Origin of the sequence: Paenibacillus sp. FSL L8-0494 (assembly GCF_038003695.1) — a bacterium.
GTDB classification, from domain to species: domain Bacteria; phylum Bacillota; class Bacilli; order Paenibacillales; family Paenibacillaceae; genus Paenibacillus_AQ; species Paenibacillus_AQ odorifer.
The window spans coordinates 1,960,831-2,018,501 of record NZ_JBBOPQ010000001.1 but is presented as its reverse complement, the minus strand read 5'-3'; the positions used below and the strand labels follow the sequence as shown (position 1 = coordinate 2,018,501).

The following is a 57,671-nucleotide window of genomic DNA, read 5'->3' as shown; positions in this document are numbered from 1 at the left end:
CTGCCATAAACGTGGGATTCGTGTCCTGCTAGATGCCGTATTCAATCATTCTGGCAGAACCTTTGCCCCTTTTGTGGATGTTCAAGAAAAAGGAGAGGCTTCCGCCTTTAAAGATTGGTTCCATATTCGCAAGTTTCCACTTCAAATTGAAAACGGTGTCCCTACTTATGACACCTTTGCTTTTGAACCGCTAATGCCAAAGCTAAACACAGAACATCCTGAAGTTAAACAATACTTACTGAAAGTCGCAGAATACTGGATCAAAGAAGTTGGGATCGATGGCTGGCGTCTGGACGTTGCCAATGAAGTGGATCATGATTTCTGGCGGGACTTCCGCAAGGTGGTTAAACGTGCTAATCCTGAGGCTTACATATTGGGAGAAATCTGGCATGAATCTGCACCTTGGCTAGAAGGCGATAAATTTGATGCCGTTATGAACTATCCTTTCACTGACGCTGTCCTTGACTTCTTTGTGCATGGCACTCTTGATGCTGAAGAATTCGCTAATTCCATTGGCAAACAGTTATCGCGCTATCCGCTGCAGGCAAGTGAAGTTGCTTTTAATCTGCTGGACAGCCACGATACTCCACGACTGCTTACGCTGGCTGCTGGAGACAAAAACAAGATGCGATTAGCGGCACTGTTCCAATTCACCTTTATGGGCACTCCCTGCATCTATTACGGTGACGAGATCGGCATGGACGGTGAAGGTGACCCTGGTTGCCGCAAATGCATGGAGTGGAACCCTGAAAAGCAGGATCGTGAGCTCTTCGAGTTCTATCGTCAGCTTATTCAAATACGCAACGATCACCCTGCTCTCCGCACAGGTACATTTACCTTCCTTGAGGCAGGACAACAAGGCAGCAAGCTAGCCTATGAGCGCCGACTGGATCTGCAGACAATTGTCGTACTAATCAACAGTGAAGAGACCGCTCAGACCTTCCGTATTGACGTAGACGAGCGGGATTGGGAGAACTTGTTTACAGGCGAAACACTGCGCACAGAACGCAGCAAGCTGATCGTGAAGATGCCAGCCTATGGATTCACTATCCTAAAGGCAATCATCTAAAAGGTTTCTTTCCACTGCTCAGCCATACAGCATAACAAAACAGGGTATCTCGCAAGCGATAATCGCTTCGGGATACCCTGTTTTCTTTTGGAGAATACTAAAATGCTAACCGCTGCTCAAACTAAGGGGTGCCAGAATTCAGCACACTTTAGTTTAGCCTACTTGCTCAGCAGCGTATAAATAACCTGTGCGCTTTCTGCGCGGGTCATCCATGCTTTTGGAGCGAATCGATTGTTCTCTCGGCCTTGCAGGAGTCCTAAGTCTGCTGCAGTCTTCACATAGGCTTCCGCCCACTTGCTAATACTTGAAGCGTCAGTAAATGCCGTAGAGGCTGCTACAGGTTCAAGCTTCTTGCCAGACTTCACTTCAAGTGCGCGGATCGCCATAACAGCCATTTCCTCACGGGTAATTGATGCATTCGGCGCAAAAATATTATTACTCCGTCCACTAACAATACCCAGCTTAGCAGCTGTGGCTACATATGAGGCATACCATGCATCTGACCTGATGTCAGTAAACAGGACCTGCCCTTCCGCTTTTAAGCCAAGTGCACGTACTAGTAGTGCTGTAAATTCCGCACGGCTAACATTACTTTTCGGATCAAACTCAGAGGTAGTGACCCCTGACACGATTTGTTTGGCGGCAAGTGATTGAATCGCCTTAAATGCCCAATAGGTTGCAGGAACATCTTTGAACGACTTATCGATTTCAAGCACAGCATACTTACTGAAGTGTGTGACTTGTGCCGTGATCACCTCTCCATTCAGCTGTCCTCCCACGTACTCTAACCCGCCATTATCACTTAAATAATAGATTCCGATTAAGTCTTTGTTGAATTGCCCTTTAATCTTGAATGAGATCGTAATCGGCTCATCGAACTGCTTAATTACAATCCGAGTACCGTCTTTCATCAGCACGCTAAGTCTGAATTCAAATACATCGGAAAGAGAGCTAACATGAGCACTATCATTGTTTAAACCGTCTACTATGGCTTTCGCAGCAGACTGCGCCAGTGGGTTCAGTTCAAGCAAGATTTGGGCACCTACCCCATCAATACCTGAAGCTAAACTTGGCATTGTACTTAAAAGCTGGCTAGGGATAGTAACTAACAGATCTCCCATTTTAAACACAAGATCATCAGTTCCTAGTATTTGTGCAGCTTGTAAAGGTAAGCGTACCGCTGTCTTACCGGCAGCAACATCAATTTGCACCTTGCCTTCTTTACCATTCTTCAAGCTATCCTCATTCACAACCTGAGTATCCGCTGGCGGTGTAGGGCTAGGGTTAACAACAACTCCAGAGGTTGGTGCCGCTGTAGCTTCTGGCGTTGGTGTCACCTCAGGCGAAGGTGTTACTTCTGGTGTCGACGTTGGTGTCGGTGTTGGCGTCGACGTTGGCGTCGGTGTTGGCATCGACGTTGGTGTCGGCGTTGGTGTCGGTGTCGGTGTTGGCGTCGACGTTGGTGTCGGCGTTGGTGTCGGCGTTGGCGTCGATGTTGGTGTCGGCGTTGGCGTCGGCGTTGGCGTCGATGTTGGTGTCGGCGTTGGCGTTGGTGTCGGTGTCGGTGTTGGTGTTGGTGTCGGCGTTGGCGTTGGTGTCGGTATAACATCCGATACCTCAGCCAAAATAACCGTACCTCCATCATCTCTACCTGGCAGATCAATATTTACCTTTTGATCCTCGGAAACCATGTATGTTTTACCGCTGTATTCATCGGTTACCGATGAATTAGCAGCAAACGGTACTGGAATCGTTACAGAACTCTCACTAGTTTTAGTATTGATTACCGTCACTACGTTCTCATCTTCATAAGATTTGTTGAAAGCCAAATAACCTGAATCATCTGAACCTGCGAGCTTCGTGCGCGCACCTTTGGAATACACTTTGGAGTACTTCGCACGGATATTCAACAGCTTTTGATAATGGTCATGTAGTGGCTTCTCTGCCGTCAATTGATCCCAAGGCATATCCTTACGGTTCTCACTGAATTGACCTTCAGACATATTTCCAGCATTGCTGCCTGAATTACCCAGTTCTTCTCCGTAGTATATTACCGGCTGTCCTTTGGCGGTAATTTGCAGAGCTGCAGCAATCTTCAGCTTGCCTTTATCGCCTCCCACATAATCAGACAAGAAACCATTCTCATCGTGACTGCTCAGGAATTGAGCCATCATCTTCGTATTGTCGATCTTCAATTCACGTTCCTGCAGATAAGTATCCACACTGTTTACCTTACCATTTGCAAAATCTCTGGCTGCATCTTTAAATCCAAAATCAAGCAGACCATCCATCTGGCTAGTTTCGAGCATTCCACCATTGTTATCAATGGTTCCACCGAAGTATTCGCCGGTCATTTTGAAGTTTGGATCCATCGCTGTCAGTGCATTTTTAAAGGCTTTCCACGTCGTATCGTCCACGTGTTTGACCGTATCCACACGGAAATAATCAATCGTGTCTCCACGTTCCGTACGTGCGTTGTCTAACCAGCCTGTTTGCCAAGCGATAATTTTTTCACGAACGGCTGGATCTTCCGTCTTGAAATCTGGCAGGAAAGCAAGCTCACCCTTAATTGGATCTGTATCTGCGGATACACCATCCGTGCGCAGCATCCCTTCGAAACGTGCTTTATCCTCAGCTGTAATTGTCGGATAGGTATCCTCAGCTTTCAGACCGTAACCCGTATGATTGAGTACAACGTCAACCATGATCTTGATCCCTTTGTCATGCGCCTTTTCGATCAGCTCCTTGAAGGTGGCCATATCGCCAAGGTGCTCGTCAAGCTTGGTGAAATCTTTTGCCCAATACCCATGGTATCCATATTGTTCGCTGCCAAAGTCAACGCCTTTGTTAAAATCAATATTATCTACGATTGGCGTGATCCATAACGTGTTAATTCCTAGCTCTTGCAAATAATCGAGATTGTCGATCATCCCCCGGAAATCTCCACCATGATAAGCTTCCAGATGATCTTTATTCACATTCTCATTATTCGTTGGGTCACCGTCTTTAAATCGGTCTGTAAGCGCGAAATAAATTCGAGCCTCATCCCAATCAAAATCCAGCTTATCCCCTGTATAGGTTCTTGCTTTTACCTCAAGTGTAGCCTTTTCCTTATGTGCATTGCCGTATTGGTCTACGAGCGTAATCGGAATATCCTTGATGCCCGCTGACACCGTGTCTTCCACAGCAACCGTTTGTTTCAAGAGTTCCGTATCCAGCTTAACTTTGCTAGGGCCCCCAAGATTAGTTAAATCCATATATGCTTCAGAGTAAGTTACTTCTTCCGAAGAGGAAGCGTGGATGGTTACAATAGCATTCTGATTGGATGTGACTGCCTCTGGACTTACGGATGTCGCAATCTTAACGACAGGTTGATGATAATCAATAACAGATTCATCATTCACCGTATTCTTTGGATCTGTAATTTCGGTAGTGACGCCGTCTTTAGTAATCAAGAAAGTATATTTATACATACCTTCTTTTAAATCAGCCAGTGTGTAAGTGAACCACTCGTTAGCCGGATCATAGATCATTGGATACGAAGTGCCGTTCACTTTTACTTTAGCAGCTGTTATTGCGTCCATATTTCCATTACGGAACAAAGCGTCGTCGCGGTATCTGAAAGTAATCGTTCCATCTTTTAAAATAGGGCCGCTAATACTTGGTTTGATATCAAGCTCTTTAACCATACTGGTTACATACACCTTAGTGAATGGTTCACCAGGGGTCAACGGAATAACACGATCGTCTGGGTAGTCTAGTTTCCCCGTGTTCCAATCCGTACCTTTGCGCAGGACAAATCCAACGCTTGTTGCATTCTCAGCAACCTCAATCAGAACGCTCGCTGTGCCATTCTTAAAGGTTGTGAAATCAATCTGGTCATTTTTAGCTCCAGTGTTCCAAACCCAGATATTCCAATCCTTATAGTCCTTATCGCTACGGGTATAAGTGAATTGAACATATCGTTTGTCAGTAACTTTAACGGTGACGGTTGTAGAAATACCCTCATAAGAGATAGTAAGGGTTGCCGTTCCTAGCCCAACCGCTTTGACTAGACCTTTATCAGTTACTGTAGCTACTTCAGGTTTATTGGAGAGGTAAGTAGCCTTCTTAGTAACATTACTTCTGCTATTGTCATCATATTTCGCAAAAACAGCGGTTTGATGCGTATTTCCTGCTGCCAGCGTGTAGCTTGCACTATCTGTTTCCAAAGAGTTCAGCGTAACTGGTGCAGCTTCCTTTTGAATAATCACGGCCGTCAAAGGCTCTAGTGTAATTGAATTTGCTGTCAAAATAAAACCTGACTGCTGTGCAGCCGGTATCGCTGTAACACCAGCTTCATCGTTGTCCACAAGCACCTGACCGCCCGTCAAATCCTCAGATAAGGTCAGTTTTCTAGTTGTGCTGTCACCATTCATGAAGACATAATAGATGCCAGTTCCATCTGTTGCTTTGTTGGAATAGCCGATGACAAGATCGTTATCCTTCATTTCTGGAGCAGGGATCAGGTTAATGTTAGAGTCAACCAAATCCTTATCGCCCAATCGGAAGGCATCCGTTGATTTTCTCAGCTCCATCAGACCCGACGTATATTTTCTTGTCGTGTTCTGTACTGGGAACTTAGATTCATCTGTTGCTTTGGTCCAATCAAACATGTTGACTGCATCCGATGAATCGTAAGAATCATGAATGAAATAGCCGAACGATTGGTTGTTATTGTCGAACATCTCTGTGAATTTATCCTCAGGAATCGTTGTGCCCTTCCACTGCTTAGTCCGCCCATATTCCTGACCGGCATGGATAAAGGCTGTACCTTGAGAAGTTAATACGAGCATATTTCCTAATCTGATCCGCTGCTGAATTTCAAGCTCATTCTCAGCGATATCCGGATCCTTCTTGATCGATTGTGCTATGACATCATGAAGTGTCAGATTATCATGAGCTTCGATATATGGGACGATATCACCCGGATCATCTGCTGGTGTATTCGAAGGTTGAGCTTTGATATTGTCCAGGATTGTAGCGATCGGACGTGCTCCACCTGTAATAAATCTAGGCTGGCCTTCGGAACCATAACCAGACTTCAATTCATTACGGAATTCATCGGAGAAAACACCGACACTATCCGTTTTGTCCATCCAATCCTGATCTGCACCTTGCCCAGCGAGAGAAGGATCAGCCGCGGCGCCGCCGAATGTTCTCCAGCCTTCACCAATAAAGAGTGCCTTCGGATTCACTGCTGCTGCGGCATCATAAGCATGCTGAACAGCATCAGCTGTCGCATCGCCCATCATATCCCAGCGCATTCCATCAATCTTGTACTCTTCAAACCAGTATTTTACCGAATCAACCATCAGCTTCTCAGCCATTTTATGGTTGGTGGCTAAATTGTTGCCGAACCCCCCGATAAAGTTACCGTTTGCATCTTGGAAGGCATAGTAATTAGGTACGATGTCGTTTAAAAATTCTTTTTTAGCCATATGAGTATACACTACGTCCAGAATGACACCCATTCCAGCTTCATGCACGGCATCAATCAAACCTTTTAATTCTTTAATCCGCTCTTCTGGATCGGCAGGGTTCTGTGAATAGGCCCCGTCCGGTGAAAAATAGCTGTGAGGATCATAACCCCAGTTGTATTCATTGTTTTTTGCGGAATAATCCGGCTCTCTAGTCCCCATCTTCGTCTCATCCCCGTAATACCAAGCCATCACAGGAAGCAACTGAACATGCGTTACACCAAGAGATTTAATATAATCAAGTTTCTTTTCAAAAGCGCTATAAGAACCCCATCTTTCCCCACTCAGACTATCCTCGATCGATACATCCGATGTAAAATCTCTCACGTGGACTTCGTAGATGATGGCGTCCTCACGTTTTTCGTAGCCTTTTATATCAGCATACCCAAAGGTATCTGGGTTCGTCTGGCTTAAATCAACAATAGCCGCTTTGCCCACTGTATCCCCGCCAGCACCAGCAGCACCTGTGGTATCCACAGTAAATACCGCCATTGATTTAGCATAAGGATCAAGAACCTTATGGGTTACACCGTCATTCGTTACTTCGTATTGATAAAAGAAGCCCCTTACATCTGTTGCCGTTGTGCCTGTCAAATCAGCTGGCTTCAGCTGGACTGACCAAACCCCTTGCTCGCCGAGCGTTAAAGCAACACTGCCCACTTGCACGTTAGAGTCATTCTTATCGTAAAGATTTACAACGACCGAGCTTGCTTTAGGTGCCCATAATTTCAATGTGGCTGTTTTGTCAGCATTATACGTAGCTCCAAGATCGTCTCCTGTATAATTGTACATTTCATCAAGCATTCTCCAGCCACTTGCTGCTGAGACCGTTTTACCTGAATAGGTAACGCTAAGCGGAACTTTTTCCAGATCAAATGCTTCTGTATCCACTTCGATTGAAGTTTTGCTTGTAAGGGTTACAGCAGTAATCGGGATTGCAGCACCCTCTTTATCCTTAACTGTAATTGCTGTCTTTAAGGCTGCTGGATCCAAACCGTCAGTCAGTGTGAAGCCGAGAAGGATTTTGCTCGTCGACAGCACCTCTGCGGATACTAAGCCAATAGGTGTCTCACCAAACGGAGAAACATAAACATTGTTGTCTCCTTCTTTAACCCATAGCTGATTGTATCGATCCAGCAGGCTAAAGGTTTTATTGTCACCGTCCTTATCACCGTTCGAAGGTTTCATCACAATAAAGCCGATTTTCTTCGCATTCTCAATAAGCGGAACATCAACATATGCACCATAACGATCTGTTTGATCTGCTACAAAAGGAGTAGCTCCAGACGGCCAATTTTCGGATGGGGCTACGACGTCATCCCACAGCCACAGTCCATATTGATCATGATTTGTATCAGCTCTGGTATAGTGAATTCGCACTGTATTAGGAGCAAGTGTAACTGGTTCATACGGTGTTACATCATTTGAACCTTGCTTGATCCAAATTTCATTCGCCTCAGGCGTGTTGATAGTAAAGAGCTTATCGCCTTCATCCTTGGCCTGAGTGACTCGGTTTACCACAAGGAACGAAATTTTCTTAGCTCCATCCTTCACTGGCACGTCAACATAAGCACCATAAGAATCGATTTGCCCTTCAGGAAATGGAGTTGCACCTGTAGGCCAATTTGCGGAAGGGGATTGAACATCATCCCATGTCCATAATCCCTGATTTTCATAGTCACCAGCTGTCCGATTGTAGTGAATACGGATGTGTCCAGCCGGAACAGGAGTAACCTCAACAGGTTCAGAAGGAATTTTATATTCTGCTGTCACACTGCCATCCAGTGGATTAAATTTAAAGGTAACCGGCAGATCTGAAGGAAGACTCAGATTATTAGCAGTTTCGGGATACAATTGATCCCCGGCTTCACCGTCTCCTGGAACAGAAACTTGGTAGGTGTAATCTCCCTTAGGAAGGGTAGCCACCGTACTGTAAACATCATCAAAATCAGGATCAGATAATACGGTAAGTGCTTCTGCCGGCAGGTTTCCTGTCAATCTTGGTAGTTTAGCGGAAGCAATCGGTGTGTAATACGTGGAATCAGCTATTTTATGAGTTAAGTCATTATAATAAAAGGTTACGGCAGTCTCTGTTTCTAGCTTGATATGGATATTCTCCCCATCATTTGTTCCCTGAGGATTGGTGTAACTTGTGAATCCATAGTTCTCATCCCATAAATCATTAAGAGTAACCTTGTAGTTATATTCTCCTGCCGGCAGAGTGCCTGTAAAAGAATATAGGCCATTATCTGAATAGGTCATTTGGGTAACTACTGATGTCTCATCCCAATCCTTACCAGGCGTTTCCGCACCTGTCGATGTAAATTTAGACTGCAGATCCCCAACCAATACAACCTTCGTCGTTGCTGCTGTAACATTAACAGGATGTAGTCCAAGACCAGAGAACACGAGAGCAATAATCATAAAGATCGCAAATGCCCTCTTCCCCCATAAAGTTATTTTCATTTTTGCAAAACCTCCCATAATTATGAATTCCCTTTTTGCAAGCGGATACATGATTTCACAAACCCCACCAATTTATGAGATTATAAATCATGCGTATTCCTTCTGAAGGTGAAGAAGGTCTATATGTAGGGCTCGTCAAGCCAATTCAACGCTGTCACCATCCTTTTATCAAAGTAAAAGCTTGATACATCAAGTCGAAATTAGTGCAATCGTTTGCAAAAAGCTATGCACAAACACTAGTCCATAAAACCCATTCGTTTGTGCAACTGGTTCAACCTAAAAACACCCAATGAAAACGCTTGCTGTATTTTGATTTACATACTAATGCCGAATTTGCGGTATTGTCAACCAGTATTTTCTAAAATAAAAGCTCAATTTAAATCCGCAATAAAAACGAAACTTGTTCTTCCCTTCCTTTCAGCTAAGTTCTTGCATCATTTAAGCCATACGTTTGCATTCAGCGAATACTCTTTTCGCAAAATCCAGACCGCATTTATACATATTAAGATCAAAATTCCCGAATCATTCATACTTTTTTGGTGAAAAGCAACAATATTACATTGAAATTTCTTGTGTTCCTTCCAAAAGTAGCAATTTCCCCCTTTTGAATGACTTTATCTATTTACAATTTAGAACTCTTAGATTAATATTACTGTGTAAAGCAAACGGTTCCATAAGGAGGTTTCAATGACAGTTACCATTAAGGATGTGGCCAAGAAAGCGGGAGTATCTCCCTCCACGGTATCCCGGGTATTGTCCAACCATCCCAGAATCAGCCTGGAAACTTCCCGCAAAGTTAAAGCTATTATGGAGGATATGGGCTATACCCCTAACATGATGGCTAAGAGCTTGGTGTCGAAAACTACTAACAGCATCTGCTTCAGTCTTCCTAAACCTGCTGAAGAGCTGTTCTCTAATCTATTTTTTATGGAATTAATTCGCGGGATCGTTACACAAGCCAGCCGTTCCGGTTACGATGTGTTAATAAGCTCCGGAGCGAACGAGAAAGAAGAACTGGAAGCCGTTTCACGACTTCTGAAGGGTCGCCGTGTTGACGGCGTTATTCTGCTTTACTCTCGTACGGATGATGCCGTTATTGATTTTCTAGAGAGCAACGATTATCCATTCGTGCTTGTTGGCCGAAGTGATAAATATGAGAATATTTTATCAGTCGATAATGATAATGTGATGGCAGCATACGATGCTACGAACCACCTCATTTCCATGGGGCATAAACGTATTGGCTTCGTAAGTGGACCACCTAATCTAATCGTTTCTCGTGACCGTCTCGCCGGATATCGTAAAGCATTGCAGAATAGCGGTTTAGAAATGCGGGATGAATGGATTGTAGAAGGTGAATTTCTACAGGATAGCGGCTATAGAGCGATGTCCTTTTTCATGAATTTGCCGAATCGCCCCACTGCGCTGGTAGCGGTGGATGACATGGTATCGTTCGGAATTTTGCGCGGGTTGAATGAACTGAAATACAAGGTTCCAGACGATCTCGCCATTGTAAGCTTTAACAATATTCCATTATCTGAATTATCTAGTCCTCCGATCAGCAGTATTGATATAGGAATTTATCATCTTGGCTACACCGCATCACAAGTACTTATCCAAAATATCAAGAGTCCGGATAACGGTTCAGGTCATACCAACCGATTTGTTATTCCCCATCGTCTGATCGTGAGAGAGTCATCCATGCACTCTCTGGCAAAGCATAAAACCGAATGAATAAGTGAAGCGTTTAACCGCTTCATTTATTTTTTGAAAATCTGTACAAACGTTTGCGCTAAATCATACAATACTTATTGATCCAGTTCTTTATGGGTGATTTCTAGGATCTTAGGTTAGGATAAACTTACACATCTTAATCAAAGTTTAAACGGTTTAATAAGATTCTAATACGGCATCCGCTGGATCACGACGCTGTCAAAACTTTTAGGAGGTACTACAATGTCGGAAATTAAAGCCTGCTTGTTCGACTTGGACGGAGTAATCGTCGATACAGCAAAATACCATTATATTGCTTGGAAAGAGCTTGCAGATGGACTGGGGTTTCTATTCACAGAACAAGATAACGAACGCCTTAAGGGAGTCAGCAGAACGGCTTCACTAAATATTTTGCTGGAAATCGGCGGACTAACGATTGACGAAGAAGAGAAAGCTAAGCTTGCGGAACAGAAAAATAATCGTTATGTCGAATATATTGCGAAAATGGACAGTTCTGAGATTCTGCCAGGTGCGCTTGATTTCCTAAAAGAGTGCCGTGCGAATGGCATCAAAGTTGCTCTCGGTTCTGCCAGCAAAAACGCTATGACGATCTTGAATAATACCGGATTAACCCCTTACTTTGATGCAATCATCGACGGCACACACACTAGTGCTGCTAAACCAGATCCGGAAGTGTTCCTATTAGGAGCCAAAGCACTGGATGCCGCACCTGAACATTGTGTAGTCTTCGAAGATGCAGAAGCGGGAATTGAGGCCGCTACCCGGGCCGGTATGTTCAGTGTTGGCATTGGTTCGCCGGAAACCCTGAGTGCAGCGAATATTGTTGTCCCATCGCTTGCTCATATGAGTGTGTCCCTGCTCAAAGAATCTTTTGCATAAGTTTATTGAACATAATTAACTCAAATAGTACTGATTTGAGTTGTTGTGGACATTCCAACCAAAGATTAAATGAACTAATAATTAATCGTTAGCCTTCTGGTGATGAAGTGACGGAGAGGAATTTTGGAACTATAGAAGCATAACGTTCGCCTTTATAATCAGATTTCATCCGCAAAATGTGATCGAAAGTCCAAAGATTCCGCGCAGTCACTTATATATCACCGGAAGTTTAACAAGGGATTTGTTCATTTTATATATCCCCCTAACATATTTAAAGGAGCGGTTATCGTGAAACAATATTTAACAATTGATGAATGGTCCATTATTGAGGAATCCTTTGATCCACAGACGCAAGAAATTTCTGAAAGCGTATTTAGTCTTGGTAACGGATTTATGGGTGGCCGGGCCAATTTCGAAGAGCAATATAGCGGTAACAGCCTGCAAGGCAGCTACATGGCTGGCGTCTACTACCCTGACAAAACACGTGTTGGCTGGTGGAAAAACGGCTATCCTGAATATTTTGCCAAAGTACTTAACAGCACGAACTGGATCGGTATTAACATTGATATCGAGGGTACCCCCCTTGATCTGGCAAAGTGCACCGTTTCCGAATTCCGCCGTGTACTTAATATGAAAGAAGGTACGCTCTCCCGTAGCTTCACTGCAACACTCGAAGATGGTAAGGAAGTTAAAGTAGAAAGTATCCGGTTCGTAAGCATGACTCGTCAAGAAATCGGCGCGATTCGCTATTCCATCATTCCTGTTAATTTCTCAGGCAAGATTACGATTACTCCTTATCTTGATGGTGATGTGAAGAACAAGGATTCCAACTATGACGAGAAATTCTGGAATGAAGTTGAGAAACAAGCGGGACCTGATCATGGACATCTCACCCTAAAGACTAAGAAACTCGACTTCCATGTCACCTCTGCTATGGCTTTTGATATCCTTGTCAATGGTGAAAAGGTAACTGCCGAAGCAGAAGTCATCGAACAAGAGAAATATGTAGCCAGCAAACTGGACGTAACCGCACAAGCGGGCAATCAAATCGTCATTTATAAATATGTAGCCAATGTTACTTCTCGGAATCACGGTCTGGGACAATTGGTCGACGCCGCCCAAACTGCTCTGCAAGCTGCTAAGGAAGCTGGGTTCGTAACCCTTTTGACTGAACAAATTGAAGCTTGGAGAGAAAAATGGAAAGAAAGCGACATCATTATTGAAGGTGACGTTTCGGCTCAGCAAGCGATTCGCTTTAATATTTTCCAACTCAATCAAACCTATAATGGTGAAGATGACCGCCTGAACATTGGGCCTAAAGGCTTTACCGGTGAAAAATACGGCGGCAGCACCTACTGGGATACAGAGGCGTATTGCGTTCCCTTCTATCTCAGTACGGCGGACTCCTCCATTGCCCGCAATTTGTTGATCTACCGTTACAAGCACTTAGAGAAAGCTAAAGAAAATGCCCGTAAGCTTGGATTCAAAAAAGGTGCGCTGTACCCAATGGTTACTATGAACGGTGAAGAATGCCACAACGAGTGGGAAATTACATTTGAAGAAATTCACCGGAACGGTGCCATTGCCTACGCCATTTACAACTATGTGAACTACACCGGAGACAAAGCTTATCTGGGACAATATGGCCTTGAGGTTCTCGTGGAAATCTCCCGCTTCTGGGAAGAACGTGTTCACTACGCATCACGTAAAGACAAATACGTAATGCTCGGCGTAACGGGCCCGAATGAATACGAGAATAACGTTAATAATAACTGGTATACAAACCGTATGGCTTCGTGGACTATGGAATACACCATGGAAGCACTGGCATACTTGCAAGAAAATGAGCCTGCTCGTTATGCAGAGCTAGTTGACAAACTAGGGCTGCAAGAGAGCGAAACTACAAAATGGAAAGACATCATTGCTAAGATGTATTATCCTGCGGATGAAGAGCTGGGTATCTTCTTACAACAAGATGGCTTCCTGGACAAAGAGATCATTCAAGTCAAAGATCTGGAACGTGAGCATCTGCCACTTAACCAAAAATGGTCATGGGACCGTATCCTGCGTTCTTGCTTCATTAAACAAGCAGACGTTCTGCAGGGATTATATTTCCTGGGTGACCGTTACGATCTGGATACAAAAAAACGCAACTTCGACTTTTATGAACCGATCACTGTTCATGAGTCCTCCCTTTCCCCTTGTATCCACTCCATTCTAGCCAGTGAGCTGGGATATAAGGATAAGGCCTATGAAATGTACTTGCGTACTTCAAGACTGGATCTTGATAACTATAACAATGATACAGAAGACGGGTTGCACAGCACTAGCATGGCTGGTACTTGGATGTCGATCGTACATGGTTTCGGCGGACTCCGCGTACATGACGGCAGACTGACACTGAGCCCATCTAACCCAGGTCACTGGACTGCTTACTCTTTTAAAATTATGTTCCGCGGCTCCCGTCTGAAAGTAAGCGTTACGGATGCACAAGTTACTGTTACGAATGAAACTGATATCCCTGCTTCTATTACTATCTACGACAAAGAATATACCGTAAACGGACTAAGCAGCATCACTGCTGATAGCAATTCCGTCACAGTATAAAACTTACACCCAAGAGACCCTTGAAGCTTAAAGCTTTTGGGGTCTCTTTATTTTTTAGGAAGCTAACTTATAAAAGGAGTGATTATGAATGAACAGAACCTTTTGGAAAGAAGCCGTTGTCTACCAAATCTATCCCCGCAGCTTTCAAGATAGCAATGGTGACGGGATTGGAGATCTGCAAGGAATCATTTCACGTCTGGATTATTTGCAAAAGCTAGGTGTCGACGTAGTTTGGCTGTCACCTGTCTATAAATCGCCAAATGACGATAACGGTTATGACATCAGCGATTATCAAGATATTATGGATGAGTTCGGCACATTGCAGGATTGGGAAGAATTACTGACTGGATTGCACGCCCGTGGCATAAAACTGATGATGGACCTTGTAATCAATCATTCCTCAGATGAGCATCCTTGGTTCGTAGAATCCCGTTCTTCAAAAGATAATCCATATCGTGATTACTACATTTGGCGTCCGGGTGGACCAGATGGTGAGCGCCCCAACAATTGGAGTTCTGTATTCAGCGGCCCGGCTTGGGAACTGGATGAAACTACTGGTGAATACTATCTGCATCTGTTTTCGCGCAAGCAACCGGATCTCAACTGGGAGAATCCGAAGCTGCGTGAGGAGTTATACAAGATGATCACCTTCTGGCTCGACAAGGGTGTGGATGGTCTACGAATGGATGTAATCAATATGATTTCCAAAGTGGAAGGTCTCCCTTCCTCCCATAGAGACGGCCTCGTTCCCGGGGAACTTGCCTGGGGTGGCGAATATTATATGAATGGACCACGTGTTCATGAGTTTTTACATGAAATGAATGACAAAGTGTTATCCAACTATAACATTATGACTGTCGGTGAAACTCCTGGCGCTACAGTTGAAGATGCCATCCTTTACACGGACGAGGAACGCAAAGAGCTGCAAATGGTGTTCCAGTTCGAGCATATGGATGTGGACTCGGGTCCTGACGGCAAATGGGACGTAGCCCCGTGGACGTTGTCGAAGCTGCGCGATATTCTTCATAAATGGCAAGTGGGTCTGGCGGATAAGGGTTGGAATAGTCTTTATCTTAACAATCATGACCAGCCACGTATGGTCTCAAGATTCGGGGATGATGGTAAGTATCGCGTGATCTCTGCCAAAATGCTCGCTACCTTACTGCACACGCTGAAAGGGACGCCCTATATTTATCAAGGCGAAGAAATCGGGATGACCAATGTAAAGTTCACAGCCATTGAACATTATAAAGACATAGAAATCCTCAATATGTATCGCGAAAAGGTTACCGAAGGCGGCGCTGATCCTAACAGCGTTCTAAACGCTATTCATATCAAAGGCCGTGATAATGCGCGCACTCCGATGCAATGGGATGATTCTGCGAATGCCGGCTTTACTGAAGGGGAGCCGTGGCTCAAAGTTAATCCGAACTACAAGGAAATTAACGTGGAGCAGGCGCTGGCTGATTCGGATTCTATCTTTTATTATTACCAAAGGCTGCTTGCTTTGCGCAAAAAAAATCCGATCATGGCTTATGGCGAATACAAGCTACTTTTGCCAGAGCATGAGGACATATATGCCTATACGCGTACTCTGGATGACGAGAAGTGGCTGGTGCTGCTCAATTTCAATGAGGTTCCACAGACTGTTGATCTTTCCGCAGAGCTAAGTAAGGCTACGGAACTTATTATTGGAAATTACCCTGATGATGCACCCACACGGGAATTATTACGACCTTATGAAGCAAGAGTGTATCGATTGAAAGACTAACTTTGTCTATCTTCCTGAGTTATACTATTTAGGATGATTTTTTATGAGATTATCCTTCTGCCTGCTACCTGTCATTAGAGAGCACGGAATAACAGGATTTTGCAAATGCAGCCTGATAGTATGAACTTAAAGGGAGATGACGGACTTGGAATGGCTTATCCGCATGAAAGAAGCTTTAGACTATATGGAGAGCAAGATGGAGGAATCTGTGACGATTGAAGAAATCGCCAAGGTTGCTTACTCCTCCCCCTTTCATTTCCAGCGCATGTTCAATATGCTTACCGGAGTATCTATTAAAGACTATATCCGTAAGCGCAGATTAACTCTGGCTGCACAGGAGCTTGCTATTTCTAAAGTTAAAGTGCTGGATGTTGCACTGAAATACGGATATGACTCGCCCGAGTCGTTTGCCAAAGCATTCCGCAAGGCACATGGAATTACTCCTTCTGCTGCGCGGGAGTCAGGGGTACAGCTCAAGGCTTTCCCTAGACTCTCCTTCCATCTATCACTGAAGGGAGATAAAGAAATGGACTACAGAATTGAGAAAAGAGACGCCTTTAATGTTATCGGACTAGTAGAGGAAATGACAACGAAAGATGGGGAGAATCTGCGCCGCATCCCTCAGTTGTGGATAGAAGCTAATGAAAATGGTACGTCGGATAAGCTGATTGAGCTCGGTGGAGATAAGGATTTATTAGGCATCTGCTCTGACATGAACCATGATAAAGAAACCTTCTCCTATTGGATCGCTGTCGAAGCTACTCCAGAGACTGATGCACAGGGCTTTGCTTCTACAACAATCCCAGCTGCAAGTTGGGCTGTGTTCACCTCAGTAGGGCCGATGCCTGATGCTATCCAGCAGGTATGGGCACGCATTTTCCAAGAGTGGTTCCCTTCCACAGGCTACGAGCATACAGGCGGGCCTGAGTTTGAGCTATATCTTCCGGGGAGACCAGACGCAGAGGACTATCGCTGTGAGATATGGATCCCTGTTACGAAAAAAGAATAGAACTAGAAAGACTATCGAAACCTCGATAGTCTTTTTTCTTGTGATTGCCTACTATTTCATTTTGAGAATTGGCATAGTCTTGGTATAATAAATAGATTATATAGTTCTATAATGATTATTGATTATTGTCATCCGAATTATCGGTGAAGGAGAATTTCATGTCTACTGTAAAAATATTTTCAGACAGCACTTCCGATTTACCTCAAAACTGGAAGGATACTTATGACATCGGCATCGTTCCTCTTTATGTAGTATTTGAAGAAGGTACCTACAAAGATGGTGAAGATATTACACCCGAGGAAGTGTATCGCCGTGTAGCCGCTAGTGGAGTATTGCCGAAAACGGCAGCACCTTCGCCAGCAGATTTCATTGCTGCATTTCAACCCGTGATTAGTAGCGGACAAGATATTGTATATATCAGTCTCTCCTCCTCACTATCCTCTACATATCAGAATGCACTTTTGGCTGCCGGGGAATTTCCTGAGGGACGCGTACAGGTCATAGATTCGCAAACCTTGTGCGGAGGCATTGCCCTCCTTGTTATGAAGGCTGTCAGAGCTGCTAAAAAAGACCACACTGCGGTGGAGATTGCAGCCATGCTGGAGCACAGCCGCAACCTTGTGGAAACTGAATTCGTTGTGGATACGCTAGATTACTTATATATGGGTGGACGCTGTTCAGGCATGCAGAACTTCATCGGTAGTCTACTCAAAATCCGTCCTGTTCTTAGACTGGTAGATGGAAGCATCATACCTACTAGCAAAATCCGTGGCAAAAAGGAAAAAGCTGTGGAACAAATGCTCCAGAACGCTTTGGTTCACATCGATCGAATGGATAAAGAGTTGCTCATCGTTGTCCATACCTTGGCGGAAGAAGATGCACTCTATCTGGAGTCAGCACTACGAGAGAAAACTCAAGTTAATGAAATAGCAATTCTCCATGCTGGTTGTGTAATTGGCAGCCATTGTGGGCCGCATACTGTAGGTCTCATGTATATGCTTCAGGACTAATAACACACAAATCTCCGGCCATTGCTTCTTAAGCAAATGGACCGGAGATTTGTGTGTAACCCCCCTAGTTTGAAGTTACTTCCAGCTCTATATCTTCTGCTCTGCAAGGCAGCATAAAACGAAACGTAGAACCTTGATTCTCTTCACTTTCTACAAAGATCGTCCCACCCATCAGCTCAACGAGCTGCTTGCAAATCGCCAGTCCCAAACCTGTGCCTCCATATTTACGGTTTATGGACGGATGCAGCTGTGAGAAAGATTGAAACAACAGATTGAGTTTGTTACCGGCAATTCCTACACCTGTATCCCGCACTGAAAATTCCAACAAAAATTCTTGTTCATCAGATAGTGGAATGTTCTTCACCGATAGGGTCACGCTCCCACGTTCAGTGAATTTCAGCGCATTGCCTACCAGATTCACGACAATCTGCCGCAAGCGGATCGGATCAGCAATGATTATGGTTGGAACGCTAGTATCCATCCACCACCGTAATGCCAGCTTCTTCTCTTCCGCTTTCGGTGCAAATAAATCAATGACGTCTGAGATCATCTCGCGGAGATCAAACTTCTCGGATTGCAGTGACATTTTACCTGCTTCCATTTTGCTGAAATCAAGAATGTCATTCAAGATCTGCAATAACGTATAACTACTGCTGCGTAAAATCTCGGCATAACCTCGCTGCTCTTCTCCAAGTTCAGTATCCAACAATAGATCAGCCATTCCGATCATCCCGTTCATCGGCGTCCGAATTTCATGGCTCATCATCATTAAGAAATCAGATTTGGCTTGCGCTGCCTGCTCTGCTGATTCTTTGGCACGAATGATTTCTCGCTCATTCGTAATATCACTGAAGGCAATAACCGCACCTGCGATCAGCCCTTCATCAATAAGAGGTGCCACCCGGTAATTAACAAAAAAACTGGTGCCATCCTTACGCCAGAAGATCTCATCATCTTTTTTACGGATGATTCCATCCTCTATCGTAAGACTAATCTGGCAATCAGGCGTCGAATAGCGCGAACCGTCACCTTGGATATGATGGATATAATCCATAAGCTTCAGACCCATCAATTCTGTAGGTTGATAGCCTAGCATATCTGCTGCCTCACGGTTAATAAAAAGAGTTCGCCCCGTTGTATCGAGCACAAAGATTCCCGCGGAGACAGAATTCAGAATGAGACTCGATTGTTGATCCTTCACAGCTACTATTGAGGTATCTTTGGAGCTTACCTCCGCTTCTCCCTTGGCAGGTATTTCAGTGTCCAAGGTGTCTGCCAATTCATCCAACCAGTCTTGTAACAATTCCGCATGTAAAAGAGCGCTTCCGTTAGCTACTTTGGTAATCGCGAATACCCCGGCGATCCCTTCTTCCGTTCTGATCGGTAAAAGTTTAACGCCTACGCAATTCGAGCCTTTTTTGGGATTCTCTAAATCTTGTAGCTCAAAGCTTGAGGAGTTCCCCTGCAGAGCAGCCTCAAAACTAGCAATATTGCCAAGTTTTTTTCTCTTTGCTGATATCGGACTTGTATTTTGAAACTGCGCTTCTGCGCCGGAGCCTAGATGGAACGTTAGGTTGGTTCCTACGCAGCGACCTTGTCTATCCAGAACGAATATCAAATCAGGATGATGGTCATATAACGATTTATAAGCGCTCTCTTCCGAAAGCAACCGTCTCAGAATGGACGTCCAGTCTTTATCCACAGTTCACATCCCCTCAGGCTCTCTCATCCATTATCATTACCCCTAAACGGGCAATGTTCATCTAAAATTTAAAATATATTTCATATCTATTATATCAAAATTACGGAAATCAGTCGTAGATAAACGTCAAATCCCCCTTTATAACTCCAATCACGATGCTTTTTCATCGTTACAAAAGGGTTATAAAAGGGGGGAATTCCGAATCTATTAGGCGATATCTTTATGTTCAATGTTGCGAATGGCCATATAGGCAATGGCTGCTCCTAGCAAACCAAGTGAGATCGACACCGCCGCTAAATTACCTAAACGCGCTTGATCAAATCCCCCAGAAATTAGGGAGGTAACTAACACAGCTGAGACGATGGTGGCTGGGACTGATTTTTTCTTCATCCCAAAGTACAATGGAATTAGAGCGATACCCGCGGCATAAAATGCGTTTGCGCCTAACTTAATCAGCTCTGATGTGATTACATGAAGGGTCAGTTCACCCGGAATTAGCCCTGCAAAGGAATTGAATCCTATTAGGATAGCGCCGACTACAATGTCTGCCACGATAATGGCAACAAATGTGAAGGCGAACACTATCAATATTTTCGCAGTCATTAGCTTTTTACGTGAGATAGGATACATGAAGAGAAGAGTAATGGTGTTGTTCTTATACTCATCAATCACCAGCTTGCTAATAATAACCGAAGCGAAAATAATATAAGCAGCCTTTACAAAAACGAACACACCCTCAAACAACTCTGCATAAGAAGCAAACGACGGTTCACTCTCATTTTGATCAACGAATAAAACCATAATCATAAAAGCAAGAATCGCAAGATTAACGATTGCAGCACCTGTAAGAAGCGTTTTTAGCTTATTCTTCCGAATCTCCAAAGATATTAATTTAAGCAATGCTTTCACCCCCAATCAATTGCAGAAAATGATCTTCCAGCGTATGTTGTTTTTTGCTGATACTCTCAATTTCCACATCTGCTAGCACTAACGCCTTATTCAGATCACGCTGTGAGATTCCATCGTCATATATTCTTACTGTAATATGGTCCAGCACTTTGAAATTATTAAGCCCAAGCTTATGCTCCAACACATACACTGCTTTATTAATCTCGTTCGTAACCACTTCGATATATTCAGTATTTTGGCCACGAATGGAATCCATCGCCACTTCTTCTACCAGAGCACCCTGCCGGATCACACCGATCGTATCAGCAATCTGCTCTATTTCCCCCAGAATATGACTAGATACAAGTAACGTCATTCCATATTCACGGCTAAGCATCCGGAACACTTCACGCATCTCCTTGATTCCCACAGGATCAAGCCCGTTAATCGGCTCATCCAAAATGAGCAGCTCAGGTTTCGTCATGAAGGCTCTGGCAATACCCAGTCGTTGCTTCATCCCAAGTGAAAATTGCTTCACCGGCTTTTTATCGACACCTGTGAGCTTTACGAGCTCCAGCGCTTCACCAATCGCTTGCGGATCATAATAGCCCATGTACTCTCCGTGCAAAATCAGATTTTCCTTGGCTGTCAATTTATCATAAAACACGGGATATTCAATGATGCAGCCCATCCGCTTCAGCATTTCGTAAGAATGCTCTGTCATTTTTTCATTAAAAAATTCAATTTCTCCACTCGTAGGTTTAACGAGGTTCGTGACCATTTTCATCACGGTAGTTTTGCCAGCACCATTGGGTCCAAGAAACCCGTAAATTTCACCTTGCTTAATATTCATATTCACATTGCTTACGACTTCTTTACCTTGATAGGTTTTCGTTAAATTTCTTGTCCGAAGTATTGTAGTCAATTCCGCGCTCCCCTTTGTTTTCGTCTCGTCTTCCTTAGTTCTTATTGTACACAGCAGAATTTTCTTTTTTATTACTCGTTTCTTACGAAAATCTTAAGCTGCGCACAATTCTATTCCTTAGAAGCGTAATCTGCGAAAAGAAAGGGTAAACACCGTTCTCACATACGGCTGACTAACCAGTGTAATCGTTCCATTCATTTGCTCCGTTAATCTTTTGGTGATCGTCAGACCTAGACCGCTGCCTTGATAAGCCCGGTTTCTTGAATCCTCCAGCGTATACAGACGCTCAAATACTTTATCTTGGTGTACTTCACTAATGCCCTTTCCCCGGTCCCACACCTCTATGTATACTTTGTTCTCATCACTATAGAGCTTTAATCCTAATACGCCCCCCGCGTCGCCATAAGAAATTGCGTTCGACAACAGATTGGACAATATTCGATCAAGAGCCTCTTCATTTCCCATGAAGTAAACAGCCCCATCCGGAATCTCAATCTCCACCTCACTGCCCTTAGCACTGAGGATATCATAGAAAGAAAGGATGTTGCGTCTGCATACTTCACCTGCCTCAACTCGTGAAAGAGCAACTTCCCGATCTCCTGATTCCAGCTTGGACAAATCAAAAAACTTGTTCATCAGCTGGATCACTTCATTGGCTTTTTGATGAATCATCTTCATCATCCGTTCCCGTTCCTCAGCCGGCAAATGCTCATCCTGCTGAATGGTCTCAATATAACCAAGCACAACCGTTAGCGGAGTCTTAAGATCATGAGAAATATTAGACAGCATATTACGCATGGATTTCTCCAGCCTCACACGCTCAATGCTTCCTTTATGATTGATATCCAGCAGCCGGTTCAGGTCAATCAGCACGTTTTGCAGCTCCAAATTACCGCTGAACAGCAGCAATCTTTCATGTGAGCCTTCTTCCATAATGCTGCTTAACTTGTCATGCATATATCGCAAATCATTAGAAGCTTTACGCGAATTCTGATATTGCCACACAATGACGGCCAGTAAGAGCACAATGACAATACCTAGCACCGCAATCATTATAGCTGTTCTCCCAGCTTATACCCGATGCCCCATAACGTCTTAATGTATTCGGGATGGGAGGGGTCGTCTTCTATTTTTTCACGCAATCTTCTCATATGTACATTAATGACGTTCTCATCCCCGAAATAATCATCCTCCCATACGCTCGCATAAATCTGCGCTTTGGTAAATACTCGGCCCGGATGTGTCACAAACAGCTTAAGAATATGAAATTCCTTCGACGTTAGCTTTACTTCTTCCCCATTCTTCAACGCAGAGAAGTTATCTAAATCTACAGTCAATCGGCCAATGGAGATCATTTGCTTCACCGGAGCTTGATCTTCCACTTGGATACTGGGAGATGCATAACCTGCACGACGGATCGCTGCCTTCACCCTAGCCGCTAGCTCAATCATAGAAAAGGGCTTCGTAATATAATCATCTGCCCCAAAGCCTAACCCAAGCGCTTTATCTACATCACTGTCTTTGGCGGACATGATCAACACTGGAACCAGACTCCCCGCACGGATAGTCTGAAGAATGTCAGTCCCGCTTCGCTTCGGCAGCATAAGGTCTAACAGCACAAGATCAAATGGACCCCCGGTCCGAAATGTTCTCTCCGCTACTTCACCGTCAAATACAGCTTCAATCTCATAACCTTCTTTTACCAAATAAGACCTGACCATTTCACTGATTGCTTCGTCGTCCTCAATCAGCAGCACACGCTGTGGCATGTCCAAACCTCCCCGTAGTCGAAAACCTCTTCGTTAAATTATACCAATTTCCCGGAGCGCTTACTATTTCAGTTTTTATTTCAGTTTCATTAAAGGTAGCCCAGGTATGATGGCCTTAACAACTTACAAAAAGAGGTGATGCTTCAATGTTGAACAAGAGCAGTAAACAAGCCTGGAGCTTCAAACGAAAACTGCTGATCGTGATGATCATTGTCCTCCTGCTTCTCGGCACAGTGATATATAGTCTGGCAGATCGTTACTTAATCGAACATGTCGAAGTCGTGGTTGCGGATGATGCAGCTACAACTAGCAGCTCAGGAGCTACAGCCGTTACAGCTGCCAAAGTTAACGCAACCTCTGACGACTGGAATTACTCCAGTGATGATATTCAGATCCAGATCGACCAAGTGCAGACCGGTTCCGGATCAGACCAAATCACTTATTTTGTCGCTGATGTCGTCCTCAAGGAAGCGAGCAGCCTGCGCACTGCCTTTGCCGACAACAGCTTTGGAACAAACATCACTGAAGATACCTCGGACATTGCTTCCGCCAACAATGCGATATTTGCCATCAACGGGGATTACTATGGCTTCCGCAATGACGGAGTGATTATCCGTAACGGCACGGTGTATCGTGATGATCCTGTGCGGGATGCAATGGCGCTGTTCGATGATGGGACAATGCAAACCTATAACGAGGAAGAGATTTCTTCCTCTGAACTGCTGGCGCAAGGGGCCACCGATACCCTTTCCTTTGGTCCGATTCTGATTCAGGACGGGGAGATTGCCAGTGATTTCAGCAATGTCAAAATCGATACCAACTTCGGCAACCATTCCATCCAGAATGCGAATCCCCGCACCGCAGTTGGTATGATCGCACCAAACCATTATGTGTTTGTCGTAGTTGACGGGCGCAATGAAGGGTACAGCCGTGGGATGACCCTTACTGAGCTAGCCGATGTAATGTCCGACCTTGGCGCCACAGAAGCCTACAATCTGGACGGCGGTGGTTCATCCACTATGTACTTCATGGGACGGGTCGTAAATAATCCGCAGGGCAAAAACAAGGAGCGGGGCGTCAGCGACATTCTTTATATCAAGGAGGGTGCAACATCATGACTATACTGATCCCAGCCTATGAGCCAGATGAACGACTGCTCGATTTGATTTTACAGCTGCATAATTTCCAGCTTGAACCTATTGTTCTTGTGGATGACGGCAGCGGCCCGCACTACCGTGAAATCTTCGATATGGCCGAAGCATTCGGCTGCACTGTCCTAACCCATGAAGTCAACCTCGGTAAAGGACGTGCTCTGAAGACAGGGTTCCAGTATATTCAGGAAGTTGGGGTGCCGGACTATGTAGTCTGCGCGGATAGCGACGGCCAACATCTGCCTTATGATATTAGCCGAATCGTTGAATCTCTGCGGAACCAGACTACCCCGGGAATCGTACTCGGCAGCCGCCGGTTCACCGGAACCATTCCTCTGCGCAGCCGCTTCGGCAACTCGGTAACCCGGACGGTCTTTTCCTTAACTACAGGCACTAAGATTTATGATACACAGACTGGCTTGCGCGGCTACCCCATATCAATGCTTGATTGGCTATGCCATATTCCCGGTGAACGGTTTGAATATGAAATGAACATGCTGCTGACCGCCCATAAAGAGGGGTACACCATTACGGAAGAGTACATCGATACCGTCTATCTGGACGATAATAAATCCTCCCATTTCCGGCCTCTGATGGACTCCTTTAGGATTTATCTGCCAATACTGATATTCAGCACTTCTTCGCTGCTGTCAGCTCTGCTCGACTTCACACTCTTATTCCTGTTCCAGAGTCTCAGCCATAACCTATTCCTGTCCGTCGCGGCCGCGAGATTGTGCAGTTCTGTCTTCAACTATTCTATGAATCGAAAATATGTCTTCACGGGCGGCAAACGCTCCAAGATTCAGGCGTCGCTTCCCAAATATTTTGCGCTGGTGATCCTCGTGTTGTTGTTCAACTATGGGCTACTCTATTTCTATAATGAAAAGCTGATTATTCCGCTTGTCGCCGCCAAGCTACTGACCGAGGCTTCAATCTTCTTATTCAGCTATTGGGCGCAACGGAGGTTTGTGTACTGAGGGTTTGTGTATCGAGGGTTTGTGTACTGAGGGTTTAGGAACTCTGGGGAAGGTTACGTTCTCTGAACCGCTTATGCTCGTGTGGTGAGCAATCGGGAATTTGTGAAGCACTAATTGGACATTTGTGGAGTACTTTTCGAACACTTATGGAGTACTAATCGGATACTTGTGGAGTACTATGGGTACCTATGGAACTGCTCCTCGAACTCATATGGAGCTTCTATCGGGTACCTATGGAACTGCTCCTCGAACTCATATGGAGCTTCTATTGGGCACCTATGGAACTGCTCCTCGAACTCATATGGAGCTTCTATTGGGCACCTATGGAACTGCTCCTCGAACTCATATGGAGCTTCTATTGGGCACCTATCGGACACAGATGACACTAATCGCAGTATTATTCCACTTTTGGTATGCTAACGGACCCCATAGCCGCTATTGGCAAGAAAGACACCACATATGAGCCTCTTTCTGTGGGATAGCGTCTGTGGGGTCCGAAACCCTGTTCAAAAGGCTGGAAATTTGCAAATAACGTCATCTGAGTCCGAATTCACCGAGAAGGGTACCGTTGATAGAATCGCATACAAAAAAAGCTAGTGCGTCCTTCCAATAATGTATGCAAAATCACATTATCTTTGCTCAGAAATTCAGAACGTCATACACTCATCTACTCTCCCATATATATAAATGGAACAGTCCCGGACGTTGTCGCGGAACCTTTGCAGCCTTGTCAGAATAGGTTGCAGCATAAGCCCAAGCTGGAGGGAGAGAAAGATTCATGCCAAGCGAAGAAATTAATGCGCTAGAGCGGGCAATTGCCGAGATTACGGAAATAGCCACTGGCTTCGGTTTAGATTTTTATCCCATGCGTTATGAAATATGCCCCGCAGATATCATTTATACATTCGGCGCTTATGGAATGCCTACACGATTTGGACACTGGAGTTTTGGAAAAACCTTTCATAAAATGAAATCCCAATACGATTTCGGACTGAGCAAAATATACGAGCTCGTTATTAACTCCAACCCTTGTTATGCCTTCCTGCTGGATGGAAATTCACTGATTCAGAATAAGCTGATTGTTGCCCACGTGCTAGCGCACTGTGATTTTTTCAAAAATAATATGCGTTTCTCCATGTCCAACCGAGATATGGTCGAGAGTATGTCAGCTACAGCAGATCGGATTGCCGGTTATTCTGTAACCTACGGAACTGATGCTGTGGAGAGCTTCATCGATTCAGTGCTGGCTATCCAAGAGCATATAGACCCCAGTCTGATCCAACCACGCAAGCTGGGCAAAACTCACCTGCTGGAAGCTAAGATGAAGGAGCTCAAAGATGCCCCTCCAGGTGGCTCGAAATCATCCAATCCTTATGACGAATTATGGAATCTAGATAAAAGCACTACCGGTCCGCAGGAAGCACCCTCTGGAAATCGTGCTTTCCCCCCAGAGCCAGAAAAAGATATGGTCTGGTTCATTCAGCAATATTCCACTGTTTTGGAGGATTGGCAACGTGACATTATGACGATGCTCCATGATGAAATGCTCTACTTCTGGCCACAGATGGAAACAAAGATCATGAACGAAGGCTGGGCTTCCTACTGGCATCAGCGCATCGTTCGCGAACTAGATCTGACCGAAGAGGAAACAGTGGAATACGCAAAACTGAATTCATCCGTCGTGCAGCCCTCACGGCAAAGCCTGAATCCTTACTATCTGGGGCTGAAAATCTTTGAAGACATCGAACGCCGCTGGGACCGCGAGAAAATCTTTGAAGTACGTGAGCTGGAATCCGATACCTCTTTTATCCGCAGCTATCTATCTAAGGAATTGGTGAACGACCTCGATCTTTATGTTTTTGAGAAAAAAGGCCCCGAATGGAAAATCACCGATAAAGCATGGGAAAATGTACGCGATCAACTGGTGCTCGCCCGGGTCAATGGGGGGTCTCCTTACTTGGTCATTGAGGATGCAGACTTCGAGAAGAATGGTGAATTATTTATAACTCATCGCTATGAAAGCATCGAGCTGGATCTGAAGTACCTGGAGCGCACACTCCCTCACATCTACTCTTTATGGGGGCGGACGGTTCATCTACAGACGGTTGTGGAAGACAAAAAGGCGCGTTTTTCATACGATGGCAAAAAGGTGCAGCGGAAATTTATTTAAACTAAAAAAAGCGGCAGACCTAAACGGGTATTAACACCCTGGTCTGCCGCTTTTTGCTATGACTAAAATGTGGATTCAGATTCTTTTAATGACTTCGAGAAATATTTTGGAGCCTCAACAAACCCTTGCCGAGCATAAAATCTATGCGCATCAGTTCTTCTGGAATGACAATGAACCTGAATGTTATCACAGTTTCTTTTTCTAGCTAATTCAGCGCAATACTCCTCAAGCTTACGTCCAATTCCTTTGCTCCTAATGGCATTACTCACCACAAGATAACTTATAATTGCAGTCTCTCCTACCAGACCTAATTGGGGTATGTAATGCATGGAAATACAAGCTACCACTTTATCATCTTCCTCAAAAACCAATAATTCCTCATCCGGATGTAGGATTAGCTTTTCTATTTTTTCTTGCATGAACATTTCTGTATTCGGATATCCCAACTGTTCTAATAATTCCTCTATGTCTTTCCAGTCATCAGCTCTCGCTTCTCTAATCATCTGCTTCACTCTCCGTTATTTTCGAGTTACCCTACTAATTGACTCTATTAAACTACGGAAGATCATACTCGTCAAACGTATTAATTTCGATGTATAACTCCTCCAAGGTATCTACGTTTCCCATATGGGAATTCCTAAAAAAGAAGGCCCGCAGCGGTAACACGCTGCGGACCTTCATCGACACCCTCATATCGACTTAATAACTGCACATGGCAAATGCCCAGGTGAACGTAACGTAAGGAAGTTTAAAAATGTAGGCGCGTAGCGTTCGCCTTTGTCAGCGACATAAAGTCCAAACATTTCAGAAATTACAATTATCACCGAGCGGTATTTGCCCTTATCGACTATTCAGTCAACTTTTTCACAGGAACGTAAATCTCCATCACTGTATCTGGCCGCGAATGGCAGCGTTCATCGTAAAACTCAAAATCCAGCTTAGTCTCGTCATAAACGTAACCACTATCCTTAAACCATTCTTCGAAGATGTACTTCCAGCTGCTTTTTATGACTTGGGCAAACTGTATTTGCTCTGTATCCGTTGAAGTATCCACTGGAGGTGTTGTAAACACGGCATATTCGGCTTCTGGCACATCCATCGTCAACATATCAGCTTCTACCTTGGAGTAGTCCTCAACAATAACACCCAAAAGATAGGTGGCATTGCCGTTATCTGAAGACGGAATACATAAACCAACTTCTCCGTGTTTAGGCGGGTTTAGTATTTTATACATTTTGGACTCCAGGTTTTCACCCTCATAATGGCTCCAAAAAGAAGCAATATCCTTAGTGTACATACTACCCGCAACATTAGTTTGGATACCATAACCAGCCACCTTAAAAGCAGGCTTACGAACAAAAACAGGATTCATAATATAACCTCCGATATCAAATATTGAATTTCCTTTACTAAACCCATCCATCCGCGCCGCATATTGTGTCGGACTATAACCAAAGGTTTTGCGAAAAGCTTTAGTAAAGCCACTTTGTGTTTCAAAACCATAGTCCAGCGCAATATCAATGATCTTTTTTCCAGCAAATAATTCAATTGAGGCTAAGGATAATTTTCGGCTCCGCACATATTCCATCACAGACATTTCCTTGCACAAGCTGAACACTCGGCAAAAATGATACACCGAATATCCGACCTCAGTCGCTATTTCTTCCACCGTTATATTTTCTTTGATATGAGCTTCTATATATTCAACACATTTTTCTATATCTTTACTGTAATTCAAGTGCAGCACCAGCCTTCCCCCGTACGGTGATTTCATTATATCAACTGCGCATGAGATGGACTGTTCCTGTTTTGCTGAGCTGCATTATTGCCTGTATAAAAAAACAGAGCAGCGAGCCCCTCCATTTACAGAAGGATCACAACTCTGCGTATTCTTGGCCGCCATCATTTTGGGTAAGCCTCGAAGTAGACAACGCTGGATTCACGTAACCTACTTACACTTCAGTTGCTCCCTACGACTGACTAAAGGACCCAGATGACGTTATTTTCCAAAATATCGCCTTTTGAGCGGAGTTTCGGACTCCAGTGCAGCTATTACTCAAAAAACGGCTCATATTTAGGTTTTTCCTGCTAATAGCGACCATAGGGTCCAATAGCCTGCTAAAGATGCTCAAAATCTACGTTTAGGGTCTCCTGTGTCCTTTAGCAACTTCCTACGCACAACAGCCAAATTAGTCAGATGGGTGGCGGCGTTTAGATCAACATTAGGAGGGTAAAAGGAGGCAGATAAAACATGGAAGGACAAAAAAATGAGTGCTCCACAGCCATTTTCATGGCTTTTGGAACACCCCGCATAAATGAACTCTTTTTAACGGTTTAGCAGACTTCCCACGTATTTCAGCAGCTCGTTGGCGCAGATTGGGCAGTAGTGATGTCCATCAATAAGTCTGGCGCATACCTCATTGATTCGTTTGAGCTGACTTTCATCAGGTGTTTTGGACGAGGTGGTGATTTTGACGATATCTTTGAGGTCTGTGAACAGCTTTTTCTCAATCGCTTCCCGCAGGCGGTCGTGGTTGTTGTACTCGAATTTCTTCCCTTTGCGTGAATACGCGGAAATCCGGATCAGGATCTCTTCACGGAACGCTTTTTTTGCATTCTCAGAGATACCAATTTGCTCTTCAATCGAACGCATTAACCGCTCATCCGGCTCCATTTCCTCATCCGTCAGCGGATCACGAATTTTCGACCAATTGCAGAAGGCTTCGATATTATCTAGATAATTCTCAAAAAGTGTCTTCGCAGATTCCTCAAAGGAGTAGACAAATGCCTTTTGTACTTCGCTTTTCGCTAAAATATCATATTCCTTGCGGGCAATGGAGATGAAGTTCAGATAACGCTCCCGCTCCTCTTTTGTAATCGATGGATGCTGATCCAGGCCATCCTTTATCGCCCGCAGGACATCCAGTGCGTTCATGCACTGCAGATCTCCTTTGATCAGAGCGCTGGAAATGCGGTTGATAACATAACGCGGATCAATTCCGGACATGCCCTCATCTAAATACTCCGTTTGCATCTCCTTAAGATCGGCCTCTTTATAGCCCTCGACCTCTTCACCATCGTACATCCGCAGCTTTTTGATCAGATCCATACCTTGTTTTTTGCTTTCTTTAAGACGGGTTAGGATGGAAAAAATAGCGGCGGCACGCAGCGCATGTGGCGCAATATGCACATGACTCATATCACTCTGGGCGATCAGCTTCGCGTAGATTTTTTCCTCTTCCGAAACTCTGAGGTTATACGGAACAGGCATAACAATCATACGGGACTGGAGCGCTTCATTCTTTTTATTAGAAATAAACGACTTATACTCGGTTTCATTTGTATGAGCAATTATCATTTCGTCCGCACTTATCAACGCGAAGCGGCCAGCCTTGAAATTGCCTTCTTGCGTCAGTGACAGCAGGTTCCATAAAAACTTTTCGTCGCATTTGAGCATTTCCTGAAATTCCATCAGCCCACGGTTAGCCTTGTTCAACTCACCATCAAAACGGTAGGCACGCGGATCAGATTCCGAACCAAATTCAGTAATGGTCGAAAAATCAATACTTCCTGTCAAATCAGCGATATCCTGAGACTTCGGATCAGATGGACTAAAGGTACCAATCCCTACCCGCTCTTCTTCTGACAAAATAACACGCGTCACCTTAACCTGCTCAATGTCACCAGCATAATCATTTCTCAGACGCATCTGGCAGGATGGGCACAAGTTGCCCTCAATACGTACACCAAGTTCCTTCTCAATCTCCGGACGGAGCTCCAGCGGGATCAAATGCAGCGGGTCCTCATGCATCGGGCAGCCTTCTATTGCGTATACCGCACCCGCATCTGTCCGCGAGTACTGTTCCAAACCACGTTTAAGCAGCGTGACCAGGGTCGATTTCCCCCCACTGACAGGTCCCATCAATAACAAAATCCGTTTGCGAACATCAAGCCGACGTGCTGCAGAGTGAAAATATTCCTCGACCAACTTTTCGACTGCACGATCAAGTCCAAAAATCTCCTGTTCAAAAAACTTATACCGTTTGCGTCCGTTTATGTCCTCTACGCCGTGCGACTTAATCATGTCATAAACGCGGGAGTGAGCGGTTTTTGCGGGAGAGGGGTCTTTTCTCAACAGTTCTATATACTGCTTGAAGGTGCCGCTCCACGCCAACCGGTCGTTCTCAGCCCGATACGAAGCTATACGCTCAAAAATGTCCATTGCTCGCTGCCTCCTCTTGCGCTCCTACTTGCTCTTCTACTTGCTCTCCTATAGCGTTAAAAAGTGTATTACATACCTATGCGGCAAGCGCGGAATAGTTGACCTCTTTTTTACTGTGCTATAATAGAGAATCAGAAAATGGCTGTAAAACCTTATTGAGAAACCCGAAAATAAAGGCCTACGGGAGTGACAAGATGGCGGTACGACATGAAACGGAGCTGTACGCTCCTTTGAAGATTTTTTTTGAAAAGCAGGGTTACAGCATCAAAGGTGAGGTCCGGACCTGCGATTTGGTGGGGATTCGGGAGGACGTTGAGCATCCTCTGATCGTGGAGATGAAAAAATCATTCAATCTCGCCTTGCTGCTGCAAGGGGTAGAACGGTTGAAGCTCAGTCCCATCGTCTATCTCGCAGTGGAACGTGTCCGTGATAAAAAAGGTGCGGTGAACCAGCGCTGGGGCGAGCTTAGCGGGTTATGCCGCCGGCTCGGTCTTGGGTTGATCACCGTTATCTTTTATAAGACCAAAGCACCGCTGGTCGAGGTGCTTGTAGAGCCAGACGAGAAGCCACCTGCGCAGCGCAGCAACAAGCGGCGGCGCGAGCGCCTACTCTATGAGTTCCGCGAGCGCAGCGGAGACTACAACACCGGCGGCAGCACGCGCGTCAAGCTCGTGACGGCCTACCGTGAGAAAGCGCTGCGTGTCGCGCTTTCTCTGCAAGCAGCGGAGGCGGACGCCGCCGTCGCTGCGGAGAAGGCAGCTGCGAAGGCTTCGCTCGCAGCTGCCAAACGTTCAGCGGCGGGCACCGCTGAACAGGTTCCGGCGCTGAGCTCAGCGCCGGAGAGCCGTGCTGCCGGGGACGCGGCAGCACGGGGGCAGCGGCGGCAGGCACGCGAAGCGGTGCCCCTAGCGCTGCCTCAAGCACGCTTCCAGCGGCCGTATTGGCCGCAGGAAGCGCTCCCCGCTCAGCCGGCATCACTCCGGCCGAGCTGCGGAAGCGTAGCGGCGTACCCACCGCCGCCGCTATGCTTCAGAACAACTACTACGGCTGGTTTCACCGGGTAAGCCGTGGGCGTTATACCCTAACCCCAGCCGGTCATGCGGCGCTGGTTGAATATGCCGCGATAACAAGCGGCGTACCCAATAACAGCAATCATCCCAGTAATTAGCTAACCTAACCTGAACAGTACATCAATCGAGCACCTCTTTTAGTCGGGTTCTAATCTTTTACCTCGGTTCTAATCATTTACTCAGACTTTAAACTTATTATTCTGATGCACACATAACATATTAAATAACGCCAAAAAGCATCCCAACTACGGGATGCTTTTTCGTATGTCTAATCTTATTTGAATCTTATCTCTGTACATTCCATGTTCTTATCTTACACATAACACATTAGTATCTGGTGCGTACCACGCTCTTACTATACTCATATCACATTTAGATTACATTTTTAATACACTAGTATCTCATCCGTATCATGTCTTATTTCACACATATCTCATGAGTATCTCATACGTATCACATTCAGACTGCATTCTTAACATACTAGAATCTCGTTCGTACCACGCTCTATCTCATACATACCACATTTCTATTTCATTCTTACCGCGTGCGTAACTCGCTTTTCCCACGTTCGCAAATCATTCTCATCACATTAGTAACTCATTCATACCACGTTTGCATTTCACTCTTACCACGTTCATATCTCTGTGTACCTCATCCAGCTCTACTTGACTGTACTTAACTAACTTATTTACAATCTTCGAACACGAGCGCTATTTACTAATTACTATTTTCTCTACTCTTGCTTAAACATGCTACTCTTGCTGATTTATTCACATTAGAACCCCTATGCTACATTCAACATCCACTAATACTAAATCATTCAAAGCAAAATAAGCTTTAAAAACACCATTCCGAAAAAGGCACACTAAGTTATTAGGGAAATCCTCCCTAATATTCTTCGATTCACACGCTAAAAACCGCATTTTAGGGAATTACTCCCTGATTTTAGCCAGATTTACCCCTAAAACGGGGTATCCCTTGATTTTTTAGGGAGAAATTCCCTAAACAGTCATTTTTAGAGGTCAAATCGACCAGTTTTAGGGAGGATTTCCCTAATTAATCTCACATCACACACTTCGTCTTGCCCGACTTGTAATTCTGTCCGTGTTTTAGCTCTAAGAGTGTCTTGTGTTTTCATCATTTCAATCATTTCATCCACAACTTTCATTCCACTACCTAACTCCGGGCTGTGAACTCCTTAACCGCTTCGCTCATCAGGTTCATGCCAAGCAGCAGCTCATCCCGGCCGGGATGGCTGAAGTTAAGGCGAAGGTGATTGCTGACTCCATCTACACTACATAACGGACCCGGCAAAAAAGCCACTCCCTTACCTAGCGCACATTTGAGCAACGCCATAACATCCATTCCCTCTGGTGGTGAGACCCACAGGAACATGCCTCCTGACGGCAAATCATAGGAGCTGCCCTTCCAAGCAGGCCGCTTTAGCAGTTCTACCATAAGCTTCAGACGGGTGTTATACTCTCGATTCAGCTGCGCGATATGCTCACGCAGATCAAACGCAGACACATCCAATAAATGATGCAGCAGCCGCTGATTTAATGCGCTCGACTGCCAATCGGCCATCTGCTTAGCCGCAGACATCATTCTGATCAAGACTCGGCTGCCTGCCGCCCAGCCCGTCCGCAGCGCGGGCGCAACGGTCTTGCTGAACGAACCGATATAAAGCACATGTCCGCCATCGCTGATATTTTCCAGTGCATACAAAGACGGATATCTTTTGGCCTTGTGTTCACCCTGCTTCTGGAAGTGCAAATCCCCATAAGAATCATCTTCCACAATCAAGATGTTATATGCGATACATAAATCCAATACTGCGCGGCGTCTCTCCAAACTCCATAAAATGCCGCTTGGATTGGTAAAGCTAGGGGTTGCGAACAGCATTTTCGGCTTATGCAGCTCGATCTGGCTCCGCAAATGCTCCGGATCAAGCCCGTCCAAATCACCCTGTACAGGAATAATAACGGCCCCCTGCATCCGAAGAGTCTGCAAAAATCCTGGAGAGGTCGGATTTTCTACTAATACACGATCTCCTGGATCAATATACACCCGCGACAACAAATCAATGGCTTGCTGGCTACCCGTTGTTAGCAGAACTCCACCCTCAACAACATTTACCCCTTTTTCTTTAAGCCAATCCCCAGCAAGCCACTCCCGAAGGGGTCCGTACCCGGCAGGATCACCATATTGCAGTGCTCCCGCATCTGCTGAAATCACCGTAGATGCTGCTTCAGCAAGCAGTGACAATGGGAATAGTTCTTCCGCTGGTAATTCTTCAGCTAGCGATATCATGGAGCTTCTCCGTGTTTGGGTGCGGATACTAAGAAGCGATGACGACAACAATGTGTGTGCGCGAGCAGAAAATTCGTAAATCATGCGAAATCCCCCTTCCCTTTTACCAAGTAGAAACGGCTTCGTCATCCTCATCCAAGGATGGGATGGTTACCCATTCAACATGATATTCTTACTTCTACTCCAAGAATATTCCACCCCATACGTCATTATGTCGTAAAGCGTGGGTTAGGCGTAGATTTGCCTGTTTTGTCTTGAGAAGAGCGCGAATTTCTCAATCGCTTGTGCCCGGGTCGAAACATCGAGCTTTACATAGATTTTGCGCAAATAATTATCAATGGACCGACGGCTTACCGCAATTTCAAGCGCAATTTTATCGTAGGTAATCCCTTGAACGATTCGCTCCATGATAAACATCTCTGTCTCCGTCAGTTGCAGAACATCATCTAATCCTTTAAATGTCGAAATCGGCCAAGCTCCTTTTTCAATCCATTCCAACGGCATTGAAAGAAAACCCTCCCGTAAACCCAGGATCAGCTGTAAAAGCTGACGGGGAGAAGCTCCCTTCGAGAATATCCCGCTGGCTCCTAGTTCTACGAGGGGCTGAAGCAGTTCTCGCCCGTCTTCGTCTGTCATCACGACAAAATGTGAGTTTGGTGAGCTTTTTTTCATATTTAACAGCACACTCTCAATATTCCCCTCAGGCATATGATAATCTACTAGCACTAGCTCGGGATTTTTTTCCCTTACGATGGTAGCGCCTTCGTCCCAAGTGGAATACATTCCCAGAACCTTAAGCCCCTCTTCCTCTTCCAAAATCAATTTTGTCCCCAGCATACTTGTAGGATGACACCCCACAATGACCACCTGCCAAACCTTCATCATTAATGCCCTGACCCCCTGCTCTATATATAATCATCTAGAAAGGAAAGCGCCGCAGCGTTTCCGGTTAAAACGCAAGCAAGGCTGTATGATGACTTGTCTGTATAATCTCTAGCTGGTTACCTTGTGTACGTCTATCAGAATTCCAATCTATAGAAATTGTATCGCAGTAGTTTAATAGGATGCAATTACTTTTTCTAGTTTTCATACTCTCTTACATTTTTGCGAATCTTGTCAAAGTCTGATAGAATGGGGACTTGAAAAAAAGACCAACCCGAGGTGATAAAATGCAACCGCTAGCGGAAACGTCCCCGGTACGCTCGCGCTCTACTACTGCGAGAAACGGCCCTTCCGTAAAATGGTTTTTACTGTTCTGGATTATGATGATCGGACTCGGCGTATATGCTGTATACAGCTACACGAACCATCTGAAGCAACAAGTGCTAACCGAACTTAGTACTCAGAGCCAGCAGCAGCTTACCGTTTTAAAGACCGACTATGAAGCAAAAATTGCCGTTCTCTCTGAAGAAGTGAAGGAATTGCAGAATACAGTGCAAAGCTTTAACGAACTATTAACCTTCACTAAAGATAATGCTAGTGCCAAGACAGATAACAGCAACAAGCTATATACGCAATTGAGTGAGGTAAGCAAACAGTTAGAAGCTTTGAAGAAAGAAATGGATCTGATCAAATGATGACGCCAGTCAAAAGAGTAAATCGCTTCTTCATGCTTCTAACTGCACCGTTCATAGGCTTGTTTATATGTATGTCGTGGTATCGACCACCGCTACAGCTAGACCTTGATGTAGGACAATTCACACCAAGCGCTGGGCCAGTGAATGAAACAGCTTCCTTAAAAAAAGAGCTGACTCTGGCAGAGGCCTCCGCAGCTTACACCATTGATGCTGTCAGCGCTAGTGCCAAGCTATATAAAGAGACTACCACTACGATGAATAAGCTGGTCGAAACAGCAAAGACTCAGGCGAACCGGCCTGAACTGATCTATAACCGCAGGATTTCAGCCAAGCTTGGTATACCTTCAGAGATTGTTACCAGCGACCGTATAAGAGTTGAGTTATATCGATTGAATCCAGGAAACTACAAAGCTTATGCGTTGAAAATCAAATTGAAGGACCCGACCGCTATGAAGATGAGCTTGGCGGAGACAGCCTCCGGTGCGGAAACTACTATGCATGCCGTACAGCGTAATGGTGCCATTGCTGGTATTAATGCGGGCGGCTTTGCAGATCAATCCGGAAAACGTTATCCCTTAAGCACAACTGTAGTGGATGGAAAGTATTTATACGGTTTTGAGCCAACGTACAAGGACCTAAGTTTTGTTGGGCTGAACAAATCCGGGCAATTAATCGGCGGGAAATTCTACAGTCGCGCACAATTAGATCAGCTAGATCCGGTATTCGGCGCCACCTTTGTGCCTGTCCTCCTTAAAAACAACATTAAAACACCCATACCCGAAAAGTGGAAAACATCCCCTAATCGGGCACCACGTACCGTGATCGGCAAATATAAAGATGATCAGATCCTGCTTTTTGTAGCAGATGGATATAATGAGTATGGCAGCTCTGGTGCACAGCTGGAGGAGATTCAGAACAAATTATCGAATATGGGCCTCGTAGATGCTTATAATTTAGATGGTGGTGGCTCTTCCTCATTGATCTTTAACGGAAGAGTTATCAATAAACCATCCGATGGAAATCTAAGAGCTGTGCCAACGAATTTCCTGTTTTTTAAATAATATAGTAAATTGTCTATGTAACATATCACATTTGCGTTTATTTTTATTAAATTGCAGGTTATAATCTTGATAACGAATACATTCGCTATTGGAGGTGCCAGTATGTCGTTCTCATTAACCTTTTGGATCGTAATGTTCGTATTTGTGTTATTTACGGTCGGCATCCTTACCTCATCTTACAACGACGACAAAACAAAAGGCCTATAAAGCCGATATGTCCCTGCAGCCACTTGGTGCGGGGGCATTTTTCGTATACATAAAAAAACTGCCCCCAAGTAGAAGAGTTCTACGAAGAGGACAGTTTTTTTATAAGCTCTTGGCTGTCAAAATTCAAAATATGTACTTCTTAGGCATGTCTTGGCAATTGAGTCATTTCCGAAAGGCATGCAGAACAAATATAACGATCTTTATATTCGCTTACACCATCCATTGATCCACAGAAAACACATTTTGGACGGTAACGCTCCAAGATGATATGGTCACCCTGTACCAAAATTTCAACCGGGTCGCCTTCATTCATCTGATACCTTTTACGCAGGGACTTAGGCAGAACAATTCTACCCAACTGATCCACTTTGCGAACTACACCAGCAGGTTTCATAACTAACGTACACCTCTCCTGTTCAAGAAAAATTATTTAGTAGCTACTACTTATTTCGGCTCTTTCAATATATTTCGTTACCTAATTGTCGAATCCTGCTGAAAAAAATAAAAAATTTGTCTTTTTTTAAATAAGATTAGGAAAATCCAATTGTCGAAGCGCCTCGTACACAATAATAGCTGCCGAATTGGATAAATTCAGAGATCTCACAGCATCACTCATTGGCATGCGCATTTTTGTTTCTTTACCTGCTTCTAGAATCTCTGCAGAAAGCCCCTTCGTTTCCTTGCCAAAAACAAAAAAATCGCCATCTTGGAACTCAAAGTCACTGTATCTTTTCTCTGCTTTCGTCGTTGCGTAAAAGAAACGCCCCTCGTTATATTTCTCCAAAACCTCAGCAAAGGAGTCGTGATATTCAATAGTAACAGCATGCCAATAGTCTAATCCTGCTCTTTTTAATGTAGCATCGTCTGTACGGAATCCGAGTGGACGAACCAAGTGAAGATGAGTGCCTGTAGCGGCGCAAGTACGCGCAATGTTGCCAGTATTGGCCGGAATTTCCGGCTCGACTAATACGATATGGAGTGCCATTATATGGTTCCTTCCTCTCTAAAGGCTTAATAGCCAGATGTTTTACTCTAGTGCCTAACCATAGCTTCTCCAAACAAACTGAAAACCTCCCACCAAGAAGGCGGAAGGTTATAGATAGAATTCATTAACCTTGAGTTTGCCGGAAATGGTTCATGAAATCGGACAGTGCTTTTACACTTTCGTAAGGAACTGCATTGTAGATGGAAGCACGCAAGCCCCCAACACTGCGGTGACCCTTTAAGCCGACAAAACCTTCCAGTTCAGCAGCTTTGACAAACTGCTTTTCGAGTTCTTCTGATTGCATCCGGAAAGTAACGTTCATAATAGAGCGGCTGCCTTGTTCTGCAACGCCACGGTAGAAACCGTCACTTCCATCGATGTGATCATATAACAGACCCGATTTTTCAAGGTTCTTGGAATGGATGCCAGCTAAGCCGCCTTGCTCCTCAATCCATTTTAATACTTCGTTCACCATATATACAGAGAAAGATGGAGGTGTATTGTAAAGAGAGTTATTCTTATAATGAGTGCTGTAACGCATGATAGTAGGAATGTTAGAAGGTGATTCTGCAAGCAATTCTTCTTTCGCGATAACTACAGTCACGCCTGAAGGTCCAAGGTTCTTTTGTGCTCCGGCATAGATCATTCCGAATTGGTTCACATCGATTGGACGGCAAAGTATATCACTAGACATATCCGCGATTAACGGAATCGAGCCTGCATCCGGAAATTCTGCATATTGCGTTCCTTCAATGGTCTCGTTGGAAGTAACATGAAGGTAAGCAGCATTCTCCGCAGCTTTGATCGAACTTAATTCAGGTATAGCCAAGAATTTCTTATCTTCGGAAGAAGCAGCAACATGAGCGCCTCCTACCAATTTGGCTTCTTTATAAGCTTTATCCGCCCAGCTACCTGTCATTACATAGCTACCTACTTGGCCTTCGGAAATCAAGTTCATAGGGATCATTGCAAACTGTGTGCTTGCTCCGCCTTGTACGAACAATACCTTATAGCCCTTCGGATTGCCGAGGAGCGAAAGCAGACGTTCCTGCGCTTCATTATGCACGGATTCGTAAATTGCACCACGGTGCGACATCTCCATGATAGACATTCCACTTTCCCGGAAATCAACAAACTCCGCTTGTGCGCGTTCCAGTACCGTAAGCGGCAATGCTGCCGGTCCGGCATTAAAATTGTATGCTCTCTTATTCAAAACTGCTCCCCACCCTTTCTCTCCTATCAATATGGATATGGTTATGATAGCAATATTCTCCCGCACCAGCAAGTATAATTATTCACATAAAAGGTTAAGACGGTACTCATTTCGCAGTGAAAAACCGGTAAGATCGGCGCCAGCTCTTGCTTTGACGCGGTAAAAGACTAATGTTCACAAATACTTCAGGAGAGACTACATGACCTTCTCCCCACAGGGCCATACGTTCTACTGGAAAGTCCCCACTCTCTCGCACGCCCGTTCCACTAGGCTTATGAACCAACTCCCAGGTGAACTCATTTTCCTGACCTTCCCAACCGCTCAACTTGCAATAAAAGGGTTTATCCGGTTCCTTTGACCAAGTAAGAGTATTCCCGGATACCTCTAGCAATTCTTTCGTATAGGAGGATTCTGGTTCTACTACCTTGAGTTCCCTCGGAAGACGCAGTTCAAAATCCTGCCCAATATTCAACCCATCGATTCCGATGAAATTGTGAATATATTCCTCCGTATGGAAAGGCTTTTGACCTTTGTTATGCAATTCATATGCAATTGTTAATTGATCCCCCTGTAAAGAAATCGTTTTGGTTAGCTGCACAGCATATCCGTTGCTTTCCATTGGGTGGATCGTATATGTGACCGCATCATTCCCTGCTTCGACATCCTTACTAAAAGAGGTTAAAGGGAACTCCTCATTGAAGCTGTATAATGGGGAATTTCCTTTTTGTAACAATCCGACTCCGATTTTTGGAAACCAGCCTCCGATTGGCGCTTCATCATATCCAATTGCCCGGGAAATGCCAAACTCATTACAAAGCCCCTTGCCTCCAGTTCCTTCGCCTGGCTTCAAGCTTTCCGGCACACAAAACGTATGTTTCCCCTCTTCTAATGTCACCTGTGTAATAAATCCTGTCCAGTCAAAACGAGTGCCCTTATACTCTCCGATATCAGCGATATCGACAGTTAATATGCCATTTGACAGTCTGCAACCCATACCTAACGCGCCCTTTCGTTCATTGTTACAATGAATAAATATTCATTATTGAAAAAAACGTCTGCAGCCGCTATGAATAACGGTGCAGACGTCTTAAAATATCGTATAAAGCTACGCCAATGTCACTTCAATCAAGTGGCATTTCTCTGTCTGCAGAGAGAGCAACTCTTCACGCGGAATAATCGCACTTCCTGAGCCGCGCTGCAGCGTCACCTCGCTGCCATTCAGGGTAACAGAGTGTATTTGGTACTCCCCGTAGTTTAAGCTTCCTGTGGCTTTATAGACCACTTCAAACTCGCGATCCGCGAAGATTGTCTTAATAGAGGCTTTTCCCTCGGAATCAAACTGCTCTTTAACAAGCTTCGGTTGCAACAAAAGATCACCTAGCTTACCTTTTACACCAAATACTTCAGTAACCATAGTTAACAGCAGCCAGCTTGCTGATCCTGTTAAATACGTATACATCCCTCTGCCTTGCTCGTTAATATACTCAGGAATTCCTGGGTATATGCGGGCTTTTGCAAAGTCAGTACTTAAGCTATACAGAGATTCTAATACTTTATGTCCTTCTTTCACATATCCGCGTTTATACAATGCATTGCCATACATGATGGTCATGTGACTGAACATAGCACCGTTCTCTTTATGTCCAAAGGCAAAGCCAAAGGCACGACCCAGATTCTGCTGGATCCCTCCGAAACGGGAATTAAGTCTGTACCCAATTTTGTCATCCAGTAGATTACGATCCACGGCGGCAATGATATGCGGAATTTGCTCTGGTGCAGCTGCATGGCCCATCAGCGGGAATACTTGACCCGTAAGCGTCATTCGAACGCCTTCTGCGAATTCCCCTTCCACTTGTTCTCCATCATTATTATAATAACCGTTAAACCAGCCTCCACCGTGTTCACTTTCCACCCACTCATTGCGGCGCAAGTGATTAAAGATCCACTCTGCTTTTTGTTCCAGATCGTCCGCTACTGTCTCTATGTCGAGTGCTGCACGAATACCGCTGACTTTGTTCGGAGCGGCAGCATAATATTGATTAAGTCTTTCATGCTTGCCTGATACAGATTCATAATCCACTTGATCACCAAGCGAATCTAGCAATAGTTTCATTTCTTCTGCCAATTCAACTGTCTCTTGCCCTTTAGAAGTCTTTAGCGTACGCAGCACACGAGAAATATCCAATAAGTTACTTGCGTAGAATGCTGTGAAAGCTACACTCTCACCCCGGTCTGCGCCCATATCAAGACCATCATTCCAGTCTGCGCCCTCCAGCAGGATATTATTGTGCTCTCCAACATTAAAGAACGGAACCAGATTTTGCAGCAGGATATGCTCCAGAATCGTACCTTTATAAACCTCACCAGAAGTAGTTTTGAGATCACTTCCCAGCGAGGTATCCCATGAATTATCGCGTTCCTTACAGCGACTCATAAAGGTATCGCGGAAATACGTCTGTTCCTGCAATAAGAAATCAAGATCACCACTCTGATCCAGATATAACATAGTCGTTAAGAACGGCCAAGCTCCATGATCCATCCACACCCGCGGGATGTTGTTACGGTCGGCAATAAATTCACCAGGCTGTTGACCGATAATAGTGGCATTACTACCATCTATTCTTACCCCGGCGTAGTTGTTCAGCAGTAAGCTGCGTACTTCAGCCGGTTCCATAATAAGGAGTGCTAGACAATCCTGCCAAAGATCCCGCCAGCCACGTCCGCCCCTTCCATAATCATGATAAGGCAAGAAGGAGTTACCATAAAGTCTTCTCAGCACGGGTTGAATCGTAACCCATTTCATCCATTGGTCAGCATCTGAATCACCGGTATGAAATTCTACCATATTCACTTTATCTGCCCAGAAGGCTTTAGTTTCCTCAAGCAAATGATCAAAAGCTTCAGATGTACCATATTTGTTCATCAAGGCATCCACGTCAATTCTCTCATTATGGATCGCCATAACTACTATATAAGAATGGCTGTCACCAGGAGACAGATTAAGCGCCTCGTAACGAAGACCCCCGATAGCCTCATATCCCTCTCTTTGTACACCTCCACCCGTGCCAATCTCCGGCGTGTTGTTCAGGATAACAGCTTCTGGCCAATCCAGACTTCCACCTTCTCCAATGAACTCCTCCTGCACTGGAAAGAAACCAGCAGGTTGACTGCCGTCACCCTCTGCACCAAATACTCCATAAGAAGTGTGATTGATGCGGTGTCCCCGCTCATCAAAGGAGAGCGCAGGCTGAACCTCAACACCATAAGGTGAAGTATAGATCCGGTTAAGCAAAGAGGTTACATGTCTATGATCGCGCAGATCATCTGCCGAACGCGCGTAGATCGGAACTACCGCTGTCGGTGTCAGCGTAATAACCTCTGCTATTGTATTCGTCAACGTAACCTTCATTAGTTCGACCTTATCATTACCGCTTGGCACAAAGCTGGTGATTTCAGCTTTAACACCCATCTCTGCGTTACAACGCGTTACGCGTTGCCACAGGAAACCAGCCTCTAGTACTGCTTCATCAGTAGACGATGTATAGAAATCGGCATTTTGCTTAGCGGAGTTCCCCACTGCCGACCAAGCTCCCTTGCCTTCTACGTATACCCAGAAGTTACGGGAAGCCCGCGAATTATGCAAATCTTCAACAGATAATGGCGGTGTCAAAAATGTATTATGACCTGTGGTAACCTGACCATGAAGTTTTGGAGTTACCGTCGACATCATTCCCCCTTCATTCACTAGAGGGAAATATAGAAAACTGCTGCGATCCGGTTGCTGAAGCCTGAATTCCCCATCATTTCCGGTGAATTCGAAGCCATGAATTTTATTACGATCCATTCTCTCCATCCTCTCATTTACACAACTACTTAAGCTTTAACCGCACCTGCCAATGCACCGTCAACGATATACTTTTGAATGAAGGTGTATAGGATGATAAGCGGTGCAGATACGATCATGATCCCGCACGCCAACATAGGCCAGTTGTTCCCGTATTGACCGCGGAATTCTTTAAGCCCGAAGGTGATTGGATAGTTTTCTGGACTCGGTAAATACATGACCGGCCCCACGAAGTCATTCCAGATACTAATTGCTGTTAGAATAACACCTGTAGCAATTACTGGTTTCATAAGTGGCATGATGATCTGGAACAAATAACGCATATATCCAGCGCCATCCATACCTGCTGCTTCATCCATCTCCCGGCTAATTCCTTTGATGTAACCTACAAACATCATGAACACGATACCCGTTCCGCCTGTTTTAAGGAGAATGTAACCCAGCTTCGTGTCATAACCTACAAATCCTAGCTCCTGTTTCATGGTAAGCATCAGCTTGAACTGTGCGACCATTGGATTCGGCAGGAACTGAGACATCAAGAAGAACAAATAAATAAATCCGCTCCACTTCACATAATTTCTCGCCACCGGGAAGGCCCCGAATAACGAAACAATTAGGGTCAGCACTGTTGCCACAGCTGTATACAGCAGACTGTTTAAGAAATAATTAGAGAAATTACCCTGTAGCCAAGCTTCTTTATAATTATCCCATTGAATACTTTTTACGAGACCGATAGGATCTAACAGATATTCTGTAAAGGACTTGAATGAAATATTGATTACAAATAACAACGGCATGATATACAAAACAAGCAACACTGCAATCAGAATATAAGAGAGAGTTTTGGCGGTTTTGGAATCCTTCATTAATATTCCACCTCTCTCTTACGCATTTGTTTCACTGCAAATACTACAAACACCAGAATCATAAGGAACTGAACCACGGAAAGCGCGGAAGGAAGTCCCATCTGTAGAGAACCACGGAACGTCTCTTTATAAACGTCATATGCCATCGTTCTTGTGTTAAAGCGACCGTCCGTAGTTGCGAGAATAATATCAAAGGTGGACATCGCACCGATAATAGACAAAATAATGTTAATCGTAAAGGATGGAGCGATAAGTGGGAATGTGATATTTTTAAAAGATTGCCACTTCGTAGTTCCGTCTATATATCCAGCCTCATACAAATCTTTCGGTACGGATTGTAGCCCCGCAAGGAAAATCAACATCGAATAACCCATATACATCCAAATTTGCGTAAATATAATATAACCGAACGCATGAGTGAAGCTTCCAAAGAACATATCTTTATAACCGAACAAAGAATCATACAGTTGGTTAACCGGACCACTCAGCGGATCGAACATCATGCCCCATACCAGTGCAACTACCGCTACACCAAGCACAACCGGTAAAAAGAATACCGCGCGATAGAAATAATCGCCTTTCAGCTTCTGATTGATAACTACGGCCATAAGCAGACCGACACCGTTCTGTACAATGGTTACAATGACCATGAAATAAATAGTACGTATAATGGAATCCCAACGCTCGCCTGAATTTCCTGAGTAAAATACATCATAATAATTGTCAAGGCCTACAAAACTCATCTTGCTTCCAGGAACGTTAGTGATATCTGTAAATGAATAGATAACCGTCATCATAGATGGGCCAAAATAGAAAATTACATACAATGATAATGGAATCATTAGCAGCAGAAGCGGTATATATCGTTTAATACCTTTCCCGAACGGATACATTTCTCTCACCTACCCAATCCTAATTCAATAAAATGATCGGGGCCTGCACAAAACAGACCCCGAAGTTGTAAAACATGTTTGGTGTACAGTATGTTGTAGATTCTTTTTATTTATCGGGATAGCTACTTATTTAGGTGCTGCTGCTTCCCATTCTTTTTGTTGTACATCTGCAAGCTCTTTAGCGGTTTTAAACTCGCCGCCTGGTGCCAAATATTCAGTGTGAACGCCTTCAGCTGCAATGTGCTCACCAACGTTATCACGGTTAATCATCATAATTTCATAAGCAAGTTCGAAATCTCCAGTCATGTATGGAGCAAGTTCTTTGTCAATAAAGTCACTTTCAGTGGCAATATTGTCTTGTGTAGGCAAGAATCCAGCTGCTTTAACATATTCTGTGTAGTTTTCTGGTTCAGAGAAGAATTCCAGCCATTTCAAAGCGCCTTCTTTGTTCGGGCCTTTTTCTGCTGCATACCAAGTTACATCGTATTTACCGACAAGAGAATTATTCTTAGCAGCATCTTCTGTAGCTGGGATTGGGAAGTAACCAAATTTCACATCTGGATTTGCTGCCGCGATCGTAGGAGCATCCCAAGTTCCGTCAGCAATCATAGCTGCTTTTCCTGTTGCGAAAAACGAAGGTGCTGTTGCATAGTCGATACCCAAGAAACCGTCGATGATGTAGTTATCTTGAAGCGTCTTCATTTTCTCCAATACTTCTACAGCCTCAGCATCGTTAAACGCCGAAGTTCCCTTCCAAACCCCTTCAATCCATTGTTGTTGGTTGCCGCCACCCAGAATCTTGGCTTGCAAACCGAACACTGGCAATTTCAAAGGCCATACATCCTTACCAGCCACTACGATTGGAACAATACTCTTTGCTTTCAATGTATCTAGAACACTAATGAACTCTGTCCAAGTTGTAGGTACAGTCAGCCCGTTTTGTTCAAAAATTTCTTTATTATAGAAGAATCCTGACATCGCTACTTTACCGGTTGGGATTGCATACACTTTATCTTTATAAGTGCCGGCTTTAGCAATATCATTCGCATTGTAGTTTTTAACGAAAGCTTCGCCGCTCAGATCAGCAATCAGTCCGGAATCAATCCATTGTTGCCAGTCTGGCACTTTCGCACCTGGTGTCCAATCTTTCGGAGACAATCTCATACCGGATAGATCGGCAAGTACATCTACGTCACCAGCTGTAATTCTTGCTCTTTGTGCTTGTTTGAATTCATCATCCGGACCAGTGGTTGTGTACTCCACTTTGTATTCCGGATATTTTTCTTCAAACTTTTTATTAATTTCTGTAATGACCTTGTTAATATTCTCTTGTTTCCAGTGTAAGATCTTAATCACTTTCTTATCACCAGATGCAGGCTTGTTTGTTCCGCTGCCCGGAGTAGCCTCACCATTCGCGTTGTTATTGCCGCTTCCACATGCTGCTAATGAGAGCACTAGCGCTGAGCTCAACAATACCGCAGAAAGCTTCTTTACCATTTTGTTACCCCCCAGATAATTTGTTATGACCCTTTAACGAAACCACATGCTAATTTCTGAAAATCACGAAACAGTAAGGATGATATCACAGAAAGCGGTTTCGGTATTTTCATTATTGCATCGTTATTTGTCTTTGTAAAGTCTTTTTTCATTGTTCATTTTTGAACGTTTTTTGAACCAATCATTCAAAAAAACCTTTAATATCAAGCATAATCCTAGTTTAAGAGTAAACATTCCATTGACTATAATCTTATTGAACTATAAAATAAGTAACGAAACTATTTCGTAAATCATAAATTCAAGTCATAAAAAAATAGCCTTGAGTAGATTTTAAACATATATTACGGAACATTACTCACTATAAGGGGGACTTAATTTGGCCTACAGCATCAAAGATATAGCGAAAATTGCTGGAGTTTCTGTTTCGACAGTATCCAAAATCATTAATAACTACAGTGATATTTCGGAAGATACCAAGACAAGGGTTCAACAAATTATAAAAGAAACTGGATATACCCCCTCCAATTCAGCTAAAACATTGGCTACGAAATCGTCCAATCTAATCGGAGTGATTTTTGCCGGAATGCTGAATGTCGACTTTACCCACCCTTTTTTCATCGAGGTGCTAAATTCATTTAAAAAACAAATGGGACTACTAGGTTACGACCTTATCTTTTTTTCCAATGAAAAATTCCAAAGTGGCGATACTAACGATTATCTTGCCCGTTGTCAGCATTTTAATGTAGATGGGTGTGTGCTTCTATCCGGACAGGAGCTAGAAACCTCTATCAGCGAATTAGACAACAGTGCAATTCCATGTATCGGCGTAGATTTAAAACTAACGGGTGACAACTCTGGCTTTATCATGTCGGATAATTTCAAAATGTCCTCCAAAGTGGTAGAACACTTTTATTTACTGGGCTATCGAGAGCTTGGTTACATCGGCAGTTCCTCAGATTCAGACATCTCCAATATGCGCGAAAGTGGTTATCGCAAAGCTCTTGAAGATTTGGGGCTGCCTATTAACGAGAATTGGTTCTTAAACGGAAGTAACTTCTTTGAGGCCAGTGGGTATGAGACGATGCGTAGAATGATTGAGAATGGAAATTTACCTAGAGCGATCTTCGCGGCGTCCGATCAGCTTGCTATAGGGGCGATGCGTGCCCTTAAAGAGGCTTCTATCGCTGTTCCTGAAACTGTTGCAATTATTGGCTGTGATGATATTGAGGCCTGCAATTATACAACACCCCTATTGACTACCATCCGCCAAAATAAAGATAAGATCGGTCGCCTAGCAGCACTAATGCTGTATGATCTAATAAACAACCAATCAGGTACGAGTTCTTTCAGCGTAGAACCAGAGCTTATCATTAGAGAGTCCTGCGGCGCTCCTGAACGGGGGCTAGTGTAGCCTTTCTCGGAGAATACACGAATAGCAAAAAGGGGCTGTCCCAAGCAGCCATTTTATGGCTTGGTGACAGCCTCTTTTATGTTCTTAACACTACTTGATGCCCAAATGGATTCTATGGGCGCACCTAGTGTTGCTCCGGATGATGCAATAAGTGAAGCACTTATAGAATAATTGGGGAATTTCTCCCTAAAAATCAGAGATTTCTGTTCATCGGACTTATAATTAGGGAAAACTTCCCTGAATTTTGGCCTATTCAGTAACTAATAAAGAAATCACCCTGATTATTAGGGAGGAATTCCCTGATTTCGTTCATTTAGAGCAAATATCGGCTATTTTTAGGGAGTTTTTCCCTAATTAGTTTAAATACACTTTGTACATCACATAAACACAGAACGCATATCGCTCACCGTACATAGTCCAGCGTCACAGATACCACAAATCATATACTGCAAGCCGAACGGAAATCACACATAGCAGTCACCTACCGCCCACCCCAATAACATAGAACACTACTCATGGCTTAGAACACTATGCGTGGCACACATTCATAAGGTACAATAAAATCCATTACTTTCCCAATTCAAAAAAAGAAGCTGCCTCCAAGTAGAATCACTACTTTTGAGACAGCTTCTTTTATTATAAAGATTATATATAGCAGGAATCTTATAGATCGAAGTACAGGGCATATTCATGTGGATGAACACGAATCGCTACCTCTTGTGCTTCAGAACGTTTCAGAGCAATATAGTTATCGATGAAGTCCTTAGTAAATACGTCGCCTTCTGTAAGGAACTCGTAATCAGCTTCCAAAGAATCAAGCGCTTCGCTCAGGCTGCCTGGAACGCTGCGGATTTTTTCTTTATCTGCATCAGACAATTCATAGATGTTCTTATCCAGAGGACCATAACCCAGTTCTTGCGGGTTAATCTTGTTCTTAATTCCGTCCAGACCTGCCATCAGCATTGCGGAGAATGCCAAGTAAGGGTTAGCTGTGGAATCCGGTGTGCGGAATTCGATACGACAGCCTTTTGGTGTCACAGCTGCTACTGGGATACGAACTGCTGCAGAACGATTTCCTTTGGAGTAAACCAAGTTAACCGGTGCTTCATAGCCAGGAACCAGACGTTTAAAGGAGTTGGTGCTTGGGTTAGTCAAAGCGATCAATGCTGGTGCATGGTACAAAATACCACCGATATAATGAAGAGCCATTTCGCTCAAGTTAGCATAAGCGCCTTTTTCATAGAACAAAGGAGTATCTCCGTCAAAGATCGATTGATGCACGTGCATTCCGCTACCGTTATCACCAAACAGCGGTTTTGGCATGAAGGTTGCTACCTTGCCATACTGACGTGCAGTGTTTTGTACAATATATTTATAAGTCATGAGATTATCAGCAGTTTTCTTCAAGGTATCAAAACGGAAGTTAATTTCCGCTTGACCTGCAGTGGCTACTTCATGGTGATGACGTTCAATGCGTAGTCCAACTTCAGCAAGCAGACGGCACATCTCACTACGGATATCCTGTTGGGAGTCAACTGGTGCTACAGGAACATATCCACCTTTAACGCCAACTTTAAATGCCAAGTTGCCGCCCTCTTCTTTACGACCCGTATTCCAAGCCGCTTCTTCAGAATCTACGAAGAATGAGGATCTGTTCATGCCACTTTCGTAACGAACATCGTCAAAGATAAAGAATTCTGATTCAGGTGCGAAGAATGCAGATGTACCTACTCCGCTTTTTTGCAGGAATTCTTCTGCTTTCACAGCAATACCGCGAGGATCGCGCTCATAACGTTCGCCATCAGGAGTGAAAATGTCGCACATCACGTTCAGCGTTGGATGAGCTGTAAACGGATCTATGAACACACTATTCGGATCAGGCATCATAACCATGTCTGATTCTTCAATACCACGGAAACCTTTGATGGAAGAACCGTCGAATGCTACCCCATTTACAAAAGTTTCATCTTCCACTTCAGAAGCTGGCAGAGAGATGTGGTGGGCACGACCACCTAAATCTACGAATCGAAAATCTACCCACTCGATATTGTTCTCTTTAATTGTTTGCAACACTTTTTCAACCGACATGAATTTTTCCTCCCCCAAGTTCCGAACATTAGGCCGCTCACAGTATGCAAATGTTCTTGTTTTAATTTTTTTTGCTGTCGTAATTATAAATCTCATACCTAACATCGTCAATGCTTATGTCAGGTATTTCTTTCAGCAATGTAAGATATTCTAACGCTTTCGTGAAATCTGTTATTTTCGCATATTTTGATGTCACATTTATTTTATTCAACTCCAAAAAAACCCTCTTTTCCCACTAGGTCGCGGGTTAAGAGGGCTTCCGAGGAAGCTCTTAGATTGAATTTTATAGCGCCGAAACCGTTTCTGGCGAAGTAGAAAACTTACGTCCAACAATTGGAGCCAGCTTTTCCAGATCTTTAAGCAGGTTATCAAACTGATCAGGGAATAACGATTGAACACCATCACCTGTCATGGAATTGTCCGGATCTGTGTGCATTTCGATAATTAGCCCGTTTGCACCAGCAGCAACAGAAGCTTTGGCCATAGGCTCAACTAACTCACGACGACCGGTTCCGTGACTTGGGTCAGAGATTACTGGAAGATGGCTTAAGCTTTGTAGAACTGGAATAGCCGATAGATCCAGTGTGTTACGAGTGTAGGTCTCAAATGTGCGAATACCGCGCTCACAGAGCATTACATCCTTATTACCGCCTGCCAAAATGTACTCCGCTGCATTGAGCAACTCATCATAGGTCGCACTGAAGCCACGTTTTAGAAGAACAGGTCTGCCACAGGTCCCCAGCTTGCGCAGCAAATCAAAGTTCTGCATATTCCGTGTACCCACCTGCAGAATATCCGCATGCTCCGCACAGATATCAACATACTCCGGTGTCATAACCTCTGTAATCGTCAACAGGCCATGACGCTTTCCTGCTTCAGCCATCATAGTCAAACCTTCCACACCTACGCCTTGGAAGCTGTACGGTCCTGTGCGGGGCTTAAACGCGCCTCCACGAAGTACCTGAGCACCAGACGCTTTAACAAGCCGGGCGATCTCATCAATCTGCTCTGGAGACTCAACGGCGCAAGGTCCGCCCATGATCACCAGGTTTTCTCCACCAATCTTCACACCCTTGATATCAATAATCGTATCCTCAGGATGGAAATCCCGGCTGGCCAGCTTGTAGGATTTGGAGATCTTCACGACGTTCTCTACACCCTTCATTTGCCGCAAATGCTCGGCGAGCTTAGGAGTGACGCCTCCCACTAAACCTATCACCGTGTGATCTGCTCCTCTGGAGAGATGCACCTGCAAACCTTCTTTTTCGATTACGGCAATTATATCTTTAACCTGCTCTTCCGGTGTTTGATTTGATGTAATGACGATCATATTTATAACTCCCTCTCTACACTTAAAATTTATAATAATTCCGCTAGATACTATCGCGCTACGACGCGTGTTCGCTTTTAAGCTTTTATGCTTTTAATCACTAAAGCAATTCTACCTCAAAAAGCGATTATAGTCAATCTATATTCTAGATTCCTATGCTGGAAGCGTTCTTTCGATAAAAAAGAGCACTTAACCTCGACTGACGAAGTTAAGCGCTCTTGTTGCAGCGTTCATAATATATAAGTTCGAGCCTAGCCCATTACATTAAGTAGTACTTGCACTCTTATTCTTAACCGGTGGCAGCAGCTTCGCCATATTCACAGTACGTTTAATCTCCCACGTCTCCGGATTAGCCGAATCATACTGATCTAAGTAGTTAATCACTTCTTTGGTGATAGGTGTAGGTGTGGATGCGCCAGAAGTGACCCCGACGATATTCACACCCTCTAACCATTCTGTTTGGAGTTCAGACACATCAGAAATACGATGGGCAGGAACCCCAGCGATCTCTTCCGACACCTGTGCCAGACGATTAGAGTTGTTGCTTCGCGGATCACCGACAACAATCACCAGATCACATTGCCCTGCTTGTTCCGCCACAGCCTCTTGACGTACCTGGGTAGCCATACATATCTCATTATGCACTTCAGCACCTGGGAAGGTCTCCAGAAGCTTTTTCATGATATGTTTAATATCCCACTGGCTCATAGTAGTCTGATTCGTAATGACGATACGTGAAGAAGGGATGGATAACGTAGCAATCTCATCTTCTTTTTCAATCAGATGCACATGCTCAGGGGCAATACCCACAGCACCCTCTGGTTCCGGATGGCCTTTTTTGCCGATATAAATGACCTCATAACCATCATCTACTTTTTCCTGAATAAGATCGTGGGTCTTCGTGACATCAGGACAGGTTGCGTCGACCGTAGTCAGACCCTTGTCCCTTGCCATCTTGCGCACCTCAGGAGAAACCCCGTGTGCAGTGAATATAACAGTCCCACTATCCACTTTATCCAGAATATCCAGACGATTATGTCCGTCCAAAGTAATAATGCCATCATCTTCGAACGAATTCGTGACATGACTGTTATGAACAATCATACCCAGTATATAAATCGGCCGGGGAAGATCGAGATTTTGCGCAGCCTGCCGTGCCATAACCATTGCATCGACAACTCCGTAACAATATCCCCGGGGAGAGATTTTAATGACTTCCATGAGTTCACCAGCTTTCTGCTTTCATTGACCTCTGTAATAGGACACTTCTAAATTATACCCTATTCCAGCGGCGGAGCAAAGAGAAGCGGCAACCAGATGACAAAAGTAGTACCCTCACCTTGGCGTGTAACAACCTCCACAGACCCACCATGCTCGTCAATAATCCACTTAGCAATGGATAGACCAAGCCCAATCCCTTCCGTAATTCCACGCGATTCATCCGCACGATAGAAACGATCGAAGATATATGGAACCTCATCTTTATCCATACCAATACCTGTATCAGTGATCCGAATACCAACCTGATTCTGATAGAAAAGGGTATCCAAACTCACGATGCCAGAAGGCGTGTACTTAAAGGCATTATCAATAAAAATAAAGAGCATTTGCTGTAGATAATCTTTATTCCCAACTATATATTTGCCATTTAAGACTGACATATCACCTGTAACCCACTCGGCTTGACGCGGCAGGAAAGAGGCGCGGCGCGCAATCTCATTCATCATCGGTTCCAGTGCCACGGGCTCTATATCAAAAGTACGTCCAGTATCCGCACGCGCGAGCGAGAGCATATCCGCTACCAAGCGGCTCATACGCTTAGACTCGTCTGCGATATCCTGCACCGATTCAAGCGATAGCTGGCGAATCTCAGCTTCACTCATCTTCCCTTCTCCGGGTTCCATCTCCCAAACCTTTTGCAGCAGATCAATATTTCCGCGAATCGTAGTGAGCGGTGTCCGAAGCTCGTGTGAAGCATCTGAAACGAAACGGCGCTGAGCCGCATACGAATCCTCCAGCTCTGTGTAGAATCCTTCCATACGCCCAAGCATACTGTTAACGGTCTCAATAAGCCTTCCTATCTCGTCTGGCGGCCCATCATATTCAATACGCGAGCTTAAATCATTCCCCGTCTGAATCCCATTCGCAGCTTCAATTACTTTGCCGATTGGACTCATGGATTTGCGCGCAAGGAACAAGCCGAAGGTAAATGCCGCGATCAGGGTAGCAAAAGAACCTACGAGCAGGATAGTTTTTAAACGCTCCAAGAGCTTATTTTGTTCACCTACATAGGTAGCCACTTGTAACACAGCAGCAGGATTATTTTTATAATTTTCCAATAGAATTGGCCGTTCATAAATCAGAAATTGATTGCCTTCAATTACAACATTACGAAATCCCTGTACAATTTTATCCCGCTCGGGATAATCAAATGCAAGATTACCATTTCTCATGTTTGTCGTTCGCTGCATAACCTTAGTATCATAAACATAGATCTGTGTATACGTATTAGAATTCTCAGGAGTTCTGACCCCATCCATCATTAGTTCACCGCTGTATAAATTGATACTGAAAAATGGAATGGTCTGCTCAGCTTGCACCTGGAGGCGATTCTTCAAGTCCCCATAAGTATTAAAATAAACAAAACCGTAAATTGCGGCTGATAAGGCCAGCAGCATAACGGCCAAAATCCCTGAATACCAAGCAGTCAGCCGCAATCTTATAGACATGTTAGTTGTCACCTCTTAGAATGTAACCGGCACCCCGGATCGTTTGAATGAGGCGTTTACCGCCATGCTCCTCCGTCTTTTGACGTAGCATAGCTATGTATACCTCAAGCACATTAGATTCACCGCTATAATCATAACCCCATATTTTATCCATGATCAGATCCCGTGAAAGCACACGTTTCGGATTTTGCATAAAAAGATGAAGCAGCTCAAACTCCTTCGCTGTTAACTCCAGTCTTTTACCGGCACGGGTAACCTCACGTGAATCCACATCCAGCGTAATATCTTCATAAGAAACCGCTTGCTCCCCACCTTCACTTTGCTCACTCTTACGCCGAAGCAGCGCACGTACACGTGCAAGCAGTTCTTCCAAGGCAAAAGGTTTAACCAGATAATCGTCCGCGCCCAGATCAAGCCCTTTCACACGGTGCTCAATTTCATCCTTCGCGGTAAGCATGAGAACAGGAACATTACTGCCCCCTTCCCGCAAGCGGCGACATACTTCAAAGCCATCCACCTGAGGCATCATTACATCCAAAATTACCACATCCGGATCACTGCTCAAGATTGCCCGTAATCCATCCGCTCCATTCACCGCTGTTTTCACATCGTAACCTTCAAAAGCTAAACCTCTACGCAGCATAGAAATAATCTTTTCGTCATCATCAATAATTAGAATATTCGGTCGCATCAAGCAGCCCCCATTGTTCAGTTCTTTTTATATATTGTAGCAGTTTACATCACAATTAGACAAAAACGGAAGGGTCGCCCCTTCCGTGTGACTTACCGTCCGGTATTATTGCTGCTGACTTTGTTGTGTAGTCGTTGTATCAAAATCATTTTTGTTACCGATGGTAACTGAAAGATCCATGGTTTTACCATCGCGCACAACATTTAATGTTACTTTGTCTCCAACTTTTAACGTTTGAATGAAGGTAATCAGATCTTGGTTGGTTGCATACTTCGTTCCATTCGCACCGGTAATGATATCGTAAGGGCGCAGGTCAGCGGTATACGCTGGGGATTTATAGATAATATCTGCAACCACAGAACCTTCTTTAATATCCGTACCCATTTGCTTAGCAACCTCATCTGTAATCGTCATAAGAGTTGCACCAATGAAAGGTACCGGCTCTTTCGGAATGGCTTGGTTGGCTTCCAGTTTATCTACGACTTCTTTAATCGTATTCACAGCGATTGCGAAACCAATACCTTGAGAATCCGTGCTGACGGCTACGTTCATCCCGATTACCTGTCCGTTCATGTTAAGCAACGGACCCCCTGAGTTACCCGGGTTGATAGAAGCGTCGGTTTGCAGCAGATTTTTGTAATTACGTGTTCCACTGCCATCTTCTTCGTTAATATCAATACTGCGTCCTTTTGCACTAAGAACACCGGAAGTTACAGTATGGTCGAAGCCTTGTGGGTTACCGATAGCAACCACTTCTGAACCTACCTTTATGCTATCCGAATCTCCAAGTGCTACGGTAGGGAAATCACTATCTCCTTCAATTTTAAGCACAGCCAAATCCAGATCTTTGCTAGAACCTAGCAGCTTCGCTTCATAAGGCTTGGTTACGCCATCGACGGTGACTTGGATTACATCAGCATTGTCAATTACGTGCTGGTTGGTCAAAATATAGCCGGATTTCTCATAAATGAAGCCTGTTCCAATTCCATAAGGGATAAGCTGTGATGAAGAATCCGATCCTGATTTGGAATCCTGTTCATTTTGTGAAGAACCATTTCCACTGTATTGATCCCCGAAGAAAAATTGTGAGAAGGGATCACTCAGATTCGGGCTGGATGAGCTTCCATTACGCGAATTAGTTTTCACTAATGTCTCAATCTTAACGACTGCTGGTCCCACTGCATCAACAACACCTGTCACATCACGAGATCCAGTCACCAAGGATGTAGTAGAAGTAGAAGGCGCAACACCTGCACTCTCGCCCGTTGTCTTCGCCGTTCCATTCGTTCCGGAGCTAGTAGCAACCGTTGTAGCTGTATCTCCCGTAAACCAGTTACCTCTGTCTGCCATATACATTGAGCCCGAGAGAACGACCATACCGGCTAGGAATGATACCAGCACTGTTTTTAACGAGCTTTTTGGTTTTTTATTATATTGCCAGCCGCCGCCACCTTCAGAACCGCCACCGCCATTTCCTCCGCGGCCACCACCATTGCCATCATAGCCAGTGGTACGAAGTGATGTGTTATATGGTAAGGGCTTTACAGGCTGTGGAGGTGTAACCTCGACCCGTTCTGGCTCCATCCGATTGTAGTGCTGCGCGCCTCCGTCAGCGTTATTCTCATCTTTGTTCAAAGATTTAAAAGGTCCGTAAGAATAGTAGTAGGATGATGATCCTGTTTCAGATGAAGTATTATTATTGCTGCTATTGTTATTATTGTCCCATTCCCGATCTGGTGCTGGTCCATTGTCGCGATTGAAGTTGTTTTTGTTATCGTCCATGTTTATCTTTCCTCCTGCTTCCTGTCGCCGTGACAAGGATTAATTTGTTTTCATGTTCTTATTTTGTACTTTAAACCTTAAGGTCACATTAAAAACAATTTAAGCGCAGATAAAAGATATAGGCAAATGGGAGGAGATTATACAGGGAAGCAGAAAAAAGAAGCTCGGGCGCGAAAAAGGTCGCGGCCCGAGCTTCTAAAACCATTTCAAATAGTAATGCACCTTAGTCTACAAGTCCTACCCCTGAGC

General features: G+C 44.4%; 42 protein-coding genes (2 of these 42 only partly in view). 15 read left to right on the top strand and 27 right to left on the bottom strand.

Annotation, left to right across the window (positions count from 1 at the left end; translation table 11 throughout):
• A protein-coding gene (locus NYE35_RS08850; protein ID WP_341120692.1) for an alpha-glycosidase crosses the window boundary here: on the top strand, positions 1–1,069 show its 3' portion. 677 nt of this gene lie to the left of the window's left edge; the window shows 1,069 of its 1,746 coding nt (coding positions 678–1,746); its start codon lies beyond the left edge, outside the window; the stop codon is at positions 1,067–1,069.
• 158 nt (positions 1,070–1,227) lie between these two features.
• On the opposite strand, the gene NYE35_RS08845 is transcribed toward NYE35_RS08850, so the two are convergent.
• The gene (locus NYE35_RS08845; protein ID WP_341120690.1) at positions 1,228–9,054 is read right to left on the bottom strand and encodes a pullulanase; all 7,827 of its coding nucleotides are present in this window, start codon (positions 9,052–9,054) and stop codon (positions 1,228–1,230) included.
• A 687-nt stretch (positions 9,055–9,741) separates the two neighbouring features.
• Between NYE35_RS08845 and NYE35_RS08840 the strand changes: the two genes are divergently transcribed.
• From NYE35_RS08840 to NYE35_RS08815, 6 genes are all read left to right on the top strand, one after another.
• Positions 9,742–10,788: a LacI family DNA-binding transcriptional regulator gene (locus tag NYE35_RS08840; RefSeq protein WP_036684387.1), complete on the top strand. Its 1,047-nt coding sequence runs from the start codon at positions 9,742–9,744 to the stop codon at positions 10,786–10,788.
• Between the two features lie 222 nt (positions 10,789–11,010).
• A complete protein-coding gene (pgmB, locus tag NYE35_RS08835; protein WP_036684390.1) occupies positions 11,011–11,667 on the top strand; it encodes a beta-phosphoglucomutase in 657 nt (218 codons plus the stop codon).
• A gap of 288 nt (positions 11,668–11,955) precedes the next feature.
• Entirely contained in the window at positions 11,956–14,274 is a 2,319-nt protein-coding gene (locus NYE35_RS08830; protein WP_076101639.1) for a glycoside hydrolase family 65 protein, read from the top strand.
• Between the two features lie 88 nt (positions 14,275–14,362).
• Entirely contained in the window at positions 14,363–16,045 is a 1,683-nt protein-coding gene (locus NYE35_RS08825; RefSeq protein ID WP_341120688.1) for a glycoside hydrolase family 13 protein, read from the top strand.
• A gap of 145 nt (positions 16,046–16,190) precedes the next feature.
• Positions 16,191–17,054, top strand: coding sequence for an AraC family transcriptional regulator (locus NYE35_RS08820; RefSeq protein WP_170914210.1), 864 nt, complete (start codon positions 16,191–16,193; stop codon positions 17,052–17,054).
• Positions 17,055–17,212: 158 nt separating this feature from the next.
• Positions 17,213–18,064, top strand: coding sequence for a DegV family protein (locus tag NYE35_RS08815; RefSeq protein WP_341120686.1), 852 nt, complete (start codon positions 17,213–17,215; stop codon positions 18,062–18,064).
• 64 nt (positions 18,065–18,128) lie between these two features.
• Here NYE35_RS08815 and NYE35_RS08810 read toward each other — a convergent pair whose 3' ends face one another.
• The 5 genes from NYE35_RS08810 to NYE35_RS08790 all read right to left on the bottom strand — a co-directional run bounded on the left by NYE35_RS08810 (position 18,129) and on the right by NYE35_RS08790 (position 23,348).
• Positions 18,129–19,766 (bottom strand): ATP-binding protein, encoded by a 1,638-nt coding sequence (locus NYE35_RS08810; protein ID WP_051491336.1) that lies wholly within the window; start codon positions 19,764–19,766, stop codon positions 18,129–18,131.
• 207 nt (positions 19,767–19,973) lie between these two features.
• Entirely contained in the window at positions 19,974–20,675 is a 702-nt protein-coding gene (locus NYE35_RS08805; protein WP_249267707.1) for an ABC transporter permease, read from the bottom strand.
• Positions 20,659–21,579 carry an ABC transporter ATP-binding protein gene (locus NYE35_RS08800; protein WP_036684408.1) on the bottom strand — a complete coding sequence of 307 codons (921 nt, stop codon included), beginning with the start codon at positions 21,577–21,579 and terminating at the stop codon, positions 20,659–20,661. Before NYE35_RS08800 ends, NYE35_RS08805 begins: the two co-directional genes overlap by 17 nt.
• A gap of 117 nt (positions 21,580–21,696) precedes the next feature.
• The gene (locus NYE35_RS08795) at positions 21,697–22,632 is read right to left on the bottom strand and encodes a sensor histidine kinase (protein ID WP_036684411.1); all 936 of its coding nucleotides are present in this window, start codon (positions 22,630–22,632) and stop codon (positions 21,697–21,699) included.
• Positions 22,632–23,348: a response regulator transcription factor gene (locus NYE35_RS08790; RefSeq protein ID WP_036684414.1), complete on the bottom strand. Its 717-nt coding sequence runs from the start codon at positions 23,346–23,348 to the stop codon at positions 22,632–22,634. The genes NYE35_RS08795 and NYE35_RS08790 overlap by 1 nt, the downstream gene beginning before the upstream one ends.
• Positions 23,349–23,494: 146 nt before the next feature.
• Between NYE35_RS08790 and NYE35_RS08785 the strand changes: the two genes are divergently transcribed.
• The 3 genes from NYE35_RS08785 (at position 23,495) to NYE35_RS08775 (ending at position 27,646) form a co-directional block, all read left to right on the top strand.
• A complete protein-coding gene (locus tag NYE35_RS08785) occupies positions 23,495–24,466 on the top strand; it encodes a phosphodiester glycosidase family protein (RefSeq protein ID WP_143763153.1) in 972 nt (323 codons plus the stop codon).
• A complete protein-coding gene (locus NYE35_RS08780) occupies positions 24,463–25,476 on the top strand; it encodes a bifunctional glycosyltransferase family 2/GtrA family protein (RefSeq protein ID WP_076214384.1) in 1,014 nt (337 codons plus the stop codon). The genes NYE35_RS08785 and NYE35_RS08780 overlap by 4 nt, the downstream gene beginning before the upstream one ends.
• 778 nt (positions 25,477–26,254) lie before the next feature.
• Positions 26,255–27,646 carry a SpoVR family protein gene (locus tag NYE35_RS08775; RefSeq protein WP_036684424.1) on the top strand — a complete coding sequence of 464 codons (1,392 nt, stop codon included), beginning with the start codon at positions 26,255–26,257 and terminating at the stop codon, positions 27,644–27,646.
• A 62-nt stretch (positions 27,647–27,708) separates the two neighbouring features.
• Here NYE35_RS08775 and NYE35_RS08770 read toward each other — a convergent pair whose 3' ends face one another.
• From NYE35_RS08770 to NYE35_RS08760, 3 genes are all read right to left on the bottom strand, one after another.
• Positions 27,709–28,149 (bottom strand): GNAT family N-acetyltransferase, encoded by a 441-nt coding sequence (locus tag NYE35_RS08770; protein WP_341120682.1) that lies wholly within the window; start codon positions 28,147–28,149, stop codon positions 27,709–27,711.
• 344 nt (positions 28,150–28,493) lie between these two features.
• On the bottom strand, positions 28,494–29,420 hold the full coding sequence (locus tag NYE35_RS08765) for an AraC family transcriptional regulator (RefSeq protein ID WP_235219505.1): 927 nt from the start codon (positions 29,418–29,420) through the stop codon (positions 28,494–28,496).
• Positions 29,421–29,972: 552 nt separating this feature from the next.
• Entirely contained in the window at positions 29,973–31,868 is a 1,896-nt protein-coding gene (locus tag NYE35_RS08760) for a PrkA family serine protein kinase (RefSeq protein WP_036684429.1), read from the bottom strand.
• A gap of 194 nt (positions 31,869–32,062) precedes the next feature.
• Here NYE35_RS08760 and NYE35_RS08755 point away from each other — a divergent pair, with 194 nt between their 5' ends.
• Entirely contained in the window at positions 32,063–32,932 is an 870-nt protein-coding gene (locus NYE35_RS08755; protein ID WP_341120680.1) for a DUF2161 family putative PD-(D/E)XK-type phosphodiesterase, read from the top strand.
• Positions 32,893–33,036 (top strand): DUF2161 family putative PD-(D/E)XK-type phosphodiesterase, encoded by a 144-nt coding sequence (locus NYE35_RS08750; protein WP_445252454.1) that lies wholly within the window; start codon positions 32,893–32,895, stop codon positions 33,034–33,036. Before NYE35_RS08755 ends, NYE35_RS08750 begins: the two co-directional genes overlap by 40 nt.
• 917 nt (positions 33,037–33,953) lie before the next feature.
• On the opposite strand, the gene NYE35_RS08745 is transcribed toward NYE35_RS08750, so the two are convergent.
• The 3 genes from NYE35_RS08745 to NYE35_RS08735 form a co-directional block, all read right to left on the bottom strand.
• Positions 33,954–34,106 (bottom strand): hypothetical protein, encoded by a 153-nt coding sequence (locus tag NYE35_RS08745; RefSeq protein ID WP_341120679.1) that lies wholly within the window; start codon positions 34,104–34,106, stop codon positions 33,954–33,956.
• A gap of 8 nt (positions 34,107–34,114) precedes the next feature.
• Positions 34,115–35,332: an aminotransferase-like domain-containing protein gene (locus tag NYE35_RS08740; protein WP_038569564.1), complete on the bottom strand. Its 1,218-nt coding sequence runs from the start codon at positions 35,330–35,332 to the stop codon at positions 34,115–34,117.
• Positions 35,333–35,476: 144 nt separating this feature from the next.
• Positions 35,477–36,133, bottom strand: a complete 657-nt coding sequence (locus NYE35_RS08735; RefSeq protein WP_036684433.1) for a response regulator transcription factor — start codon at positions 36,131–36,133, stop codon at positions 35,477–35,479.
• Positions 36,134–36,417: 284 nt separating this feature from the next.
• Here NYE35_RS08735 and NYE35_RS08730 point away from each other — a divergent pair, with 284 nt between their 5' ends.
• On the top strand, positions 36,418–36,825 hold the full coding sequence (locus NYE35_RS08730) for a hypothetical protein (RefSeq protein ID WP_036684435.1): 408 nt from the start codon (positions 36,418–36,420) through the stop codon (positions 36,823–36,825).
• Entirely contained in the window at positions 36,822–37,886 is a 1,065-nt protein-coding gene (locus NYE35_RS08725; protein WP_111503170.1) for a phosphodiester glycosidase family protein, read from the top strand. The genes NYE35_RS08730 and NYE35_RS08725 overlap by 4 nt, the downstream gene beginning before the upstream one ends.
• Positions 37,887–38,232: 346 nt before the next feature.
• On the opposite strand, the gene NYE35_RS08720 is transcribed toward NYE35_RS08725, so the two are convergent.
• The 8 genes from NYE35_RS08720 to NYE35_RS08685 all read right to left on the bottom strand — a co-directional run bounded on the left by NYE35_RS08720 (position 38,233) and on the right by NYE35_RS08685 (position 47,391).
• Positions 38,233–38,487, bottom strand: a complete 255-nt coding sequence (locus NYE35_RS08720; RefSeq protein ID WP_036684437.1) for an AbrB/MazE/SpoVT family DNA-binding domain-containing protein — start codon at positions 38,485–38,487, stop codon at positions 38,233–38,235.
• 126 nt (positions 38,488–38,613) lie between these two features.
• The gene (trmL, locus tag NYE35_RS08715) at positions 38,614–39,078 is read right to left on the bottom strand and encodes a tRNA (uridine(34)/cytosine(34)/5-carboxymethylaminomethyluridine(34)-2'-O)-methyltransferase TrmL (RefSeq protein ID WP_036684439.1); all 465 of its coding nucleotides are present in this window, start codon (positions 39,076–39,078) and stop codon (positions 38,614–38,616) included.
• Positions 39,079–39,202: 124 nt separating this feature from the next.
• Positions 39,203–40,291 carry a 3-phosphoserine/phosphohydroxythreonine transaminase gene (serC, locus tag NYE35_RS08710; protein WP_036684441.1) on the bottom strand — a complete coding sequence of 363 codons (1,089 nt, stop codon included), beginning with the start codon at positions 40,289–40,291 and terminating at the stop codon, positions 39,203–39,205.
• A 106-nt stretch (positions 40,292–40,397) separates the two neighbouring features.
• Entirely contained in the window at positions 40,398–41,285 is an 888-nt protein-coding gene (locus NYE35_RS08705) for a hypothetical protein (RefSeq protein WP_036684443.1), read from the bottom strand.
• 111 nt (positions 41,286–41,396) lie between these two features.
• Positions 41,397–44,135 (bottom strand): GH36-type glycosyl hydrolase domain-containing protein, encoded by a 2,739-nt coding sequence (locus NYE35_RS08700; protein ID WP_341120677.1) that lies wholly within the window; start codon positions 44,133–44,135, stop codon positions 41,397–41,399.
• Between the two features lie 29 nt (positions 44,136–44,164).
• Positions 44,165–45,001 carry a carbohydrate ABC transporter permease gene (locus NYE35_RS08695; RefSeq protein WP_036684447.1) on the bottom strand — a complete coding sequence of 279 codons (837 nt, stop codon included), beginning with the start codon at positions 44,999–45,001 and terminating at the stop codon, positions 44,165–44,167.
• The gene (locus NYE35_RS08690; RefSeq protein ID WP_036684449.1) at positions 45,001–45,894 is read right to left on the bottom strand and encodes a carbohydrate ABC transporter permease; all 894 of its coding nucleotides are present in this window, start codon (positions 45,892–45,894) and stop codon (positions 45,001–45,003) included. The genes NYE35_RS08695 and NYE35_RS08690 overlap by 1 nt, the downstream gene beginning before the upstream one ends.
• Positions 45,895–46,020: 126 nt before the next feature.
• Entirely contained in the window at positions 46,021–47,391 is a 1,371-nt protein-coding gene (locus NYE35_RS08685; protein ID WP_036684451.1) for an ABC transporter substrate-binding protein, read from the bottom strand.
• Between the two features lie 376 nt (positions 47,392–47,767).
• On the opposite strand from NYE35_RS08685, the gene NYE35_RS08680 reads away from it, so the two are divergent.
• Positions 47,768–48,802 carry a LacI family DNA-binding transcriptional regulator gene (locus NYE35_RS08680; protein ID WP_076101584.1) on the top strand — a complete coding sequence of 345 codons (1,035 nt, stop codon included), beginning with the start codon at positions 47,768–47,770 and terminating at the stop codon, positions 48,800–48,802.
• A 663-nt stretch (positions 48,803–49,465) separates the two neighbouring features.
• On the opposite strand, the gene glnA is transcribed toward NYE35_RS08680, so the two are convergent.
• From glnA to NYE35_RS08645, 7 genes are all read right to left on the bottom strand, one after another.
• The gene (gene glnA / locus NYE35_RS08675) at positions 49,466–50,890 is read right to left on the bottom strand and encodes a type I glutamate--ammonia ligase (protein WP_036684454.1); all 1,425 of its coding nucleotides are present in this window, start codon (positions 50,888–50,890) and stop codon (positions 49,466–49,468) included.
• Positions 50,891–51,173: 283 nt separating this feature from the next.
• The gene (aroF, locus tag NYE35_RS08670) at positions 51,174–52,220 is read right to left on the bottom strand and encodes a 3-deoxy-7-phosphoheptulonate synthase (protein WP_036684456.1); all 1,047 of its coding nucleotides are present in this window, start codon (positions 52,218–52,220) and stop codon (positions 51,174–51,176) included.
• 264 nt (positions 52,221–52,484) lie between these two features.
• Positions 52,485–53,441, bottom strand: coding sequence for a 4-hydroxy-3-methylbut-2-enyl diphosphate reductase (locus NYE35_RS08665; RefSeq protein WP_036684457.1), 957 nt, complete (start codon positions 53,439–53,441; stop codon positions 52,485–52,487).
• Positions 53,442–53,500: 59 nt separating this feature from the next.
• On the bottom strand, positions 53,501–54,949 hold the full coding sequence (locus tag NYE35_RS08660; RefSeq protein WP_036684459.1) for a sensor histidine kinase: 1,449 nt from the start codon (positions 54,947–54,949) through the stop codon (positions 53,501–53,503).
• A 1-nt stretch (position 54,950) separates the two neighbouring features.
• On the bottom strand, positions 54,951–55,640 hold the full coding sequence (locus NYE35_RS08655; protein ID WP_036684461.1) for a response regulator transcription factor: 690 nt from the start codon (positions 55,638–55,640) through the stop codon (positions 54,951–54,953).
• A 105-nt stretch (positions 55,641–55,745) separates the two neighbouring features.
• Complete coding sequence (locus tag NYE35_RS08650; RefSeq protein ID WP_076141383.1) at positions 55,746–57,422, bottom strand: S1C family serine protease; 1,677 nt, start codon at positions 57,420–57,422, stop codon at positions 55,746–55,748.
• Between the two features lie 237 nt (positions 57,423–57,659).
• Positions 57,660–57,671, bottom strand: the 3' end of a protein-coding gene (locus tag NYE35_RS08645) for a response regulator (RefSeq protein WP_036684464.1). 642 nt of this gene lie beyond the right edge of the window; the window shows 12 of its 654 coding nt (coding positions 643–654); its start codon lies off the right edge, out of view — the gene reads right to left on this strand; it ends in the stop codon at positions 57,660–57,662.

What these genes read in the sequence shown, in the direction of transcription:
- NYE35_RS08845 (WP_341120690.1), bottom strand. Translation starts at nt 9,054, where the DNA reads ATGAAAATAACTTTATGGGGGAAGAGGGCATTTGCGATCTTTATGATT.
- NYE35_RS08840 (WP_036684387.1), top strand. Translation starts at nt 9,742, where the DNA reads ATGACAGTTACCATTAAGGATGTGGCCAAGAAAGCGGGAGTATCTCCC.
- pgmB (WP_036684390.1), top strand. Translation starts at nt 11,011, where the DNA reads ATGTCGGAAATTAAAGCCTGCTTGTTCGACTTGGACGGAGTAATCGTC.
- NYE35_RS08825 (WP_341120688.1), top strand. Translation starts at nt 14,363, where the DNA reads ATGAACAGAACCTTTTGGAAAGAAGCCGTTGTCTACCAAATCTATCCC.
- NYE35_RS08815 (WP_341120686.1), top strand. Translation starts at nt 17,213, where the DNA reads ATGTCTACTGTAAAAATATTTTCAGACAGCACTTCCGATTTACCTCAA.
- NYE35_RS08795 (WP_036684411.1), bottom strand. Translation starts at nt 22,632, where the DNA reads ATGATTGCGGTGCTAGGTATTGTCATTGTGCTCTTACTGGCCGTCATT.
- NYE35_RS08790 (WP_036684414.1), bottom strand. Translation starts at nt 23,348, where the DNA reads ATGCCACAGCGTGTGCTGCTGATTGAGGACGACGAAGCAATCAGTGAA.
- NYE35_RS08785 (WP_143763153.1), top strand. Translation starts at nt 23,495, where the DNA reads ATGTTGAACAAGAGCAGTAAACAAGCCTGGAGCTTCAAACGAAAACTG.
- NYE35_RS08780 (WP_076214384.1), top strand. Translation starts at nt 24,463, where the DNA reads ATGACTATACTGATCCCAGCCTATGAGCCAGATGAACGACTGCTCGAT.
- NYE35_RS08775 (WP_036684424.1), top strand. Translation starts at nt 26,255, where the DNA reads ATGCCAAGCGAAGAAATTAATGCGCTAGAGCGGGCAATTGCCGAGATT.
- NYE35_RS08770 (WP_341120682.1), bottom strand. Translation starts at nt 28,149, where the DNA reads ATGATTAGAGAAGCGAGAGCTGATGACTGGAAAGACATAGAGGAATTA.
- NYE35_RS08765 (WP_235219505.1), bottom strand. Translation starts at nt 29,420, where the DNA reads ATGAAATCACCGTACGGGGGAAGGCTGGTGCTGCACTTGAATTACAGT.
- NYE35_RS08760 (WP_036684429.1), bottom strand. Translation starts at nt 31,868, where the DNA reads ATGGACATTTTTGAGCGTATAGCTTCGTATCGGGCTGAGAACGACCGG.
- NYE35_RS08755 (WP_341120680.1), top strand. Translation starts at nt 32,063, where the DNA reads ATGGCGGTACGACATGAAACGGAGCTGTACGCTCCTTTGAAGATTTTT.
- NYE35_RS08750 (WP_445252454.1), top strand. Translation starts at nt 32,893, where the DNA reads ATGCTTCAGAACAACTACTACGGCTGGTTTCACCGGGTAAGCCGTGGG.
- NYE35_RS08745 (WP_341120679.1), bottom strand. Translation starts at nt 34,106, where the DNA reads ATGAAAGTTGTGGATGAAATGATTGAAATGATGAAAACACAAGACACT.
- NYE35_RS08740 (WP_038569564.1), bottom strand. Translation starts at nt 35,332, where the DNA reads ATGATTTACGAATTTTCTGCTCGCGCACACACATTGTTGTCGTCATCG.
- NYE35_RS08735 (WP_036684433.1), bottom strand. Translation starts at nt 36,133, where the DNA reads ATGATGAAGGTTTGGCAGGTGGTCATTGTGGGGTGTCATCCTACAAGT.
- NYE35_RS08730 (WP_036684435.1), top strand. Translation starts at nt 36,418, where the DNA reads ATGCAACCGCTAGCGGAAACGTCCCCGGTACGCTCGCGCTCTACTACT.
- NYE35_RS08725 (WP_111503170.1), top strand. Translation starts at nt 36,822, where the DNA reads ATGATGACGCCAGTCAAAAGAGTAAATCGCTTCTTCATGCTTCTAACT.
- NYE35_RS08720 (WP_036684437.1), bottom strand. Translation starts at nt 38,487, where the DNA reads ATGAAACCTGCTGGTGTAGTTCGCAAAGTGGATCAGTTGGGTAGAATT.
- trmL (WP_036684439.1), bottom strand. Translation starts at nt 39,078, where the DNA reads ATGGCACTCCATATCGTATTAGTCGAGCCGGAAATTCCGGCCAATACT.
- NYE35_RS08705 (WP_036684443.1), bottom strand. Translation starts at nt 41,285, where the DNA reads ATGGGTTGCAGACTGTCAAATGGCATATTAACTGTCGATATCGCTGAT.
- NYE35_RS08700 (WP_341120677.1), bottom strand. Translation starts at nt 44,135, where the DNA reads ATGGATCGTAATAAAATTCATGGCTTCGAATTCACCGGAAATGATGGG.
- NYE35_RS08695 (WP_036684447.1), bottom strand. Translation starts at nt 45,001, where the DNA reads ATGAAGGATTCCAAAACCGCCAAAACTCTCTCTTATATTCTGATTGCA.
- NYE35_RS08690 (WP_036684449.1), bottom strand. Translation starts at nt 45,894, where the DNA reads ATGTATCCGTTCGGGAAAGGTATTAAACGATATATACCGCTTCTGCTG.
- NYE35_RS08685 (WP_036684451.1), bottom strand. Translation starts at nt 47,391, where the DNA reads ATGGTAAAGAAGCTTTCTGCGGTATTGTTGAGCTCAGCGCTAGTGCTC.
- glnA (WP_036684454.1), bottom strand. Translation starts at nt 50,890, where the DNA reads ATGTCGGTTGAAAAAGTGTTGCAAACAATTAAAGAGAACAATATCGAG.
- aroF (WP_036684456.1), bottom strand. Translation starts at nt 52,220, where the DNA reads ATGATCGTCATTACATCAAATCAAACACCGGAAGAGCAGGTTAAAGAT.
- NYE35_RS08665 (WP_036684457.1), bottom strand. Translation starts at nt 53,441, where the DNA reads ATGGAAGTCATTAAAATCTCTCCCCGGGGATATTGTTACGGAGTTGTC.
- NYE35_RS08660 (WP_036684459.1), bottom strand. Translation starts at nt 54,949, where the DNA reads ATGTCTATAAGATTGCGGCTGACTGCTTGGTATTCAGGGATTTTGGCC.
- NYE35_RS08655 (WP_036684461.1), bottom strand. Translation starts at nt 55,640, where the DNA reads ATGCGACCGAATATTCTAATTATTGATGATGACGAAAAGATTATTTCT.
- NYE35_RS08650 (WP_076141383.1), bottom strand. Translation starts at nt 57,422, where the DNA reads ATGGACGATAACAAAAACAACTTCAATCGCGACAATGGACCAGCACCA.